At 68.8% G+C, this 55,260-nt stretch carries 50 protein-coding genes, 1 tRNA gene and 1 pseudogene (1 of these 52 cut by a window edge); 30 read left to right on the plus strand and 22 right to left on the minus strand.

What is annotated here, in order from left to right; translation table 11 throughout:
* Window positions 1-38, plus strand: partial view of an SUKH-3 domain-containing protein gene (locus ACWV17_RS07700; RefSeq protein ID WP_455359028.1) — the final stretch only. It extends 469 nt beyond the left edge of the window; the window shows 38 of its 507 coding nt (coding positions 470-507); its start codon lies off the left edge, out of view; its stop codon occupies window positions 36-38.
* 125 nt (window positions 39-163) lie between these two features.
* Here the strand turns inward: ACWV17_RS07700 and ACWV17_RS07705 are convergent, their stop codons facing one another.
* Complete coding sequence (locus ACWV17_RS07705; RefSeq protein ID WP_455359029.1) at window positions 164-1,465, minus strand: histidine kinase; 1,302 nt, start codon at window positions 1,463-1,465, stop codon at window positions 164-166.
* A 187-nt stretch (window positions 1,466-1,652) separates the two neighbouring features.
* Between ACWV17_RS07705 and ACWV17_RS07710 the strand changes: the two genes are divergently transcribed.
* The 6 genes from ACWV17_RS07710 to ACWV17_RS07735 all read left to right on the plus strand — a co-directional run bounded on the left by ACWV17_RS07710 (window position 1,653) and on the right by ACWV17_RS07735 (window position 6,418).
* Window positions 1,653-1,723: transfer RNA gene (locus ACWV17_RS07710), tRNA-Gln, on the plus strand.
* Between the two features lie 109 nt (window positions 1,724-1,832).
* On the plus strand, window positions 1,833-3,281 hold the full coding sequence (gene glmU, locus ACWV17_RS07715; RefSeq protein ID WP_455359030.1) for a bifunctional UDP-N-acetylglucosamine diphosphorylase/glucosamine-1-phosphate N-acetyltransferase GlmU: 1,449 nt from the start codon (window positions 1,833-1,835) through the stop codon (window positions 3,279-3,281).
* A gap of 135 nt (window positions 3,282-3,416) precedes the next feature.
* Window positions 3,417-4,394: a ribose-phosphate diphosphokinase gene (locus ACWV17_RS07720; protein ID WP_455351300.1), complete on the plus strand. Its 978-nt coding sequence runs from the start codon at window positions 3,417-3,419 to the stop codon at window positions 4,392-4,394.
* A 195-nt stretch (window positions 4,395-4,589) separates the two neighbouring features.
* Window positions 4,590-5,186 (plus strand): 50S ribosomal protein L25/general stress protein Ctc, encoded by a 597-nt coding sequence (locus tag ACWV17_RS07725; protein ID WP_455351299.1) that lies wholly within the window; start codon window positions 4,590-4,592, stop codon window positions 5,184-5,186.
* A 93-nt stretch (window positions 5,187-5,279) separates the two neighbouring features.
* Window positions 5,280-5,870 (plus strand): aminoacyl-tRNA hydrolase, encoded by a 591-nt coding sequence (pth, locus tag ACWV17_RS07730; RefSeq protein ID WP_455351298.1) that lies wholly within the window; start codon window positions 5,280-5,282, stop codon window positions 5,868-5,870.
* 83 nt (window positions 5,871-5,953) lie between these two features.
* Window positions 5,954-6,418 carry a hypothetical protein gene (locus ACWV17_RS07735; RefSeq protein WP_455359031.1) on the plus strand — a complete coding sequence of 155 codons (465 nt, stop codon included), beginning with the start codon at window positions 5,954-5,956 and terminating at the stop codon, window positions 6,416-6,418.
* A 270-nt stretch (window positions 6,419-6,688) separates the two neighbouring features.
* On the opposite strand, the gene ppc is transcribed toward ACWV17_RS07735, so the two are convergent.
* Window positions 6,689-9,418 carry a phosphoenolpyruvate carboxylase gene (gene ppc, locus ACWV17_RS07740; RefSeq protein ID WP_455359032.1) on the minus strand — a complete coding sequence of 910 codons (2,730 nt, stop codon included), beginning with the start codon at window positions 9,416-9,418 and terminating at the stop codon, window positions 6,689-6,691.
* A gap of 249 nt (window positions 9,419-9,667) precedes the next feature.
* On the opposite strand from ppc, the gene ACWV17_RS07745 reads away from it, so the two are divergent.
* Window positions 9,668-10,651: an acyl-CoA desaturase gene (locus ACWV17_RS07745; RefSeq protein WP_455359033.1), complete on the plus strand. Its 984-nt coding sequence runs from the start codon at window positions 9,668-9,670 to the stop codon at window positions 10,649-10,651.
* Entirely contained in the window at window positions 10,648-11,340 is a 693-nt protein-coding gene (locus ACWV17_RS07750) for a TetR family transcriptional regulator (RefSeq protein ID WP_455359034.1), read from the plus strand. The genes ACWV17_RS07745 and ACWV17_RS07750 overlap by 4 nt, the downstream gene beginning before the upstream one ends.
* A gap of 3 nt (window positions 11,341-11,343) precedes the next feature.
* Here ACWV17_RS07750 and ACWV17_RS07755 read toward each other — a convergent pair whose 3' ends face one another.
* Together ACWV17_RS07755 and ACWV17_RS07760 are read right to left on the minus strand one after the other, a co-directional pair.
* On the minus strand, window positions 11,344-12,672 hold the full coding sequence (locus ACWV17_RS07755) for a glycosyltransferase family 39 protein (RefSeq protein WP_455359035.1): 1,329 nt from the start codon (window positions 12,670-12,672) through the stop codon (window positions 11,344-11,346).
* A 219-nt stretch (window positions 12,673-12,891) separates the two neighbouring features.
* Window positions 12,892-13,713 carry a trans-aconitate 2-methyltransferase gene (locus ACWV17_RS07760; protein ID WP_455359036.1) on the minus strand — a complete coding sequence of 274 codons (822 nt, stop codon included), beginning with the start codon at window positions 13,711-13,713 and terminating at the stop codon, window positions 12,892-12,894.
* Window positions 13,714-13,886: 173 nt separating this feature from the next.
* Here ACWV17_RS07760 and tamR point away from each other — a divergent pair, with 173 nt between their 5' ends.
* Window positions 13,887-14,384 carry a MarR family transcriptional regulator TamR gene (gene tamR, locus ACWV17_RS07765; protein ID WP_455351286.1) on the plus strand — a complete coding sequence of 166 codons (498 nt, stop codon included), beginning with the start codon at window positions 13,887-13,889 and terminating at the stop codon, window positions 14,382-14,384.
* On the opposite strand, the gene ACWV17_RS07770 is transcribed toward tamR, so the two are convergent.
* From ACWV17_RS07770 to rsmI, 14 genes are all read right to left on the minus strand, one after another.
* Complete coding sequence (locus tag ACWV17_RS07770; protein WP_455359078.1) at window positions 14,343-15,113, minus strand: LuxR C-terminal-related transcriptional regulator; 771 nt, start codon at window positions 15,111-15,113, stop codon at window positions 14,343-14,345. The genes tamR and ACWV17_RS07770 overlap by 42 nt on opposite strands.
* 280 nt (window positions 15,114-15,393) lie before the next feature.
* Entirely contained in the window at window positions 15,394-16,536 is a 1,143-nt protein-coding gene (gene galK / locus ACWV17_RS07775) for a galactokinase (RefSeq protein ID WP_455359037.1), read from the minus strand.
* Window positions 16,533-17,501, minus strand: coding sequence for a UDP-glucose 4-epimerase GalE (gene galE / locus ACWV17_RS07780; protein ID WP_455359038.1), 969 nt, complete (start codon window positions 17,499-17,501; stop codon window positions 16,533-16,535). The genes galK and galE overlap by 4 nt, the downstream gene beginning before the upstream one ends.
* Window positions 17,498-18,559, minus strand: coding sequence for a galactose-1-phosphate uridylyltransferase (gene galT, locus ACWV17_RS07785; RefSeq protein WP_455359039.1), 1,062 nt, complete (start codon window positions 18,557-18,559; stop codon window positions 17,498-17,500). The genes galE and galT overlap by 4 nt, the downstream gene beginning before the upstream one ends.
* A 147-nt stretch (window positions 18,560-18,706) precedes the next feature.
* Window positions 18,707-19,405 carry a response regulator transcription factor gene (locus ACWV17_RS07790; protein WP_455351282.1) on the minus strand — a complete coding sequence of 233 codons (699 nt, stop codon included), beginning with the start codon at window positions 19,403-19,405 and terminating at the stop codon, window positions 18,707-18,709.
* 171 nt (window positions 19,406-19,576) lie between these two features.
* The gene (locus tag ACWV17_RS07795) at window positions 19,577-21,328 is read right to left on the minus strand and encodes an outer membrane protein assembly factor BamB family protein (RefSeq protein ID WP_455359040.1); all 1,752 of its coding nucleotides are present in this window, start codon (window positions 21,326-21,328) and stop codon (window positions 19,577-19,579) included.
* Window positions 21,329-21,389: 61 nt separating this feature from the next.
* Window positions 21,390-23,138 (minus strand): outer membrane protein assembly factor BamB family protein, encoded by a 1,749-nt coding sequence (locus ACWV17_RS07800; protein ID WP_455359041.1) that lies wholly within the window; start codon window positions 23,136-23,138, stop codon window positions 21,390-21,392.
* Window positions 23,139-23,379: 241 nt separating this feature from the next.
* Complete coding sequence (locus ACWV17_RS07805) at window positions 23,380-25,188, minus strand: ABC-F family ATP-binding cassette domain-containing protein (RefSeq protein ID WP_455359042.1); 1,809 nt, start codon at window positions 25,186-25,188, stop codon at window positions 23,380-23,382.
* A 36-nt stretch (window positions 25,189-25,224) separates the two neighbouring features.
* Entirely contained in the window at window positions 25,225-26,133 is a 909-nt protein-coding gene (locus ACWV17_RS07810) for a 4-(cytidine 5'-diphospho)-2-C-methyl-D-erythritol kinase (RefSeq protein WP_455359043.1), read from the minus strand.
* Window positions 26,130-27,038 carry a 16S rRNA (adenine(1518)-N(6)/adenine(1519)-N(6))-dimethyltransferase RsmA gene (rsmA, locus tag ACWV17_RS07815; protein ID WP_455359044.1) on the minus strand — a complete coding sequence of 303 codons (909 nt, stop codon included), beginning with the start codon at window positions 27,036-27,038 and terminating at the stop codon, window positions 26,130-26,132. The genes ACWV17_RS07810 and rsmA overlap by 4 nt, the downstream gene beginning before the upstream one ends.
* Window positions 27,039-27,054: 16 nt before the next feature.
* A complete protein-coding gene (locus tag ACWV17_RS07820; protein WP_455359045.1) occupies window positions 27,055-28,359 on the minus strand; it encodes a ubiquitin-like domain-containing protein in 1,305 nt (434 codons plus the stop codon).
* Window positions 28,360-28,460: 101 nt separating this feature from the next.
* Complete coding sequence (locus tag ACWV17_RS07825; protein ID WP_455359046.1) at window positions 28,461-29,342, minus strand: TatD family hydrolase; 882 nt, start codon at window positions 29,340-29,342, stop codon at window positions 28,461-28,463.
* A gap of 32 nt (window positions 29,343-29,374) precedes the next feature.
* Entirely contained in the window at window positions 29,375-29,866 is a 492-nt protein-coding gene (locus ACWV17_RS07830; RefSeq protein ID WP_455359047.1) for a hypothetical protein, read from the minus strand.
* A 196-nt stretch (window positions 29,867-30,062) separates the two neighbouring features.
* Complete coding sequence (rsmI, locus tag ACWV17_RS07835) at window positions 30,063-30,920, minus strand: 16S rRNA (cytidine(1402)-2'-O)-methyltransferase (protein ID WP_455359048.1); 858 nt, start codon at window positions 30,918-30,920, stop codon at window positions 30,063-30,065.
* Between the two features lie 62 nt (window positions 30,921-30,982).
* Here rsmI and ACWV17_RS07840 point away from each other — a divergent pair, with 62 nt between their 5' ends.
* Window positions 30,983-32,710 (plus strand): dolichyl-phosphate-mannose--protein mannosyltransferase, encoded by a 1,728-nt coding sequence (locus ACWV17_RS07840; protein ID WP_455359049.1) that lies wholly within the window; start codon window positions 30,983-30,985, stop codon window positions 32,708-32,710.
* 683 nt (window positions 32,711-33,393) lie between these two features.
* Here the strand turns inward: ACWV17_RS07840 and ACWV17_RS07845 are convergent.
* Window positions 33,394-34,632, minus strand: a complete 1,239-nt coding sequence (locus ACWV17_RS07845) for an IS256 family transposase (RefSeq protein WP_455359050.1) — start codon at window positions 34,630-34,632, stop codon at window positions 33,394-33,396.
* A gap of 416 nt (window positions 34,633-35,048) precedes the next feature.
* The gene (locus ACWV17_RS07850; RefSeq protein WP_455359051.1) at window positions 35,049-36,647 is read right to left on the minus strand and encodes a restriction endonuclease; all 1,599 of its coding nucleotides are present in this window, start codon (window positions 36,645-36,647) and stop codon (window positions 35,049-35,051) included.
* Window positions 36,648-37,194: 547 nt separating this feature from the next.
* On the opposite strand from ACWV17_RS07850, the gene ACWV17_RS07855 reads away from it, so the two are divergent.
* The 3 genes from ACWV17_RS07855 to ACWV17_RS07865 all read left to right on the plus strand — a co-directional run bounded on the left by ACWV17_RS07855 (window position 37,195) and on the right by ACWV17_RS07865 (window position 38,548).
* Window positions 37,195-37,614 carry a type II toxin-antitoxin system RelE/ParE family toxin gene (locus ACWV17_RS07855; RefSeq protein WP_455359052.1) on the plus strand — a complete coding sequence of 140 codons (420 nt, stop codon included), beginning with the start codon at window positions 37,195-37,197 and terminating at the stop codon, window positions 37,612-37,614.
* 65 nt (window positions 37,615-37,679) lie between these two features.
* Complete coding sequence (locus ACWV17_RS07860) at window positions 37,680-38,090, plus strand: helix-turn-helix domain-containing protein (protein WP_455359079.1); 411 nt, start codon at window positions 37,680-37,682, stop codon at window positions 38,088-38,090.
* Window positions 38,087-38,548: a hypothetical protein gene (locus tag ACWV17_RS07865; RefSeq protein ID WP_455359053.1), complete on the plus strand. Its 462-nt coding sequence runs from the start codon at window positions 38,087-38,089 to the stop codon at window positions 38,546-38,548. Before ACWV17_RS07860 ends, ACWV17_RS07865 begins: the two co-directional genes overlap by 4 nt.
* A gap of 705 nt (window positions 38,549-39,253) precedes the next feature.
* Here ACWV17_RS07865 and ACWV17_RS07870 read toward each other — a convergent pair.
* Window positions 39,254-39,706: a creatininase family protein gene (locus tag ACWV17_RS07870; RefSeq protein ID WP_455359054.1), complete on the minus strand. Its 453-nt coding sequence runs from the start codon at window positions 39,704-39,706 to the stop codon at window positions 39,254-39,256.
* On the opposite strand from ACWV17_RS07870, the gene ACWV17_RS07875 reads away from it, so the two are divergent.
* A complete protein-coding gene (locus ACWV17_RS07875) occupies window positions 39,671-39,805 on the plus strand; it encodes a hypothetical protein (protein WP_455359055.1) in 135 nt (44 codons plus the stop codon). The genes ACWV17_RS07870 and ACWV17_RS07875 overlap by 36 nt on opposite strands.
* A 305-nt stretch (window positions 39,806-40,110) precedes the next feature.
* Window positions 40,111-40,482, plus strand: coding sequence for a hypothetical protein (locus ACWV17_RS07880; RefSeq protein ID WP_455359056.1), 372 nt, complete (start codon window positions 40,111-40,113; stop codon window positions 40,480-40,482).
* Window positions 40,483-40,600: 118 nt separating this feature from the next.
* Here ACWV17_RS07880 and ACWV17_RS07885 read toward each other — a convergent pair whose 3' ends face one another.
* A complete protein-coding gene (locus tag ACWV17_RS07885) occupies window positions 40,601-41,734 on the minus strand; it encodes a glutathione-independent formaldehyde dehydrogenase (protein ID WP_455359057.1) in 1,134 nt (377 codons plus the stop codon).
* 170 nt (window positions 41,735-41,904) lie between these two features.
* Here ACWV17_RS07885 and ACWV17_RS07890 point away from each other — a divergent pair, with 170 nt between their 5' ends.
* The 14 genes and pseudogenes from ACWV17_RS07890 to ACWV17_RS07955 all read left to right on the plus strand — a co-directional run bounded on the left by ACWV17_RS07890 (window position 41,905) and on the right by ACWV17_RS07955 (window position 55,128).
* Window positions 41,905-42,096 carry a hypothetical protein gene (locus ACWV17_RS07890; RefSeq protein ID WP_088795864.1) on the plus strand — a complete coding sequence of 64 codons (192 nt, stop codon included), beginning with the start codon at window positions 41,905-41,907 and terminating at the stop codon, window positions 42,094-42,096.
* Window positions 42,097-42,245: 149 nt separating this feature from the next.
* Window positions 42,246-43,853, plus strand: coding sequence for a penicillin-binding transpeptidase domain-containing protein (locus ACWV17_RS07895; protein ID WP_455359058.1), 1,608 nt, complete (start codon window positions 42,246-42,248; stop codon window positions 43,851-43,853).
* 72 nt (window positions 43,854-43,925) lie between these two features.
* Complete coding sequence (locus ACWV17_RS07900) at window positions 43,926-44,444, plus strand: YbaK/EbsC family protein (RefSeq protein WP_455359059.1); 519 nt, start codon at window positions 43,926-43,928, stop codon at window positions 44,442-44,444.
* Window positions 44,441-44,512 (plus strand): annotated as a pseudogene (locus ACWV17_RS07905) (SipW-dependent-type signal peptide-containing protein); the annotation flags it as partial. The gene ACWV17_RS07900 and the pseudogene ACWV17_RS07905, both read left to right, overlap by 4 nt.
* A gap of 34 nt (window positions 44,513-44,546) precedes the next feature.
* Complete coding sequence (locus ACWV17_RS07910; RefSeq protein WP_455359060.1) at window positions 44,547-46,193, plus strand: recombinase family protein; 1,647 nt, start codon at window positions 44,547-44,549, stop codon at window positions 46,191-46,193.
* Between the two features lie 796 nt (window positions 46,194-46,989).
* Window positions 46,990-47,424: a hypothetical protein gene (locus tag ACWV17_RS07915; protein ID WP_455359061.1), complete on the plus strand. Its 435-nt coding sequence runs from the start codon at window positions 46,990-46,992 to the stop codon at window positions 47,422-47,424.
* Window positions 47,424-48,854: a DNA primase family protein gene (locus ACWV17_RS07920; protein ID WP_455359062.1), complete on the plus strand. Its 1,431-nt coding sequence runs from the start codon at window positions 47,424-47,426 to the stop codon at window positions 48,852-48,854. Before ACWV17_RS07915 ends, ACWV17_RS07920 begins: the two co-directional genes overlap by 1 nt.
* A gap of 372 nt (window positions 48,855-49,226) precedes the next feature.
* A complete protein-coding gene (locus ACWV17_RS07925) occupies window positions 49,227-49,439 on the plus strand; it encodes a hypothetical protein (protein WP_455359063.1) in 213 nt (70 codons plus the stop codon).
* Window positions 49,439-49,918 (plus strand): hypothetical protein, encoded by a 480-nt coding sequence (locus tag ACWV17_RS07930; protein ID WP_455359064.1) that lies wholly within the window; start codon window positions 49,439-49,441, stop codon window positions 49,916-49,918. Before ACWV17_RS07925 ends, ACWV17_RS07930 begins: the two co-directional genes overlap by 1 nt.
* A 476-nt stretch (window positions 49,919-50,394) precedes the next feature.
* On the plus strand, window positions 50,395-50,700 hold the full coding sequence (locus ACWV17_RS07935) for a hypothetical protein (protein ID WP_455359065.1): 306 nt from the start codon (window positions 50,395-50,397) through the stop codon (window positions 50,698-50,700).
* A 586-nt stretch (window positions 50,701-51,286) separates the two neighbouring features.
* Complete coding sequence (locus ACWV17_RS07940; RefSeq protein WP_455359066.1) at window positions 51,287-51,766, plus strand: phage terminase small subunit P27 family; 480 nt, start codon at window positions 51,287-51,289, stop codon at window positions 51,764-51,766.
* Window positions 51,767-52,117: 351 nt separating this feature from the next.
* The gene (locus ACWV17_RS07945) at window positions 52,118-52,357 is read left to right on the plus strand and encodes a hypothetical protein (protein ID WP_455359067.1); all 240 of its coding nucleotides are present in this window, start codon (window positions 52,118-52,120) and stop codon (window positions 52,355-52,357) included.
* 140 nt (window positions 52,358-52,497) lie between these two features.
* Window positions 52,498-53,709, plus strand: a complete 1,212-nt coding sequence (locus tag ACWV17_RS07950) for a helix-turn-helix domain-containing protein (RefSeq protein ID WP_455359068.1) — start codon at window positions 52,498-52,500, stop codon at window positions 53,707-53,709.
* Between the two features lie 627 nt (window positions 53,710-54,336).
* A complete protein-coding gene (locus ACWV17_RS07955; protein ID WP_455359069.1) occupies window positions 54,337-55,128 on the plus strand; it encodes an EamA family transporter in 792 nt (263 codons plus the stop codon).
* The last annotated feature ends 132 nt before the right edge of the window (window positions 55,129-55,260 follow it).

Below are 55,260 nucleotides of genomic sequence, written 5' to 3' on the forward strand. Positions count from 1 at the left end.
TCACGGGCACCCAACCCCCCCGCCTCACCACGGCCTGACCCACGTCCCGGCAGGCCGCGCGGCGACCGGGACCCGCGCGGCCTACCACGAGCCGTGCGCCGGCCTGCCGGGACCCGCGCGGCCCACCGGGAGCCGTGCGGCCCCACCGGGACCCTTGTACGACCTACCGGGAGCCGTGCGGCAACACCGCCGAGACGCGGAAGCCGCCCGCTTCCGTCGGCCCCGCCACGAACACCCCGCCCAGGCCCAGCACCCGCTCCCGCATCCCCACCAGCCCGTTGCCACCACTCGGCAACCCCGCGTCCGCAACCCCCGCATCCGACGGCCCGTTCTCCACCTGCATCGCGACCTCGTCACCCCGGTGCGCCAGCCGCACCCACGCCTTCGCACCCGGCGCGTGCTTGTGGACGTTCGTCAGCCCCTCCTGTACCACCCGGTAGGCGGTCTGCTCCACCTCCGGCGCATACCCGCGCGTCTCACCGTCCACCAGCAGCTCCACCACCATCCCGGCCGCCCGCGACTGCCCCACCAGCGCCTCCAGGTCGTCCAGCTGCGGCCCGTCCTCGCTCGCCGCGGCGGCCGCGGCCGCAGCCGCCCCGATCGCCGCCAGCGGCACCGCCGCCGAAGCCGGCCTCGGCGAGTCCCCCGTACGCAGCACCCCGAGCATCTCGCGCAGCTCCGTCAGCGCCTGCCGGCCCATGTCCCCCACCAGCGCCGCGTTCTTCACGGCCTTCGCCGGATCCTTCGCCGCCACCGCCTGCAACGCCGCCGCGTGCACCACCATCAGACTCACCCGGTGCGCCACCACGTCGTGCATCTCGCGCGCGATCCGCGTCCGCTCCTCCGTACGCGCCCACTCGGCCCGCTCCTCGGCCCGGTCCGCCAGCAGCGACAGCTCCCGCTCCAGACTGTCCGCCCGCTCCTGAAGGCTCTCCATCAACCGCCGCCGCGCACCGATATAGAGCCCCAGCAGCACCGGCGGGGCGGTCAGCCCCAGCGACATGAACAGCGACACGACCGGCACGAACCACGGCCCCGGCTCGAAGTCCCCCCGGGACAGGTCCTGCTCGGTCCGCACGGCCGTGACGATCAGCGTCCCCACCAGCGCCATGCCGGCCAGCACCCCGGTGATCCGGCGCGGCACCTCGGAGGCGGCGAGCGTGTAGAGGCCGACGACGCCCATCAGGTAGCCCATCTCGGCGGGCGTGATCGCGACCGCGACGAGCACCACGGCGATCGGCCACCGCCGCCGCAGCACCAGGGTGGCCCCCGCCACCAGCCCGAACAGCACCCCGAGCGGCACCGGCAGCCCGGTGCGACCGGAGAACTGCACCCCCTCCAACGCGCACTCGACGGCGGAGACAACCCCAAGCCCCACATCGAGCACGGCACTACGCCGCCGCCCCCACCACCAGGGCCCCGCCCTGCCCGTCGCGTCGTCCTGATGTACCCCCGTAACGGTCATGTCTTCCAGCCTACGGTCGGGCGCGACCGATTTTCCGGAGACCGGCGACAGCACGAAAGCCGGGGCCGCGTTGGCATCTCCGTGACATAAAGCGCCGATCTGTACCGTCGCATCGAGGGGGCCTGGTGCGGCATAGTAGGGGCTGCGCTCGCGCCGATCTAGAAAATCGGACACAGACGGCGAACCATCCCGGGTCGTCTAAAGGCAGGACAAATGGTTTTGGTCCATTGAATGAGGGTTCGATTCCTTCCCCGGGAGCTGCACAGTTCGGGTCCTGACCTCACCGGTCAGGACCCGCGCTCGTTTCGGCCCTGAAACGCCCCGGTATCCTGCGGGTGTCCACCACTCGAAGCCGAAGGGCATTCCCGTGAGCGCCAATCGCCCGGCAGCCGTCGTCGTCCTCGCAGCGGGTGAGGGCACCCGCATGAAGTCGGCCACTCCCAAGGTTCTGCACGAGATCTGCGGGCGCTCGCTCGTCGGACATGTCGTCGCCGCCTCCCGTGAGCTGAACCCCGAACACCTGGTCGTCGTCGTCGGCCATGCCCGTGAGCAGGTCACCGCCCACCTGGGCGAGGTCGACGCCGGGGTGCGTACCGCGGTGCAGTACGAGCAGAACGGCACCGGGCACGCCGTCCGGATGGCGCTCGAGGAGCTGGGCGGCAGCGTCGACGGCACGGTGGTCGTCGTCTGCGGCGACACCCCGCTGCTGACCGGCGCCACCCTCGCGCAGCTCGCGGACACCCACGCCGCCGACGGCAACGCGGTGACCGTGCTGACCGCCGAGGTGCCGGACTCCACCGGGTACGGCCGGATCGTGCGGGACGCCTCGACCGGCGCGGTGACCGCGATCGTCGAGCACAAGGACGCCAGCGAGTCGCAGCGCGCGATCCGGGAGATCAACTCGGGTGTGTTCGCGTTCGACGGGCGGCTGCTGGCGGACGCGCTGGGCAAGGTCCGTACGGACAACAGCCAGGGCGAGGAGTACCTGACGGACGTGCTGTCGATCCTGCGCGAGGCCGGCCACCGGGTCGGCGCCGCGGTGGGCGGCGACCACCGGGAGATCCTGGGCATCAACAACCGCGTGCAGCTGGCGGAGGCCCGCGGGCTGCTGAACGCGCGGCTGCTGGAGCGCGCGATGCTGGCCGGTGTGACGGTGGTCGACCCGGCGTCGACGCTGGTGGACGTGACCGTGACGTTCGAGCAGGACGCGGTGGTGCACCCGGGCACGCAGCTGCTGGGTGCCACGCACCTGGCGTCGGGCTCGGAGGTCGGTCCGAACACGCGGCTGACGGACACGACGGTCGGTGCGGGCGCGCGGGTGGACAACACCGTGGCGGACCGTGCGGAGGTCGGGGCGTCGGCGAGCGTGGGCCCGTTCGCGTATCTGCGTCCGGGCACGAAGCTGGGCGTGAAGTCCAAGGCGGGCACGTACGTGGAGATGAAGAACGCCGTGATCGGCGAGGGCACGAAGGTGCCGCATCTGTCCTACGTGGGGGACGCGACGATCGGCGACTACTCGAACATCGGCGCCGCGAGCGTGTTCGTGAACTACGACGGCGAGCACAAGCACCACACCACGGTGGGCTCGCACTGCAAGACGGGGTCGGACAACATGTTTGTGGCTCCCGTCACGATCGGGGACGGCGCGTACACGGCGGCCGGCTCGGTCATCACCAAGGACGTGCCGGCGGGCGCACTGGCCGTGGCCCGTGGCCAGCAGCGGAATATCGAGGGCTGGGTGGCCCGGAAGCGTCCGGGGAGCGCGGCCGCGCAGGCGGCTCAGGTGGCGGGCGAGGTGTCCGACGCTGAAAGCTGACCGGAAACGGGTGCGTCTTTCTCGGCGTACCGTGATACGTGCACGCAATTCGGCTGGCTCGCAGCACATATGTACGAGAGGTACGCATGTGCAGGCGGGCGCAGCAGCAATCAACACGTCTGAGGAGACAGTGCTGTGACCGGGATCAAGACGACCGGCGAGAAGAAGCTGATGCTCTTCTCCGGCCGCGCCCACCCCGAGCTGGCCGAGGAGGTCGCGCACCAGCTGGGTGTCGGCCTCGTGCCGACCAAGGCTTTCGACTTCGCCAACGGTGAGATCTATGTCCGCTTCCAGGAGTCGGCCCGTGGTGCGGACTGCTTCCTGATGCAGAGCCACACGGCTCCCATCAATAAGTGGATCATGGAACAGCTGATCATGATCGATGCGCTGAAGCGGGCCTCCGCCCGGAGCATCACCGTGATCATCCCGTCGTACGGGTACGCCCGTCAGGACAAGAAGCACCGCGGCCGTGAGCCGATCTCGGCCCGCCTGGTCGCCGACATGCTGAAGTGCGCGGGCGCCGACCGCATCCTCACGGTCGATCTGCACACCGACCAGATCCAGGGCTTCTTCGACGGCCCGGTGGACCACCTCTCCGCGCTGCCGGTGCTGGCGGACTACGTGGGTGCGAAGGTCGACCGCGACAAGCTGACGATCGTGTCCCCGGACGCGGGCCGGGTCCGGGTCGCGGACCGCTGGTGCGACCGGCTGGACGCGCCGCTGGCGATCGTGCACAAGCGCCGTGACAAGGACGTCGCGAATCAGGTGACGGTCCACGAGGTCGTCGGTGAGGTCAAGGGCCGGGTCTGCGTCCTGGTCGACGACATGATCGACACGGGTGGCACGATCTGCGCCGCGGCGGAGGCGCTGTTCGCCAACGGTGCGGAGGACGTCATCGTGACGGCGACGCACGGCATCCTGTCCGGTCCGGCGGCGGACCGGCTGAAGAACTCGAAGGTGAGCGAGTTCGTGTTCACGAACACGCTGCCCGACCCGGGTGACCTGGAGCTCGACAAGATCACGGTGCTTTCGATGGCGCCGACGATCGCGCGCGCGGTGCGTGAGGTCTTCGAGGACGGTTCGGTGACGAGCCTCTTCGAGGAGCAGGCGTAAGCGGCTGCCGCGAGCGGCTTCTTAAGATCCATTTGGGGCGGCCTCCCGTTGCCGGGTAGACTCAGCGAGTTGCTCGGCGAGGGAGGCCGCACTCATGTGCGGGTATCCGTTATCGACGCGCTCTTCGTAGCAGGTCCGTTGTGGGCCGGGTGACAGCCGATTCGATTCGTTTCTGTCTTCTACGAGGAGAGCAGCATGTCCGAGGTCAAGCTCAGCGCCCAGGTCCGTACCGAGTTCGGTAAGGGCGCCGCCCGCCGGACCCGTCGCGCCAACCTGGTTCCCGCAGTCATCTACGGCCACGGTGCCGAGCCGGTTCACGTCACCCTTCCGGGTCACGACCTGATGATGGCGCTCAAGACCGCCAACGTCCTTCTGAGCCTGGACATCGAGGGCCGCAACGAGCTCGTCATCCCCAAGGCCGTCCAGCGTGACGCCATCAAGCGCACCCTGACCCACGTCGACCTGCTCGCGGTCAAGCGTGGCGAGAAGGTCACCGTCGAGATCCCGGTCAACACCGAGGGCGAGCTGGCTCCGGGCAGCTTCCTGGTCGAGAACGTGCTGAACACCATCACGGTCGAGGCCGAGGCCACGCACATCCCCGAGTCGGTCACCGTCTCCATCGAGGGCCTGGAGGCCGGTGCCTCGATCCACGCCAAGGACATCGCCCTGCCGAAGGGCACCACCCTGGCGATCGACGAGGACGCCGTCGTCATCCAGATCCTCACCGCGCAGGCCGAGGAGCCGGCCGCCGAGGGTGAGGGCGAGGCCCAGGCCGAGGGCGCGGAGGCCTGAGCCTCACCCCCCTTTCTGTGCGTTTGTGCAAGGCGACCGCCGCCCCGCTCCACCGGAGCGGGGCGGCGGTTGGTCTATGAAGGAGACATGCAGATGACGGACGACGCGAGCCCGTGGCTGGTGGTGGGTCTCGGCAATCCCGGGCCGGAGTACGCCGCGAACCGCCACAATGTGGGCTTCATGGTGGCCGATCTCCTGGCGGAGCGGATCGGCGGGAAGTTCAAGGCGCACAAGGCGCGGGCGCAGGTCGTCGAGGGCCGTACGGGTCCGCCGGGGCCGGCGAACCGCCGGGTGGTGCTGGCCAAGCCGATGTCGTACATGAACCTGTCCGGCGGCCCGGTCACGGCGCTGCGGGACTTCTACAAGGTGCCGGTGGAGCGCATCATCGCGATCCATGACGAGCTGGACATCGACTACGGCACGTTGCGGCTGAAGCTGGGCGGCGGCGACAACGGTCACAACGGTCTGAAGTCGATGACGAAGTCGATGGGCTCCGACTACCACCGGGTGCGTTTCGGGATCGGGCGCCCGCCGGGCCGGATGCCGGTGGCGGACTTCGTACTGAAGGATTTCTCCTCGGCGGAGCGCAAGGAGCTCGACTATTTCGTGGACCGGGCGGCGGATGCGGTGGAGTGTCTGATCCTTGACGGCCTGGAGCGGGCCCAGGGGACGTACAACTCCTAAGCGCTGCAATTCGGCCATGCGCCGCCCCTGAGTCATGGCCAGAGGTTGACCGAGCGCGGTCGGATGGCGAAGGATCGCGGCTCATGACCAACCGGAGCCGCTTCGTCCAGCTCGCCACTCGAACGGCGATGGGCGCTGTCACCCTGGTGATCCTCATCGCGGGCGTGTGGGCGTCGTGGGGCGACGCCCAGCACATCCTGCTCGCCAAGGGCCGCGAACACGGCACGATCGCGGTGACCGCGTGCGGCAAGCAGACGTGCACGGGCCCGTACACCCCGGCCGACGAGTCCTCGCCGCGGCCGCGCGTGACCATCGAGAAGTCGGTGAGCGCGACGAAGGGACAGACGCTCCAGGTCGTGGTGAAGCCCGGCACGGACGAGGTCGTACGCACCGGCCCGGCCGGCACGCTGCACGCCTGGGTGCCGTTCGGCGGCGCCCTCCTGCTGGCGTCCCTGGTGATAGCCGGGGGCCTTCGCCTCCCCCGCACGGCCTGGACCACCGCCCTGACGGGCACGGCCCTCCTGACAGCGACTTTCCTGGCCCTCTGACCACCGCCCCGCGACGCAGCTCGGCCAATCAGCAGCGGCGGCGCAGCTCCCGCCGTTCGGGGCCGGGGGGGCAACCCCGCCGGGGGACGTGGGGGTGTGCCCCCAAGGAAACCCCCCGACCCCGGGGTCGCAAGAACGGGGAGGGGAAACAGGGAGTCCCCCCCCTCCTTCTTGTCTTTTCCCCCCCCCCCCCCGCCCCCCCCCCCCCCCCCCCCCCCCCCCCCCCCCCCCCTCCCCCGCGGTCATGGACCCGGCGAACCGGACCGGAGGTCAGCCCGTGTTGCGCAGGCCCGCCGCCACGCCGTTCACCGTCAGCAGCAGCGCCCGCGCCAGCAGCGGGTCCGCGGGCTCGCCGCGCTCCGCCGCCGCCCGCTGGCGGGCCAGCAGCGAGACCTGGAGGTAGGAGATCGGGTCCAGGTACGCGTCGCGGATCGCGAAGGTCTGCTGGAGCACCGGGTTGGAGTCGAGCAGCCGCTCACCCCCGGTGATCCGCAGCACCTCCTGCACGGTGAGCGCGTGCTCCGCCTCGATCGTCGCGAAGACGTGCTTCAGCTCGTCCGGCACCAGCGTGTCCACGTAGTGGCGGGCGATGCGCAGGTCCGTCTTGGCGAGCGTCATCTCCACGTTGGAGAGGAAGTTCCGGAAGAAGTGCCACTTCGCGTGCATCTCGTCCAGGACCGTGTCCAGGCCCGCCTCGCGCAGCGCCCGCAGCCCCGATCCGACCCCGTACCAGCCGGGCACGATCTGCCGCGACTGCGTCCAGCCGAAGACCCACGGGATGGCCCGCAGGCCGTCCAGCCCGGCGCCCGAGTCGGGGCGGCGGGAGGGCCGCGAGCCCAGGTGCAGGTCGGCGAGCTGGTCGACGGGGGTGGAAGCGAAGAAGTACGCCGGCAGGTCCGGGTCCTCGACCAGACGCCGGTACGCGGAGTGCGCGGCCTCGGACACGGTGTCCATCGCCGCGTCCCAGCGGGCCAGCGCCTCGTCGGACTGGCGCGGCGAGGTGTGCAGCGCGGAGGCCTGGAGGGTGGCTGCGACGGTCAGTTCCAGGTTCTCCCTGGCGAGGGAGGGGACCAGGTACTTGTCGGAGATGACCTCGCCCTGCTCGGTCACCTTGATCTCGCCCTCCAGCGTGCCCCACGGCTGCGCGAGGATCGCGTCGTGCGAGGGGCCGCCGCCGCGGCCGACCGTACCGCCGCGGCCGTGGAAGAGCCGCAGCCGTACGCCGTACCGGTGGGCAACGTCGCGCAGCCGGCGCTGCGCCCGGTGGATCTCCCACTGGCTCGTGGTGATACCGCCGAACTTCGAGGAGTCGGAGTAGCCGAGCATGACCTCCTGCACGTCGCCGCGCAGCGAGACGAGCCGGCGGTAGGAGGGGTCGGCGAGCATCTCGTCGAGGATGACGTCGGCGGCGCGCAGCTCGTCGGTGGTCTCCAGCAGCGGCACGATGCCGATCTTCGCCCAGCCGCCGTGCAGGTCGAGCAGCCCCGCCTCGCGGGCCAGGACGGCGGCCGCGAAGACGTCGTCCGCGCCCTGGCACATGGAGATGATGTACGACTCGATGACCTCGGGGCCGAACCGCTCGAAGGCCTCCTTGACGGTGTGGAAGACGCCGAGGGTCTTCTCACCGGCCGCGTCCAGCGGGGCGGGCGTCGGGGCGAGCGGGCGGCGGGACCTGAGTTCCTTGGCGAGCAGCTTGCGCCGGTAGTCGCGGGGCATGTCCGCGTAGCGCCAGGACTCCTCGCCGAGCCGGTCGAAGAGCTGGCCGAGGGCGTGGTGGTGCGCGTCGGCGTGCTCGCGTACGTCCATCGTCGCGAGCTGCAGCCCGAAGGCGGCGAGCGTGCGGATCGTACGGTCCATGTGGCCGGCGGCGAAGAGGCCGCCGCGGTGCTCGCGCAGCGAGGTCTGGAGCAGGGTGAGGTCGGTGAGCAGCTCAGCGGTGCCGAGGTAGTCGCGGCCGTCCTCGTGCGGGGTGCCCTTGGCGAGCCGCTGGCGGGTGTTGACGAGCTTCTGCCGGATGCAGGTGGCCTTGAGGCGGTAGGGCTCTTCGGCGTTGAGGCGCTTGTAGCGGGGGCTGATCTCGGGCAGCCGCTCCAGGTCGCTCTGGAGGGAGGTGAGGAGCTCCTCGGTGGCGCCGGTGTAGCGGATGGAGTTCGACATCAGGCCGCGGAGGTAGTCGACGAGCTCCAGCGCGTCGGTGATGCCGTGCTCGTGCTGGAGGATCAGCACCTCGCGGGTGACGGCGGGGGTGACGTTGGGGTTGCCGTCGCGGTCGCCGCCGATCCAGGTGCCGAAGGTCAGCGGGCGGGTGCCGGCGGGGAGCTCCACGCCGACGCGGTCGAGCTCGGCGGCGAGGTCTTCGAGTACGTCGCCGACGGCGCCGGCGTGCAGCTCGTCCAGGTAGTAGATCGCGTTGCGGGCCTCGTCGGCGGGCTCGGGCCGGACGACGCGCAGCTCGTCGGTCTGCCAGACGAGGTCGATGTTCTCGGCGAGCCGCAGGTCGTGGCGGCGCCGGTCGGCCTCCAGGACCGGCTCTTCCAGCAGTGCGGCGATGCGGCGCAACTTGTTCAGGACGCTGCGGCGGGCGGCCTCCGTGGGGTGCGCGGTGAAGACGGGCCGTACGTTGAGGTTCCTGACCGTCTGGCGCAGGTGCTCGGGGTCGGCGTCCTTGAGCCGGTCGGCCGTACGGGCGAGGAGCCCGCCCTCGGCGGCGCGGTGGGCGCGCAGTTCGCGGCCGCGGTGCACCTGTTCGGTGACGTTCGCCAGGTGGAAGTACGTGGAGAAGGCGCGCACCAGCTTAGCGGCGGTCTCCAGGTCGGTGGCGCCGAGCAGCTCGGCCGCGGCCGTGCCGTCCGTACGGGTGAGGGCGCGGACGCGCTCGACGAGCTCGAGGAGGTCCTCGCCCTCCTGCCGGACGAGGGTCTCGCCCAGCAGGTCACCCAGTCGGCGGATGTCGGCACGCAGTTCCGCGCCGGCGGTGTGGGTCTGGTCGGCACTGCTCACAGGTGCGGCTCCTTGCAGTGTTTGAACGCATCTGGATGGGGGACTCAGAAGTTCCCCGTTTGAGAACACGGAGCGGACCGCGCTGTCCGACGCCACCCAGGATAGATGTCCGTTTTCGCGGCGCCGCCCACCGGGCCCTCTTGCCGGAGGCCGGGTCGCTGCCATACTTACGATGGCGTAGGTTACGCATCCGTAGCCGCGCCTGTTTCTCCATATCTGCCCCATTTCCCACCCCACAGGGGACGCCCCATGACCACAAGCCCCGATGTGATCGATGACGCCCCGAAGGGGACCGACGACCCGGCGCTGCCGTCCGCCACGCGCGGCGGCGAGAGCAAGCGCACGATCGAGCAGCTCGCGCTGCTGTTCTTCATCGTCGTGCCGTTCCTGGCCCTGCTGGCGGCCGTGCCGCTGGCGTGGGGCTGGGGGGTCAGCTGGCTGGACCTCGGCCTGATGGTCTTCATGTACTACCTGGCCTGCCACGGCATCACGATCGGCTTCCACCGCTACTTCACGCACGGCTCGTTCAAGGCGAAGCGCCCGCTGCGGATCGCGCTGGCGATCGCCGGCTCGATGGCGGTCGAGGGGCCGCTGGTCCGCTGGGTCGCCGACCACCGCAAGCACCACAAGTTCTCCGACGCGGAGGGGGACCCCCACTCCCCCTGGCGGTTCGGCGAGACGGTCCCCGCGCTGACGAAGGGCCTGTGGTGGGCCCACATCGGCTGGCTGTTCGACGAGGAGCAGACCCCGCAGGACAAGTACGCGCCCGACCTGATCAAGGACCCGGCGATCCGCCGCATCTCGCGCGACTTCGTCTACTGGACGATCCTGTCCCTGGCCATCCCGCCGCTGGTGGGCGGTCTGGTCACGATGTCGTGGTGGGGCGCGTTCACGGCCTTCTTCTGGGGTTCTCTCGTACGCGTCGCCCTGCTGCACCACGTCACGTGGTCGATCAACTCGATCTGTCACGCGGTCGGCAAGCGTCCCTTCAAGTCCCGCGACCGGTCGGGGAACGTGTGGTGGCTGGCCGTCCTGTCCTGCGGCGAGTCCTGGCACAACCTGCATCACGCCGATCCGACCTCGGCGCGGCACGGGGTGATGCGGGGGCAGATCGACTCCAGTGCCCGGCTGATCCGCTGGTTCGAGCTGGCGGGCTGGGCGTACGACGTGCGCTGGCCCTCCGCGGAGCGAATCGACTCCCGGCGCAAGGAGAAGGCCGCGGAAGCGGCATGATTGACAACGTGGCGATCGACGGCAGTACACACAGCAGCGACAAGGGCCGGCCCCCGACCGGGAGCCGGCGGTCCCGCCGGGTCCGGATGACCGGCAAGGAGCGCCGCGAACAACTGCTGGACATCGGCCGCACGCTCTTCGCCGAGAAGGGCTACGAGGGCACGTCGGTGGAGGAGATCGCGGCCAAGGCCGGGGTCTCCAAGCCGGTGGTGTACGAGCACTTCGGCGGCAAGGAGGGGCTGTACGCGGTGGTGGTGGACCGCGAGATGCGCCAGCTCCTCGACATGGTGACGAGCTCCCTGACCGCGGGCCACCCCCGTGAGCTGTGCGAGCAGGCGGCCTTCGCGCTGCTCGACTACATCGAGGAGTACACGGACGGTTTCCGCATCCTGGTCCGCGATTCGCCGGTGGCCCAGTCGACGGGTACGTTCGCGTCTTTGATCAGCGACATCGCGACCCAGGTCGAGGACATTCTGGGCCTGGAGTTCAAGGCCCGCGGCTTCGATCCGAAGCTCGCCCCGCTGTACGCGCAGGCGCTGGTCGGCATGGTGGCGCTGACCGGGCAGTGGTGGGTGGACACCCGCAAGCCGAAGAAGGCGGAGGTGGCGGCCCACCTGGTGAACCTGGCCTGGCACGGCCTGGGCAACCTGGAACCGAAGCCGCGCCTGATAGGCCACCGCAAGTCCTGACGTTCAGGGCTTGCCCGGGCACGCGCCCGGCCGGGCGTAGAGGGTCACCTGCGCCCCCTTGACCCGGCGCCGCTCACACTCCTGGAACTGCTCGCGCAGGATCTCGCGCTTCACCGCCTCCTGGTCGCCGGCGTCCTCCGGCTGCCCCGGTGGGTCGCTGAGCACGACGATCCGTTGCGCGGTCAGCATGCGGGTGCGGATCTGCGCGGCGGACAGTTCTTCGCCCTGGAGGGATCTCGATTCGACGGGGTCCCGCTTCAGCGCCAGGTCGTCGAGGCCGTGGAAGTCTCCGGGGTAGGAGAGTTTCCACTCCCGGCGCCGCGAGGGGGCGAAAAGCACCCCGTCGCCTTTGCCGGAGACTTCCCGGACTGTGCGCGCGATGGCGGTCACGTCATCCTTGCGGCTGTCAGGCGTCCGCATCTGCAGCGTGAGGGGAAGGGTCGCAGCAATGCACCCGAGCGCAGCCGCGGCTACCAGCATCAGGCCGTTCTTCCGCTCGCGCTGGATTCCAAGAATCCAGTCCAACGACTTGCCCACGAGGAGGGCCAGTCCAATGTTGGCGTAGAGGACGTAACGATCCACGTACATGGGTTCGTAGAGAGCCGCGAGCAGGAGTGCGGCAGGCGGAGCGATGACGAGGGGCAGGGCAAGCCGGTTCAGGGCGATCGGACCTGGGTTTCCCGAGGGGTACTTCGCGCAGAGCAGCGCCAGGAGCGCAATGCCCGCTATCTCGAACCATTCCTTCAGGCTCGGGCCGCCGATCCAGGACACCTGGCCCGACTGCCCCATGCTGAAGACGACCAGGGGCAGCAACCCGATGACGACGAACCCGGCCGACCATCCCCAGGAACGCCGGACTTCCGGAGCGGGCCGGGTCAGGGCGACGGTGATTCCGTGAGCCAGGAGGGCGAGGATCGCGAACTCGTGAAGCCAACTGGCCGCCAGAAGGGAAATCGCGTAAGCCAGCCACAAGCGTCGAGAGGGTGCTGTCAGGGCGCGCGCGAAAAGGTAGGTGGAAAGGGCGACCAGCGCACACACCAAGGCATAGGAACGGCCCTCCTGCGCGTACATCTGCACTTCCGGCGTGACGGAGAACGCCAGCCCGCTCAGAAGTCCTGCCCTCGGGCCGACGATGCGGAGGGCCGTTAAGCCGACCAGGCCGGCCGCCGCGGACGTCGCCAGGACGGAGGGAAGCCGAAGCGCGAGCAGGCCGCCGTCCCAGACGGAGAAGAGCGCATGCATGAAGAAGTAGTGGAGCCCATGCACCGCGTCCGCATGGTCCAGCAGCTGCCAGATTTCGGCGAGGCTCCGATGCGAGACCTGGTACGTCACCGACTCATCGCGCCACATGGTCCCCTGCCGGCTGACGCCCCCCATCCCCAGAGCGAACGCGAAAACCGCGGGAACCAGAACCGACGCCAGTCGCCCCCGGTGCCACTCGTGAACTGTGATGGTTCCCCCCGACGCCACGACGGCACAAGCGACACCGGGACGCTACGGATTCGTAGCATCCCGGTGGGCCCGGGCGTCGACTTGATCAGGCGGTCGGCATCAGGCCGGCTTCCGGGCCACGGCGAAGATCCGGCGGAACGGGAAGACCGTGCCCTGCGGGCCCGGCGGGTAGGCCTTGCGGAGCAGGTCGCGGTACTGGGCCAGGAATTCCTCCGTCGCCGCCTCGTCCCCCTCCAGGGCCGTCAGGACCGGCCGCAGAGCGGTGCCCTTGACCCAGTCGAGCACCGGGTCCTGGCCGCGCAGGAGTTGGAGGTACGTCGTCTCCCAGGCGTCCGCCTCGCAGCCGAGGTCCGTCAGCCGCATCAGGTACTCGTCGGGGTCCAGGATGTGCACGAAGCGGCGGCCGTGGCCTTCGAGCCGGTCGCGCCACTGCGGGGCGTCGCACAGCTCGCCGAGGAGCGCGTGGCTCGGCGCGTGGAAGTTGCCCGGGATCTGGAAGGCGAACGTGCCGCCCGGCGCGAGGCCGTCGAGCCAGACCGGGAAGGACTCGGGGTGGTTGGGCACCCACTGGAGCGCGGCGTTGGAGACGATCAGGTCGTACGGCTCGTCCGGCGTCCAGTGCGCCGCGTCCGCCGGGCGGAAGTCGAGCCAGCCGCCCCCGGGTGTGGTGCCCGCGTACTGCTGCTGCGCCTGCGCGAGCATGTCGGGCGAGAGGTCGAAGCCGGTGATGTGCGCGTCGGGCCAGCGGTCCGCGAGGAGCACGGTGACATTGCCGGGTCCGCAGCCGAGGTCGGCGATCCGGGCGGGGCGGTCTCCCGTGGGGAGATCGGGTATCCGGGCCAGGAGATCGAGGAACGGTCGGGTGCGGTGACCCGCGTGGCGCAGGTACTGCACCGGGTCCCAGGTCGGCGCAGACGGCACAGATGACGCAGATGGCGCAGACGACACGGATTCGGAATGCATGTTCGAGCCCCCTTGCTGGCGCTGCTTGCAGAAGCGGAACCAGGTTCCGGCCACTGCCTGCCCAATAGTCCAGCCAAATATATCTTGATGTCAAGAGACTTCACATCGACAGACCCCGTACACTGATCGTCATGGAGGACGAGGTCGACCGACTGGTCGCAGCATGGCGCCGGGAGCGCCCGGACCTCGACGTGGAACCACTCGAGGTGCTCAGCCGCGTCAGCCGGCTTGCCCGCCACCTCGACCGGGCCCGCCGGCTCGCGTTCTCCGAGCACAACCTGGAGCCCTGGGAGTTCGACGTACTGACGTCGCTGCGCCGCGCCGGCGCCCCGTACCAGCTCTCCCCCGGTCAGCTCCTCACCCAGACGCTGGTCACCTCAGGCACCATGACCAACCGCATCGACCGCCTCGCCAAGAAGGGCCTCGTCGAGCGACTGCCCGACCCCAGCGACCGGCGCGGTGTGCTGGTGCGGCTCACCCCCGAGGGCCGGGACCGGGCCGACCAGGCACTGGCCGGACTGCTCGCCCAGGAGCGCGCGATCCTCGTCGAGCTCTCGCGCGCCCAGCGCGGCGAACTGGCCGGACTGCTACGCCAGCTGACTGCTCCGTTCGACAACATCCCCGGCTAGGACAGGCCCTAGGTCCACCGGCCGCACGCCCGCGCGCCGCGCCAGCGCCACCGCGGCCAGGGTCGAGTGGACGCCGAGCTTTCCCAGCACGTTCTGCATGTGCGTACGGACGGTGTGCGGCGAGAGGAACAGCCGCGTGGCGACATCCTTGCGGTTCAGCCCGGCCACCATGCAGCGCAGCACCTCCCGCTCGCGCGGGGTCAGCGACTCGACCAGCCGCTCGCTCTCCGTACGGTGCTTGCGCGCCGCGGTCAGCTCCCGCAGTACGCCGGTGAGCAGGGCCGGCGGCAGATGCGTCTCGTCCCGCAGCACCCCCCGGATCACCGCGAGCAGCCGGGACAGCGAGCAGTCCTTGGCGACCCAGCCGGACGCTCCGGCCTGCAGGGCGAGCGCGGCCCGGCGCGGGTCGTCCCGCTCGGCGAGTACGACCGTACGCACCGCGGGCTGGGCCGAGCGGACGCCGGTCACCAGCGAGATGCCGTCCACCACGCCGTTCTCGCTGCCCGCGTCGGGAACGGCGTAGGTACCCGCCGAGCTGCCGAGGTCGGCGTCGACCAGCAGGACGTCGAACCGGCGGCCCTCGGCGACCGCCCGGTCCAGACAGCGCAGCGCGGCGGGGCCGCTGCCGGCCGCGGACACGTCAACATCGGGCTCGGCGGCCAGGGCGGCCGCGAGCGACTCGGCGAAAATGCGGTGATCGTCCACCACGAGAACCCGGATACGAAGCACAGACACCCCCACGTATCGGGGGACCGGACCGGTACGGGTACGGCGCCCGGGAACGGTGAACCGCCAGCGGCACGGCCGCCGCCGTGCTCCGACTGCCACCCTCACCCGGGCGTCGCACCCGACTGTCGCTACCCCTGAATCAACACCGGCCCCCACCGGTGCTGTGCATCAGCGTACGGGCGGTGGCGGGGAGCGGAAGGTGATTTGCAGAACTGGTTGGCCTGGATGTTTGTGCTGTGCCGGAAGTTTCGCAAAGAGACAGAAGTCGACAAAGAACTTTTCACTTGAGTCGGTGGGCGCCGGCCGACGGCACCGCCGGGAAGATCCGCGGCGCCGCGTACCCCGCCGCCGCGAACGCCTCGGTCACCGACACCGTCACCCGGTCCGCATCGGCGGCCTCGGCCAGGACGATCGCCGACCCCCCGAAGCCGCCGCCCGTCATCCGGGCGCCCAGCGCGCCCGCCGCGTTCGCGGCGGACACCACCAGGTCCAGTTCGGGACAGGAGACCCGCAGGTCGTCGCGGAGCGAGACGTGCCCCTCGGTGAGGACCGGCCCGACGGCACGGACGTCACCCGCGTCGAGGTGGGCGACGACCCGGCCGACCCGGTGGTTGTCGGTGACGACGTGCCGCACGTAGCGGCGCACCGTCTCGTCGCTCAAACGGGCGAGTGCGCCGGGCAGTTGCGCGTACGGCACATCGCGCAGCGCGCGCACGCCGAGCGCCCGCGCACCCGACTCGCACCCGGCGCGCCGCTCCGCGTACGCGCCGTCGCCGAGCGCGTGCTTCACGCGGGTGTCGACGACCAGCAGCGTCAGCCCGTGCCCGGCCAGGTCGAACGGGATCTGGCGCCTGCTGAGGTCGCGGGTGTCGAGATGCAGCAGGTGGCCTTCCCGGCAGCAGGCCGAGGCCGTCTGGTCCATGATCCCGCAGGGGACGCCGACGAAACCGTTCTCGGCGCGCTGTGCGACGACCGCCAGCTCCGGCCCGCCCAGCCCCAGTTCGTACAGGTCGTTCAGGGCGAGGGCGGTCACCACCTCCAGGGCGGCGGACGAGGACAGCCCGGCGCCCGTCGGCACGGTGGACGCGAGGTGGATGTCCGCGCCGGTGACGGCATGGCCCGCCTCCCGCAGCGCCCAGACGACACCCGCCGGGTACGCCGCCCAGCCCCCGTCCGCCAGCGGGGCCAGGTCCTCGACGCGCAGCTGGACCACACCGCCGTCGACGTCCGCCGAGTGCAGGCGCAGGACCCCGTCCCCGCGCCGCGAGACGGCGGCGACCGCGGTGTGCGGGAGGGCCAGCGGCATCACGAAACCGTCGTTGAAGTCGGTGTACTCGCCGATGAGGTTCACCCGGCCGGGAGCCGCCCATACCCCTTCGGGTGCGGTCCCGTACAGCTCCGCGAAGTCGTCGGCGACGCTCACGTCTCGTTGTCCTTCCGTCGGGCGAACGCCCAGGCGTCGGCGACGATGCCGGCCAGGTCGGCGCGCGAGGGCTGCCAGCCCAGCCGCTTCCTGGCCGTCTCCGCGGAGGCGACGAGGACGGCGGGGTCGCCGGGGCGGCGCTCCGCGGTGATCTCCGGGACCTGCTGGCCGGTGACCTTGCGTACGGTCTCGATGACTTCGCGGACCGAGAAGCCGTTGCCGTTGCCGAGGTTGCAGATCAGGTGCTCGCCGGTGACGGCGGCGTCCAGGGCGAGGAGGTGTGCCTCGGCGAGGTCCGCGACATGGATGTAGTCGCGGACGCAGGTGCCGTCCGGGGTGGGGTAGTCGTCGCCGTAGACGGAGATGGCCTCGCGCCGGCCCCGGGCGACCTGGAGGACCAGCGGGATGAGGTGCGACTCGGGGTCGTGCCGCTCCCCGTACGCCCCGTGCGCGCCGGCCACGTTGAAGTACCGCAGCGACGCGGCGGCCAGTCCGTGCGCCGCGCACTCGCCGGTGATCATGTGGTCGACGGCGAGCTTGGAGGCGCCGTACGGGCTGGTCGGCGCGGTGGCGGCGGTCTCGGTGATCGGGGTGGCGACCGGCTCGCCGTAGGTCGCCGCGGTGGAGGAGAAGACCAGCTTGCGCACGCCGGCCCCGCGCATGGCGGCCAGCAGTGCCATGGTCCCGCCGACGTTGTTGGCCCAGTACTTCTCCGGGTGCGCGACGGACTCGCCGACCTGCGAGAAGGCGGCGAAGTGCAGCACGCCGTCGTACGAGGAGTCCAGCCACCGGTCGGCGTCCTGGATGCGGCCCTCGATGAAGGCGGCGCCGGCCGGGACCCCTTCCCGGAATCCGGTGGAGAGGTCGTCGAGCACGGTCACCTGATGGCCGGCCTCCAGCAGATGGGCCGCCACCACACTGCCGACATATCCCGCACCGCCGGTGACCAGGTACTTTGCGTTCACTTGCTCGCTACCTCTCGCAGTCGCTCGGCCGCGGCCTCGGGCGGCACGTCGTTGATGAACACGTTCATGCCGGATTCGGAGCCCGCGAGGAACTTCAGCTTGCCGGAAGTGCGCCTGATGGTGAAAAGCTCAAGGTGAAGAGCGAATTCCTGCCGGTCGACGCCGGTTTCCTCCGGCGGACCGAAGGGAGCCTGGTGCCAGGCGGCGATATACGGCGTCGGGGGCTCGCCGGGCCCGAAGATCCGGTCGAACCGCCTCAGCAGCTCCAGATAGATCCCCGGGAACTCGGCGCGCGCCGCGTCGTCGAGGGCGCGCAGGTCGGGGACCCGCCGCCGGGGGTAGAGGTGCACCTCGTACGGCCAGTGGGCGGCGTACGGGACGAAGGCCACCCAGTGCTCCCCCTCCAGGACCACCCGCTTTCCCTCGGCGCACTCGCGCGCGACGACGTCGTCGAAGAGGTTCCGGCCGCCCGTCGCCTCCGCGTGCGCGGCGAGCGAGCGCAGCATCTGCGCGGTGCGGGGTGTGGTGAAGGGGTACGCGTAGATCTGCCCGTGCGGGTGGCCGAGCGTGACACCGATCTCCGCGCCCCGGTTCTCGAAGCAGAACACCTGCTTGACCTGCGGGAGTTCGGCCAGTTCGGCGGTGCGGTCGGTCCACGCCCGAAGGACCAGCGCCGCCTGCGCGTCGGTGAGATCGGCGAACGAGGCGTCGTGGTCGGAGGTGAAGCAGACGACCTCGCAGCGGCCGGAGTCGCCGGCGAGGGAGGGGAAGCGGTTCTCGAAGACGACGACGTCGTAGTCCGGGGCGGGGATCTCGCTGTGCCGTCCGTCGCGGGACGGGCAGAGCGGGCAGTCGTCCGCGGGCGGGTGGTAGGTGCGGGTCTGGCGGTGCGAGGCGATGGCGACGGAGTCGCCAAGGAGCGCGTCGCGACGGATCTCGGAGGTGGTGGAGACGGCTTCGAGCGGGCGCGGGTCGACGGCGTCGCGGACGGCGTCGTCACGGGCGTCGAAGTAGACCAGCTCACGGCCGTCCGCGAGCCGGACGGAGGTCTTCTTCACGCGCAGCACCTCCCTTGCACCGATCAAACATAACCGAACACAAAGAATCACAAGTCAACAGCACCGTCAAGGGGCGGCTGCGGTGGACATGCCGGTGAGCGGTACGGGTATCCGCTCCCGTACCGCTCAGATCGTGCGTTCCGGGGGTCAGTCGTCCCGGGACGATGCCGTGGGCTGCCCCGGTACGGGCGCGCGGTCCAGCAGCCCGGTGCGCGCCGCGAGCGCCGCCGCCTCCAGGCGGGACCCGACGCCCAGCTTCATCAGCACCCGCTGGACATGTGTCCGGGCCGTACTCGAAGCGATCCCCATCCCCGCGGCGATCAGCCGGGTGTCCTCGCCCTCCGCGACCCGGACCAGCACCTCCACTTCGCGCGGCGTCAGGATCCGCAGCAGCCGGGTGCCCTCGTCGTCCGGCTGGGCGGCCGGGTTGAGCAGCTCGGCGAAGGCCCCCTGAAGCAGCTGCGGCGCGACCGCCGCCTCGCCCGTCCGGGCCTTGACCATCGCGCGCTCGACGCCCTCGATGCGTTCGTCGTGGCGTACGTACCCCGAGGCGCCGGCCGCGAAGGCCGCGGCGATCCCGCGCGGGCTCGGCACCGGGCCCAGCACCACCACGGCCACCTGCGGCCGCTCGCGCTTGATCCGTACGATCGGCTCGAAGGCGTCCGGTTCGGCCGGGTTCGCCGTACCGAACAGGCACACCTCCGGTGCCCTGCTCACGACCAGCTCGGCGGCGCCCGAGGTGGGCGCGGCCGCGGCGAGCACCCGGTGCCCGCGCAGTTTCAGCGCCGAGGCGAGCGCCTCGGCCAGCAGACGGTGGTCGTCGACCACCATGAGCCGCACTCCCATCGAACCCCCCATCCCCCAGGAGCGGGCCCCCCGGCCCTCCTGACCCCGGCAAGCTACACGCTTGTTCGACTTTGCGCGCCCGTTACCGGGCGGAAGCCCCCGGAATGCCGAATTCTTCGCCATTCCGGGGGCTTCCGTACCTGCTGGGTTCCGTATCTGCCGCGCCGACCGTCATCCGGCGGCGAAGGCAACCACCAGGTACTCCTTGTCCGTGGTGCTGTACGGCTTACTGATCGTGACCTCGGAGGTGTACATCCGGCCGCTCGTGTACCGGATCTCCGCGTAGTCCGTCGAGAAGCTGGTCTCCGCCGCGCGCACCGACTTCTCGCCCGGGTTCTCCAGCAGCACCGTCTGCTTGAACGTACGGCCGTCGATGCTGACGATCTGTCCGCCCTTGTCGTACGGGGGCCACTTGTACGCGATGATGTCGCCGCCGTCCATGCGCAGCGGGAACATCGTGTAGCTGCCGCCCGCGTCCGCCCGGTCGGTGGTCGCCTTGCCGGTCATCAGGTCGAAGGAGACGATCTCGTTGGTGTCGCTGTACTCGTCGGTGCCCTCGTGCTCCTCGGTGGGCACGTAGATCCGGCCGTTGCCGACCACGACCTTCTGGCAGGACTCGACCTGGGTGCTGGCGCACAGGGCCGCGTACCGGTCGGCGTCGACCGTGATCTTGCTGCGCAGCTTGCCGGTCTTCTCGTCGATCGAGAAGAAGTCGGAGATACCGCTGCCGTCGCCGGCGCTGTCGCCGACGTCGGCCGCGACCACCAGCGGCTTGCTGGAGACGATGCTGGCCCACTCGATGCCGGCCGTCATCTTGTACGTGGACAGCGGCGCGCCCGTGGCCGGGTTCAGCGCCTGGATGAGCAGGTACCGGTCGTCGTACGAGCCGCACTTGCGGACGGTGGCCAGCGCCTCACCACCGGCGTAGCCCATGTCGTAGCAGCCTTCGGGATCGACCTTGGGCACCCATCGGGGCGCACCGTCCGCGAGGTTCCACGCGGCGCCGCCCCGGATGCCGCCCGCGGCGACGGTGGGGCCGCCGATGGTGACCTCCTTGAAGTCGATCGCGGCGTCGCCGCCGTTGGCGCCCTTGGCGGACTTGGTCCACAGCAGCTTGCCGGCGTCGAGGTCGATGACGCCGACCTCGGTGCACGGCTGGTACTTCTCGGTGGCGGTCCGCTTGGCGGGCTCGAACACGATCGCCGTCTTGTTGTCCTGGGTGACGTGGTGCGTCGCCGCGCAGACCTGGCCCGGCAGCGGGATGGCCCACTTCTGGGTCCCCTTGGCCGGGTCGTAGCCGATGATCTGGCCCAGGCCGCTCTTGGCGTACACCGTGTCGGTGGCCCAGGAGCCTTCCACCGAGGTCACGCTGTCGACCGCGGGCTGCGGCACCTGGAAGGCGACCTGGGACTTCGTGTCGGCCGGGGGCTTCTCCTTGCCCTCGCCCTGGAAGCCGAGGGTGTCGCCGCCCTTGCCTCCCTCGCCGCCCTCTGTCGGGCCCGAGGTGCCCTTGGACTCGTCCGGCTTGCCGCCGTTGTCGTCCTTGCCGGAGGCGTACCAGACGCCTCCGCCGATGATCAGGGCCACTGCGACGACCGCCGCAATGATGATCATCATTTGGGCGTTGAGCTTCTTGCCGCCGCCACCGCCGGCGCCACCGGTGCCCCCGCTGCCGGGGTAGACCGGCTGGGGCATGGGGGGCTGGGCCGGGTAGCCGTAGCCGTGCTGCCCGGGCGGCGGGGTCTGCGGGTAGCCGTAACCGGGGCCACCCGGCGGCTGGGTCTGCGGATAGCCGTACGCCGGGGGCTGCTGCGGTGCGCCGAACCCGCCGGGCGGGGGGTCCTGGGGCGCGCCGAACCCGCCCTGCGGCGGCTGGTTGGGCGGCGGGGGCGGCTGGTTGGGGGGCGGAGGCGGCTGGGTCATCGCGGTCGTACCTCTGAGGAAGGGGAGTGGGGGACGGGGGTCGGGGACGTACGCGGCGGGCTCACTTGCCGAAGGCGATCATGAGCTTCTCCTGGGTGTCGTCCTTGCCCGAGAGCCGGGTGGTCGAGACGAAGAACCGGCCGTCCACGTAGTCGACCTGCTTGGAGAAGAAGGAGTCCTCGACGTCGGAGGCCGCCTCGGGGTGCTGAAGCAGCACCTTCGGCTTGCCGCCGCCCGCGGGGATGCTCACGACCGCGCCGCCCTTGTCGTACGAGGGCTCCAGGTACGCCACGACGGTCCCGCCCTCGGCCCGCAGCGGCAGCATCGTGCGGCCCTCGCCGGCCGCCGAACGCCACTTGGCCTTACCGGTGTCGAGGTCGAAGGCGACGACCTCGTTGGAACGTCCGCCGCCGCTGCCCTGCTTGGGCTCGGTCGGCAGGTAAAGCGTGCCGGCGTCGGCGGCCGCGCCGATACAGGCCTGCAGATCACGGTCGATGATCGAGAATCCGCAGTCGGGCTGGAAGTTGTCCTTGGTGTCGAGCTGCGAGCGGACGCTGTCGGCGTTGAGGGTGGTGACGTTCCACTGGTTCTTGTCCTTGTTGGTCATGTAAAGGACAAGAGGGTTCACGGAGAACACCTTGCGGACCGACCAGCCCTTGGGGACCTTGAACGTCCACTTGGGCTTGCCGGTCACCGGGTCGAACTCCTCGACCTGTTCGGTCTCCGTCTTGTGGCAGGACTCAACGGCGACCAGCTTGGCGCCGCCCGCGAACGAGCTGACACTGCACGGACCGGACGCCTTGACGAACAGCTTCTTGCCGTCGCTGACCTGGAAGGCGCTGGAGGGGCCCATCCGGGTGGCGGTCACGGTGTTCCCGCTGATCGCCAGGTCCAGCTGGGTCATGATGTCGAAGGCGCCCTCCTCGGGGATCTCCTTCGTCCATCCCTCCTTGCCGGACTTGAGGTCGATCATCTTGAGCTGGTTGCAGTCGGCGTCCTTCGAGGTGCCGCCCTTGAAACCGACCACGACCTTGCCGTCCGCGGTGGTCTGCCGGGGCGCCCCGCAGATGTCGCCGGTGAACGGCACGGACCAGCGCTTGCGGCCGTCGGCGACGCCGTACGCGGTGACGGACCGGTACGCGGCCTTGACGACCACATCGCCCGCGAACCACATGCCGAGCGCATCCGCGCCGCTGCCGGGCACGTCGACGTCGTTCGTCTTCAGCCACAGGACCTTGTCCTCGCCCGGCTTGCGCCCGGCGTTGAGGTCCACGTTGCCCTCCCGGCCGTCGCCGTTGCCGTCGCCCTCGTCGACGGTGGGCGAGCCGGTCGGCGCCGCCTCCTGGCTCTTGCCGGCCTTCGGCTTGTTGTCGTCGGTGTCGCCGCTGCCGACCAGCGCGTAGGCACCGCCGCCGATCACGAGCAGGCCGGCCACGGCCGCGGCGATGATGAGCGCGGGCTTGCCCTTGAACGGGTTCCGGCCGCCGCCGGCCGCCGCCGGGGCGCCCGGGAACTGCTGGGGGGGATAGCCGTACGCGCCGCCGGGCTGACCGGGCTGCTGTCCGTACGGGCCGGGCTGGCCGTACGGGCCGGGCTGCTGTCCGTACGGGCCGCCGGGCTGCTGCTGCGCGTACGGGTTGTCCCCCGCGGGCTGCGCGCCCTGCGGGTAGCCGTAACCGGGCTGCGGTGCCTGCGGATAGCCGTAACCGGGCTGGGCCGGCGGGACCGGCGGCATCTGCGGAGCCCCCTGCTGGGGGTCCTGGGGCGCGCCGAAGCCCCCCGGCGGTGGCTGGTTGGGCGGCTGACTCATCAGCACTTACCTCTTCACGCGGGGGTCCACCGCCCGACCGGCCTCCCCCGCAATTCCGACGCGTGAAACACCGCCGGAAAGGAGCGAATCGGGCATGGATCCCGCATATACACGTCAGTCGAGCGGGAGTTCTTTCTATCACTCCGCCCTGGTGCGCGAAGGGCCGGTCCAGCCCCTGTTCCCAAGGGAGGACCGGCCTGTGACGGCCTTGTTATGCGGCGTTATACGGCTGCCGCGGTCTTCACGCGTCCTCCGCAAGCTCCAGCCAGCGCATTTCCAACGTGTCCCGCTCGGCGAGCAGTTCGCGCAGTTCCGTGTCCAGTTTCGCCACCTTCCCGAAGTCGGTGGCGTTGTCGGCGATCTGCGCGTGCAGGCTGGTCTCCCGGTCGGAGAGCTTGTTCAACTGCCGCTCGATCTTCTGCAGTTCCTTCTTCGCCGCGCGTGCGTCACCGGCCGGCTTCTCCTTCGCCGCAGCCGCAGCCGCGGCGACCGCCGGAGCGGGCGTCGCGGACTCGATGATCCGGCGGCGGCGCTCCAGGTACTCGTCGAGCCCGCGCGGCAGCATCCGCAGCGACGCGTCGCCGAGCAGCGCCAGCACCTTGTCGGTGGTCCGCTCGATGAAGAACCGGTCGTGACTGATGACGATCATCGAGCCGGGCCAGCCGTCGAGCAGGTCCTCCAGCTGGGTCAGCGTCTCGATGTCGAGGTCGTTCGTCGGCTCGTCGAGGAAGAGGACGTTCGGCTCGTCCATCAGCAGACGCAGGATCTGCAGCCGGCGCCGCTCCCCGCCCGAGAGGTCGCCGACGGGCGTCCACTGCTTCTCCTTCGAGAAGCCGAACTGCTCGCACAGCTGCCCCGCCGTCATCTCACGGCCCTTGCCCAGGTCCACCCGGTCGCGCACCCGCTGGACCGCCTCCAGCACCCGCAGGGACGGGTCGAGTTCGCCGACCTCCTGCGAGAGGTAGGCGAGCTTCACGGTCCTGCCGACCGCGATCTTCCCGGCCACCGGCTGTACGTCGCCCTGGGTACGGGCCGCCTCGGCCAGCGCCCGTAGCAGCGAGGTCTTGCCCGCGCCGTTCACGCCGACGAGGCCGATCCGGTCGCCCGGGCCGAGCTGCCAGGTGAGGTGCTTGAGCAGCACCTTCGGCCCGGCCTGGACCGTCACGTCCTCCAGGTCGAACACCGTCTTGCCCAGGCGTGAGTTCGCGAACTTCATCAGCTCGGCGGTGTCCCGGGGCGGCGGCACGTCCGCGATCAGCTCGTTGGCCGCCTCCACCCGGAACCGCGGCTTGCTGGTCCGGGCCGGGGCGCCGCGCCGCAGCCAGGCCAGCTCCTTACGGACGAGGTTCTTCCGCTTCACTTCCTCGGTGGCGGCGATGCGCTCGCGCTCGGCCCGCGCGAACACGTAGTCGCTGTAGCCGCCCTCGTACTCGTGCACATCACCCCGCTGGACGTCCCACATCCGGGTGCACACCTGGTCGAGGAACCAGCGGTCGTGGGTGACGCAGACCAGCGCCGAGCGGCGCACCTGGAGGTGCTGGGCCAGCCAGGCGATGCCCTCGACGTCGAGGTGGTTCGTCGGCTCGTCGAGGACGACCAGGTCCTGTTCGGCGATCAGCAGCTTGGCCAGCGCGATCCGGCGGCGCTCACCGCCGGAGAGCGGGCCGATCACGGTGTCCAGCCCGTGCCCGAAGCCGGGCAGGTCCAGCCCGCCGAAGAGCCCGGTCAGTACGTCTCGGATCTTGGCGTTGCCGGCCCACTCGTGGTCGGCGAGGTCGCCGATGATCTCGTGCCGGACGGTCGCGGCGGGGTCGAGCGAATCGTGCTGGGTCAGCACCCCGAGGCGCAGACCGCCGCTGTGGGTGACCCGGCCGCTGTCGGCCTCCTCCAGCTTCGCGAGCATCCGGATGAGGGTCGTCTTGCCGTCACCGTTGCGGCCCACGACACCGATCCGGTCCCCCTCGGACACGCCGAGGGAGATGCCGTCGAGCAGGGTACGGGTGCCGTACACCTTGCTGACTGCCTCGACATTGACCAGATTGACGGCCATCAACGCTCCTGGGACGGGTTGGATCGACTCCCCAGCCTAGTTGGCCGGGATCACGGTCGCGCCCTCGGCCGGCGACGACGCCACCCGGGCCGTGCGGCAGGTTCCCGAGGTCAGCAGGGCCTTCGCGACCGATTCCGCCGAGTCCGCGTCCTTCGTCAGGAACGCCGTCGTCGGGCCGGAGCCCGAGACCAGCGCCGCCAGGGCGCCGGCCGCCGTGCCCGCCGCCAGGGTGTCGGCCAGGGACGGGCGCAGCGACAGCGCCGCGGGCTGCAGGTCGTTGGCCAGGGCGTCCGCCAGCGCGGCGGGGTCGCCGGTGCGCAGGGCGGCCAGCAGGGCCGGGGACGCCTCGGGGAGAGGAACGTCCGTGCCCTCGGTCAGGCGGTCGAACTCCCGGTACACCGCGGGGGTGGACAGCCCGCCGTCGGCCACCGCGAAGACCCAGTGGAAGGTACCGCCGACGTCCAGCGGCGTCAGGTGCTCGCCGCGGCCGGTGCCGAGCGCCGCACCGCCGACCAGGCTGAACGGCACATCGCTGCCCAGTTCGGCGCAGATGTCGAGCAGTTCGGCCCGCGAGGCGCCCGTGCCCCACAGCGCGTCGCACGCGAGCAGCGCGCCCGCGCCGTCCGCGCTGCCGCCGGCCATGCCGCCGGCGACGGGGATGTCCTTGGCGATGTGGAGGTGCACGTCGGGCGCGATGCCGTTGCGCGCGGCCAGCAGTTCTGCCGCCCGCGCCGCCAGGTTCGTACGGTCCAGCGGGACCTGGTGCGCGTCCGGGCCGGAGCAGGTGATCCGCAGCGTGTCGGCGGGCGTGACCGTGACCTCGTCGTACAGGCTCACCGCGAGGAAGACGTTCGCCAGGTCGTGGAAGCCGTCCGGGCGCGGGCCGCCCACCGCGAGCTGCACATTGACCTTCGCGGGCACGCGGACCGTGATGCTCCTGCTCACGCGGACGTCTCCTTCGCATCCCTGTCGGACTCCGCCGCCTTCGCCGCCTCCGCGATACGGGCGAACTCCTCGACCGTCAGCGCCTCGCCCCGCGCCTGCGGCGAGACCCCGGCCGCGACCAGCGCCGCCTCGGCGGCGGGGGCCGATCCGGCCCAGCCGGCGAGCGCGGCCCGCAGCGTCTTGCGGCGCTGCGCGAAGGCCGCGTCGACGACCGCGAAGACCTCCGCCTTGGTGGCGGTGGTCTTCAGCGGTTCGGACCGGCGCACCAGCGCGACGAGCCCCGAGTCGACGTTCGGCGCCGGCCAGAACACGTTGCGGCCGATGGCCCCGGCGCGCTTGACCTCCGCGTACCAGTTGGCCTTCACCGACGGCACTCCGTACACCTTGTTGCCGGGCTTGGCGGCCAGCCGGTCGGCGACCTCCGCCTGGACCATGACCAGCGTCCGCTCGATGGTCGGAAAGCGGTCCAGCATGGTGAGCAGGACCGGCACGGCGACGTTGTACGGGAGATTGGCGACCAGCGCGGTCGGTGGCGGGCCCGGCAGCTCCTCGACCAGCATCGCGTCGGTGTGCACGAGGGAGAAACGGTCCGCGCGGGCCGGCATCCGGGCCGCGATCGTCGCGGGCAGCGCACCGGCCAGTACGTCGTCGATCTCGACCGCGACGACCCGGTCCGCCGCCTCCAGCAGCGCCAGCGTCAGCGAGCCGAGCCCCGGCCCGACCTCCACCACCACGTCGTCCGGCCGCACGCCCGCCGTGCGCACGATCCGCCGGACCGTGTTGGCGTCGATGACGAAGTTCTGGCCGCGCTGCTTGGTGGGACGTACGCCCAGCGCGGCGGCCAGTTCGCGGATGTCGGCGGGCCCCAGCAGGGCGTCGGACGGCTCGGGTTCAGTGGTGCTCACCGGTCAAGCCTAAGGGTCAGCCGCGGAGCAGCCGGCCGCAGTGCGGCCAGGGGCTCGCGCCCCGCTGTACGTACAGCTTCTTCGCCCGGTACGTCTGCTCGCCCGCGCTCGCGTCCTGCGGCCGGCCGCTGCCGCCCAGGGCCTGCCACGTGCGGGTGTCGAACTGGTACAGCCCGCCGTACGTGCCCGAGGGATCGACCGCGCCGGGGCGGCCGCCCGACTCACAGCGGGCGAGCCCGCTCCAGTTGAGCCCGTCGGCGCCCTGGACGGACGCCGGCCGCGTCCTGGTGCCGACCCTGACGAGCTGGGTGACCGGCTTGCGTACCACCTCTTCGGCGATCCTCCGGGGCTTCTGCCGGACGCCGTTGACGCTGCGCAGGGCGTAGGTGACCCGCCGGGAGCCCGGTTCACCGGCGCGTACGACGACCTCCGTACCGGTGAAGAGCGACGGGTCCTCGGTCCGGCGGACGTCGAACCGGATCGGCTCCTCGCGGACCTGCTTCGACCCGGTGATCCGCATGACGGTGACGGTCTGGCCGTCGCGCGGGAAGGAGCCGGGCGGCACGGAGGTGGTGTCCTGGCCGCGCAGGGTGAGGCCGGCCTCCCCGAGGGCCTCCGCCACGGTCGCGGCGTTCGTACGGATGGTGTGCTCGCGGCCGTCGGCCATGAAGGTGACCGTGCGCTCGGTGCGGACGTCCAGCGTGAGGCCGTGGCGGGAGATGGCGGAGGAGCGCGAGGCGGAGAGGTACGCGCCCTCCGCGCGCACCCCGAGCTGGCGCAGTGCGCCGTCGACGGTGCGCGCGGTGGTCCACACCTGGCGGCGCCGGCCGTCGAGCGTGAGCGTGACGGGGCGGCCGTACCGGACGACGACCTCGTCGCCGTTGGCCAGCTCGGCGCCGGGGGCGGGGGCGACGATGTCGTGCCGGCCGACCTCGACCCCCTGGTCCTCCAGCAGTTCCTCCACGTCGTCGGCGAAGGTGTGCATGGTGCGCGGGACGCCGTCGACGGTGAGCCGTACCGCCTTGTCGTGCACGAGGAACGCCGAGGTGCCGCCGGCCAGGAACGCCATGACCAGCGCCTTGGGGAGCATGCGGCGCAGCCCCTCGGGCGCCTGGACGGCCTTGCGCCGGCGGGCGGCCCGGCGGGCCTCGGCCCGGCCGCCGGCCGCCCCGGCCGCCAGCGGTACCGGGAGCGTGGGTGTGCGCGGGGGTGTGGGCGCGGGCTCACGGGCGTACGGGAGGCCGGCCGGGAGGGTCGCCTGCTCGGCGAACGGCACGTCGCCCCCGCGCACCGCCCGGTGACTGCCCTGCGAATTGCTCACGACGCTCGCTCCAGTGTCCGGTCCCGCCTAGGCCCTGTCTGACGCTGCGGGCCGGGACACTAGCGGAGCGGCCGTCACTCTCCAAAGCGGCGCGGCTTCACTCAGTAATCGAACGCACGAGCCGTGTTCACGGAGATCGCTTCCGCCATGGCGTCCTCGTGGATGCCCCGCACCGCGGCCATGGCCCGGACCGTGACCGGAACGAGATACGGCGCGTTGGGCCGTCCGCGGTAGGGCGCGGGCGTCAGGAAGGGCGCGTCCGTCTCGACGAGCACGAGATCGAGCGGCGCGACGGCGAGCGCGTCGCGCAGCGGCTGGGCGTTCTTGAAGGTCATGTTGCCGGCGAAGGACATGAAATAGCCCGCGGCCGCGCAGACCTCGGCCATCTCCGCGTCGCCCGAATAGCAGTGGAAGACGGTCCGCTCGGGCGCCCCCTCCTCCCGCAGCACGCGCAGCACATCGGCGTGCGCGTCGCGGTCGTGGATGACGAGCGCCTTGCCGTGCCGTTTGGCAATCTCGATGTGCGCGCGGAAGGAACGCTCCTGCGCGGCCATCCCGTCGGGTCCGGTGCGGAAGTAGTCCAGCCCGGTCTCGCCCACGCCCCGCACGTGCGGCAGCGCGGCCAGCCGGTCGATCTCGGCGAGCGCGTCGTCGAGGGCCGCGTCCCCGCCCGCCTCGCGCGCTCCCTGGCGCGACCAGCCGTCGGGGTCGCCGTGGACGATGCGCGGGGCCTCGTTGGGGTGGAGGGCGACCGTCGCCCACACGTTCTCCCACGCGGCAGCCGTCTCCGCCGCCCAGCGCGAGCCCTTCACGTCGCAGCCCACCTGGACCACCGTGGTGACGCCGACCGAGGCCGCCTTCTCCAGGGCACCTTCGACGGTGCCCTCCTGCATGTCGAGGTGCGTGTGCGAGTCGGCGACCGGCACCCCGAGCGGTTCGGGCAGCGGCGGCGGAGCGTCCTTGGCCCCGGGAGTGTTCGGCATGGGCCGATCCTACGAGGGGCCGCGGAGCCGTATCACTTGCGGTGGAAGGCGCGGAACAAGTGGGAGAGCTGCCAGTGGTGCCCGACTTCGGCCTCGCCCGTACCCGGCGTCGCGCGCTCCGCGGCGGCCGCCTCACCGGCCGGCCCGGCCGGCTTGGGCGGGTGCTTGACCGGGTGGCCGGCCGGGACCGGCCCGGCGATCCCCGGCGCGACCGGGTAGTGGTACAGCTCCTCCAGCGTGCCCAGTACCGAGGAGACCTGACCGGCCCGCATGATGCGCACGACATGCATGCCGCAGTTCAGGCAGGTGGGCTTCGAGAGCGGCGAGGGGACCCGCTCCCCGTTGGCCTTGTACGTGACGAACTGCCTGCCCTGGCCGTCGACATGGTGCTCGATGTCGTACGACTGCTCCCAGCCGTACCCGCACCTCATGCAGGCGAACGCGTAGGACTCGTGCGCGGTGGCCACGCCGCTGCTCGTGGGGTGAGCGGTGGCAGGGGTCGGGGTGTCTGCGATCTCACTCATGCCAGCTCCTCTGGTCCGCTGGTGGCACTCGGGGCTGTCCGGCGGATCTTGGCCGGACAGCCCCGAGACCAGTGGACGCCTGTTCCGGCGGGAGCGCATCAGGTCTGTCGTCTGTTGGAGCGGTTTTGGGCAGCTCATGGCGAATCGGCCCGGTGCGCGGCCTAAGGTTTGCTTTTCAGGTTAGCCCTTTACCGACTTATGGCACCTTCCGTGCCGCGTTCTTTGCCGCCACCACGGCATCGAACACCTCCCGCTTGGGCAGCCCGGCCTCCGCCGCCACCGCCGCGATGGCCTCCTTGCGCCGCTCCCCCGCCTCTTCACGCACCTGCACGCGGCGGACCAGCTCGGCCGGGTCGAGCTCCTGCGGTCCGGTGTCCGCCGCGCCCTCCACGACGACGGTGATCTCGCCGCGGACGCCCTCGGCCGCCCAGGCGGCGAGCGCCGCGAGCGGGCCGCGCTTGACTTCCTCGTACGTCTTGGTCAGCTCACGGCAGACCGCGGCCCGCCGCTCCTCGCCGAACACCTCGGCCATCGCGGCGAGCGTGTCGTCCAGCCGGTGCGGGGCCTCGAAGTAGACGAGGGTGCGGCGCTCGCCGGCGACCTCGCGCAGCCGGCCGAGGCGCTCGCCCGCCTTGCGGGGCAGGAAGCCCTCGAAGCAGAAGCGGTCCACCGGCAGGCCCGACAGGGCCAGGGCGGTCAGCACGGCGGAGGGCCCGGGGACGGCGGTGACCTTGATGTCCTTCTCGACGGCCGCGGCGACCAGCCGGTAGCCGGGATCGGAGACGGACGGCATCCCGGCGTCGGTGACCAGCAGCACCCGGGCGCCGCCCTCCAGGGCCTCGACCAGTTCGGGCGTACGGGCGGACTCGTTGCCCTCGAAGTACGACACGACACGCCCCGAGGTGTGCACGCCCAGCGCCTGGGTCAGCCGGCGCAGCCGCCGGGTGTCCTCGGCGGCGACGACGTCGGCCGTCTCCAGCTCGGCGGCGAGCCGGGGCGGCGCGTCCGCGACGTCACCGATGGGGGTCCCTGCGAGTACCAGCGTTCCTGTCACCCGACCATCCTCGCAGGGCCCGCGCCCACCCCCGGCACAGATCCGTTCCCTACGATGACCCGGTGACCACCACTGCGACCCACCCCGCCCGGGCCGCCGACGAAGAGCCGCCGTCCTGGCAGCGGCGGCTGCGCCGGTTCGGCTACGCGACCCCGGCGAACGCGGGTGTCCGTGAGCGGCTGGTGCCTCCGTACACAAAGCCGTCCGCACACCTGTGGACGGTGCTCGGGCTGCCACCCGGCGTCGCGCAGCGCCTGGTGCGCTGGTCGGCGTGGGGCGGACCGCTGCTGGTGGCCCTGGTGGCGGGGGTGCTGCGGTTCGTGAACCTGGGCAGCCCCAAGGCGGTGATATTCGACGAGACGTACTACGCCAAGGACGCCTGGGCGCTGATCAACCGCGGGATCGAGTCCAGCTGGCCCAAGGACATCGACAAAGCGATCATCGCCGACCCGTCGAAGGTCGCGATTCCCACGGACCCCGGCTATGTGGTGCACCCGCCGGTCGGCAAGTGGGTCATCGGCGCGGGCGAGTGGATCTTCGGCTTCGATCCGTTCGGCTGGCGGTTCATGACCGCCGTGCTCGGCACGCTCTCGGTGCTGATGCTGTGCCGCATCGGCCGACGGCTCTTCCGCTCCACCTTCCTGGGCTGTCTGGCGGGCGCGCTGCTGGCCGTCGACGGGCTGCACTTCGTGATGAGCCGCACCGCGCTGCTCGACCAGGTGCTGATGTTCTTCGTGCTGGCCGCGTTCGGCTGCCTGCTCATCGACCGCGACCGGGCGCGCGCCCGGCTCGCGGCGGCCCTGCCGGTCGACGCCGACGGGGTGACGCGCCCTAGCGTCGCGATCGCCCAGACGCTGCGGCTGGGCCCGCGGCCCTGGCGGATCGCGGCGGGCGTGTGCCTGGGCCTGGCGTTCGGCACCAAGTGGAACGGCGCCGTGGTCATCGTCTTCTTCGGCATCCTGACGGTCCTGTGGGACGTGGGCGCGCGGCGGGTCGCGGGCGCGGTGAGTCCGTACCGGGCGATGCTGCGGCGGGACGCGCTGCCGGCCTTCGTCTCCACGGTGCCGGTCGCACTGGTCACGTACGTCGCCTCGTGGACCGGCTGGATCCTCAGCCCCGACAACGGCAAGGGCGGCTACTTCCGGGACTGGGCCAAGGGCGACGGCGCGGGCGGGAGCTTCACCTGGCTGCCGGACTGGCTGCGCAGCCTGTGGCACTACGAGACCGAGGTCTACCAGTTCCATGTGGACCTGACCTCGGCCCACACGTACGAGTCGAATCCGTGGAGCTGGCTGGTGCTGGGCCGGCCCGTCTCGTACTTCTACGAGTCGCCGGCCGCCGGTGACGACGGCTGCCCGGCGACGGAGGCGGGCAAGTGCGCCCGCGAGGTCCTGGCCCTGGGCACCCCGCTGCTGTGGTGGGCGGGCTGCCTGGCGCTGCTGTACGTACTGTGGCGCTGGGCGTTCCGCCGCGACTGGCGGGCGGGCGCGATCGCCTGTGCGATCGCGGCGGGCTATCTGCCCTGGTTCAACTACCAGGAGCGCACGATCTTCCTCTTCTACGCGGTCGTGTTCGTGCCCTACCTCTGCCTGGCGGTGGCGATGATGATCGGCGCCCTGCTGGGGCCGGCGGGCGCGAGCGAACGGCGCCGCACGATCGGGGCGGTGGGTTCGGGCCTGCTGGTGCTGCTGATCGTCTGGAACTTCATCTACTTCTACCCGCTGTACACGGGCCAGCCGATCCCGATGGACTCCTGGCGCAACCGCATGTGGTTCGACACCTGGGTCTAGCTGCAACAACGGCGGGCCCGACACCTCTCGGTGCCGGGCCAGCCGTGGTTGTTGATGGTGGTTGCTGGTCGTCCTGGGCCGCCCTTTGACGGCCCACAGACGGCCCAGGGTTCCGGGCCGCCTGCGCACCGCGGAGCGCTGTCGTACTCCGCGCCTACACGCCCGCTCGAGCCCTCTGGGTGGCTCTCTGGCCCACACATGACCCACAACGCGAGTTCAGAGTGGCTGATCACCGCTTTAGGAGTTCGATCGACCTGCCTCGTCGGTCGGATGCCGTGGCGCCTGCGCTGATGCATACGGCCGCCCGGAGTCGCTGCCGTCCGGCCTCGTTGATGTCAGCCGTGGATGTCAGGCGACACCGTCGAATCCTTCCCGGGCGACGATAGGCGGCCCACACCAGTTCCGGGGTTTCGCTGTGGTTGTCACGCGGTTAGACACTCAGGCCGAAGTTCGTCCAGCGCCGTGGGCTTCGTGGAGTCGGCCTACATGTTTGGCCCAGAAGCTGTCCTTCTCCTCCTGCGATGCGCTCATGGGTAGAAGCTGGAGGTCCTTGGCCAACTGGTAGAAGCCGGGGCCGGCGTCGTTGGCTCTCAAGTAGGTCACCAGAGCTGAGAGCATGAGAGGTGGGGGTCACGTCCGCTGGAGTGGTGTATCGACGGCCACTCGGTGATCTCGTTTTGAGGCTATGCGGTGAGTTCGGTGAGCAGAACGGTGTCGTCGGTTTCTGACTCGATCGGGTGGAGGCGGGCCTTGGCGAGGAGTTCGCGGCCCATGTAGCGGCGGGCCTCGGTCCACTCGTCGTTCTGCTCGGCCAGGACCGCGCCGACGAGCCGGACCACGGCGGTGCGGTCGGGGAAGATGCCGACGACGTCGGTGCGGCGGCGGATCTCCTTGTTCAGCCGCTCCTGCGGATTGTTCGACCAGATCTGCCGCCAGATCTCGCGCGGGAAAGCGGTGAAGGCCAGCAGATCGTGCTGGGCATCGTCCAAGTGGGCTGCGGCCTTGGGGAACTTGGCCTCCAGAGCGTCCAGGACGTGCCTCATCTGGGCCTGGACGGCGTCGGTGTCGGGCTGTTCGAAGACCGTCCGCAGCAGTGTGGCCACCCAGGGCTGGGCCGATTTCGGAACCTGGCTCAGCAAGTTCCTCGCGTAGTGGGTGCGACATCGCTGCCACGACGCACCAGGCAGGACCGCGCCGATGGCGTCGACGAGGCCCACATGGGCATCGGAGGTGACGAGCTGGACGCCGGACAGACCGCGGGCGATCAGTGAGCGCAGGAGGGCGAGCCAGCCGGCGCCGTCCTCGGCGGTGGCGACGTCGATGCCGTGGATCTCGCGGTGCCCGTCGGCGTTGACGCCGACCGCGATCAGTGCGTGGACGTTGACGATCCGGCCGCCTTCGCGGACCTTCTGGGTGAGCGCGTCGACCCAGACGAACGCATACGGCCCGGCATCCAGGGGCCGGTTGCGGAAGGCGGCGACCTGTTCGTCCAGGTGCTTGGCCATCGCGCTGACTTGGGACTTCGACAGCTGGGTGACGCCGAGGGACTCGGCGAGTTTCTCGACCCGGCGAGTGGAGACGCCCAGCAGGTAGGCGGTGGCGACCACCGAAATGAGGGCCTGTTCGGCCCGGCGACGGCGTTCGAGGAGCCAGTGCGGGAAGTAACTGCCCTGCCGGAGCTTGGGGACGGCGAGTTCGACAGTCCCGGCGCGGGTGTCCCACTCGCGCGGGCGGTAGCCGTTGCGATGGTTGACGCGTTCCTCGCTGACCTGCCCGTACTCGGCGTTGCAGAGGGCGTCGGCCTCCGCCGACATCAGCGCGTCGGCGAACGTCTTGACCATCGCGCGCAGCGGGTCCGGACTCGCCGAGGCGAGATTGTCTTCCGCGAGAGCGTGCAGGGGCAGACTGTCAGGTGCGGTCATCGTGCTGATCTCCTTCAAAGACTTGGTCGTCTTGAAAGATCAGCCGGTGGCCGTTCGTCTATGCGGGCATCAGCCAGAAGCCGGAGCAAACCCCCGGATCAGGTCGAACCCGTACACCACTTCCCAGGACGCAACCCCATATTTCAGGCATCCCCCCTCCAAGCCATGCCGATCCGTACGCGGAACGTACAGGGGCGGCGAAGGTCACGCAATCACTCGATTGGCTGTACGACTGCCTTGTAAGCCTGGCGATGATCTCTGAAATTTCTGCCCAGGTCATCGGGCCTGGGGAACGACACAGCCACGGTAGGCATATCGGCCCCGTTGCATACCTCCGCGGACTGCTACTAGCCGGTGGTTCTGGCACGGTATTGGCACGACATCTAGTCAGGCGGCGGCAGCCGTACGGGCCAGCGTCATCTCGGCCGGCGCTTCGGGGGAACCGGGCCTGGGATGACATCCTTGCCGAGGTGCTCCTTGATCAAATACTTGAGTTCTGGACCCTCGATGAGCTGCAGACGACCATGCTGTCGCGCGAAGTCGTGACTTGCCCTCCCGAACCAGGAAGTAGTGATCAGAACTCCCTTTGCGGCCCGCTTGTGCTCCACGACGCCTGCGAGGGCTTGCACGGACTCGACACCGACCAGTTTGCTGTATCGCTTGGCCTGGATGATGCATTCCCCGTTGAAGACCGGGTCCTTGCTGACGGCCACAGCGTCTACGCCCTCGTCCTTGGATGCCTGGGTGTTCCATGCCTCCATGCCGATCGCCTCGAAGAGCTGGCGGATCAGGTGCTCGAATTCCGTGGGCGTCAGCTTGACCAGAACTGGCCTGCTGTCGAGGCCGGCCACAACATCCATGCTGTCCATCAGCCTGTACTTCGACAGGTCGAATTCGATGATGGGTCTGATGGGTTCGAGGTCGTAGGGGTTCGGAGAAACGAGCGCATTGAGACCCTTCAGGCACGCTGCAGGATCGACCTGACTAAGCCGGAGCTTCCCAAACTGCTCCCTGCTGGCACTGAGAGTGACCAGGCAGGGAGAGACCTCCTGGCCGGTAGCTCGATCGATCGTCTTCACGTGCCCGTTGAGTATGACGCCGTTGATGATCCGGTCCGGATCACTGGTCAAGACTTCATGGACGGTCCGCAAAGCGACTTGTGCTAGGACGGATGAGTAGAGCTCCTTGCGCTCCTTCTCCGTACGCGGCACCACAGTTGTCTCATCCCGGGCCTTCACGTACCTGTAACTGCGTGCAGCGGGAACTACCGTCTCAGTCGGCAGCTGGACCTCGACCAGTACATCACCGGTAGCGGGGCGAAACGCAATGCGATGCTCGTGAGGGAAGCCCTCGGGATAGGATGAGGCATCCAACACGGCCCCAATGTGGTCCTCGACCGCAGTAGCGTCCCCGCTCCGGTACGACTCGCGCTGCCCGTCCAAACGCTCATTGAAGGCGCGGACCTCCTCAAGCGCTAACTTCTCGGCCGCACGGTGCTCAGTGCGCTTCCGTTCCAGCGTCGCACGTCGCCTCTCCTCAGCTCTCCGGTGCCGCTCCTCAGCCTCACCGAATCGCACACGGGCTTCGGCCACCTCAACTTCATACCGTCTTCTGCCGAACCCCAGAACTGCGGCAAGCCCACCTGGCTCTGCCGGCGCGAACTCCTCCCACCTTGGTGCCGCTTCTGTACGGGACCAAGCCCGCTCATCCAGCGCTTTCGGCACGTACGTACTACGCCGGCCCTCGAAGGAAGTGGGAGGATCACTCACCAGAGCGTCACGCAGCAACTGGCCCAGCTGCTCGACTTCGTGCTCAACCCCAATCGTGCGAGCCTTCGCCAGCTCTGCCTGCTGCTGCTCGTAGGCCGCCCTCCGCTCACGTTCACGCCGCTTAGCGGCCGCCTCCGCCGCCTTGCGCGCTCTCTCCGCCTGCCGAACCTGCTGCTCCTGAGCCCGCCGTAAAGTCTGCTGCTGGCGTTGGTACTCGCTGCCCCGACCGTTGCCACGCTGCGCCACTCGCTGCCCCTCCCCAACTCTCCTGCTGCTACGAGACGTGCATTCCCGTCGATCGTCCCGGAATCACGTACACCGTGAGCATGCCTAGGCCACCACCCCGGCCAACCGGCACCATCGAAGGCGAAACCGACAGGGGCTGGACATTTCCGCAGCTCCGTCTGATGACCTTTTGGTGCGTCAGGTGTGCGGGAAGCCGCGATGCCGCACTGCGATCGCCCTGCCTGCGTCGGCCAGCAGCTGGAGGCCCGCAGCTCGGGGCCCGTCGCACAGCTCCAGCCTGCTTAAGCCGGACCGGCGGCTGACACCCGCTCTATGGACTCCGCTCAGACCGTGGTCCCTCGAGATCAGGACGCTGCGATCACGCCGTTCCATAGGACATCTGTCTGCCGCAGTTGACGTCAGTTGTAGATCTCACACACGATGCGCCGCCACTGCGGCCGCAGTTGCTGGGTAAGTACCCACCATCACGTGGTCTGTCGCACGCGGGCCACCGACCCTCTCGCCCCACCTAGCACAACCAACGCAGCTGTCGTTGAACCATGCAACGGTGGATGCAACACCCGGTAGCCTGGGAAGCAAGTCAGGGGCGCGGGCGGGAGCGGGGTGGGCCTTGGGGCGCGAGTGGGACTTCTATACCACCGAGGGTGGGGCCTGCCCGATCAAGAAAGAACTGGCCAAGTGCAAGCTCACCCGGACCGAGCAAGCCAAGCTGCGGACCCTGATGGAGCGCGTCCGCCTCAACCAGACCCTCCCTGGTGACGTGAAGTCGCTCGGCGGAGATCTTTTGGAGATCCGGCTCGACGGGGACCATCGCATCTTCCGCCTCCTCTACTCAGAGGAGAGCAGTGGACTGCTCCTACTCGGCCTCAGCTTCTTCCAGAAGAAGTCGCAGGCTACGCCCCCTGGGCGCAAGCTCACCGCGAACCACCGCCTCAAAGAGTGGCGCAAGAGGCAATCAAAAGAGTGATACCAGGTTCCCGAGTATCGGGTTTGGGCGATACTGTAGCTACACGACGAGGGGAGATGGATGCGATGGCGCCTGCGCTGGACGAGCTGCTTGGCATCGACCCGGACGACCCCGAAATCATTGCTGCTGCCGAGGACGCCGAGGCGTACGCCAGCCTGGTTGAGTCGTTGGTCGTACTGAGGAAGCGCAGAGGGCTGACTCAGCAGGACGTGGCCGCACGGATGGAAACCACACAGTCCGCCGTCTCTGACTTTGAGAGGGTTGGCGGCGCCGCCCGCTACCCGACACTACAGCGCTACGCCAGAGCTGTCGGGGCCCGACTTTGCTCGATGGTTGATCCTTCAGGGTCTGACCTGGCGCCTACCTGGCGGCAAACGGCAGAGATGCCCGTTCGCTTGGCGGCCAGGCCACCTAGCCATCTACCCTTCCGGGCACCCTGGAGGGAGTCCGCGGAGGGAGCTGTGACGGCTCAGTGACAACGAAGCGAGGGCGCACCCAAGCCTCCCAGGCTGGGCCACAGCTGGCCAAGCTGATCAGTAATGCAGAGCTGCAGGACGTCACCTTCCTGGAGCTGCACGCCACTCACGAGGGTATTGCAGAGACCTCACAAGCGGAGCCGACCGATGGCCCCAACATGAAGGTCTGGTACCGCGCGGAGGGCGGACAGATTCAGGTCCGCTGCCGCCTGCACGTCCACACCGACGACGCTACGTTCGTAGCGGACGCGGTAGCCGACTTTGCAGTTAGTGGCGACCTGCCGGCCGACGAATCGGTTCAGGCAGGGTTTACGCAGCGTATAGGTGTTGCTGTGATCTATCCCTACTTGCGGGAGTCCGTACACGGCTTGGCGCAGAAGCTAGGCGTAGATCCACCAATCCTGTCCCTTATCGCACAAGTGCTCGAAGAACTGCATCCCACGGTCAGCGACTCGTAACCCTGGGCGCCTGCCTCGTACGGGGGTGAGCGTTACGTGTCGCAGTGATTCGAACCAGCCAGAGCGGTCCCCGACTAGCCCTTACGGTCGGGGACCGCCTGCTTTCCGTCCTCGATTCACCGCCTCCTCTGGCTACCGCTAGCTGGGCACGCCAAGGGTCGGCGGAGCGGCGTTGGGCGGGAGCTGCCATGGGGCGACAGATTGGCGCCCGTTAGCTTGCCGCGACTCGGGCAGTCTGTGGACCTGCCCGCTAAAGCCCGATGTGGGCCTCGATCGTCGAGGCTCGCCCCATGGTGGCTGCCTAAAGCCGTGGAGGCGACCCCCCAGCCCCATGTCGGCCTGCTCTGGCATCGTCCAAGATGGCTCGCTCTAGTCGCGCGACCGGCGTAGCCGGGGCCGGAGCGGGGCGGAGACAGGAGCGTCGGGCCACGGCGGTGAGCCGGGAGCGCGCGGCGAGCGGAGCGCGCCGCCTTGATTGAGCAGGGAAAGTCCCATCGATAGCCTGCTTCGCTTGGGCCACTGGCCATAACCGGCCGGGCGCTTCCCCAGTGCGTGCGCTTCGTCCAGATCTCATTGGCAGCAATGGTGCGAGGACCTCAACGTCCCCTCAGACGTCGAGGACCCGCAGATGCTCGGCGAAACCCTCTACGAGCTTGGTCAGGACGGCCTTGCCCTTTTCGGGGGTGGCCTTCGACGGGAAGCCGATCACGCCAGTCTCGGTGTAGCCCTCATGCCGAGCGTCAGGAGGAACGGCCGCTCGCCGCCGTCGTGGTCCGCTGTCTCGTAGCCGGGGCGCACGAGGGAGGGTTCCGCGTGGAGCAGGACCGACGTCTCGATCTCTCCTGCGTGCATGTCGGTGTGCGCGTCTGTCGTCAGCCCCGCGTACTCGCGCGCTCGATTGCACTCGCGGCTCTGTGGGAAGAGGCTCATCCGCGGTTCGGTGGGGTTGGCTTCCTGGACGATGTTGGAGAGCACGTAGTTGCCGCCGTGGGCGTTGACGAGCACGAGCTTCCGCACCCCTGAGGCTTCGAGCGAGTCGGCGATATCCGTGATCACAGCCTGGAGGGTGCGAGCGATGATGCATGCGATCGCCGTGTCGGTGATGAGCGGCAGGTGGGCGCCGTGCTGCTCGTACGAACCGACCGGGAGCACGGCCACACGCGGCGACTGTTCCTGAACTTCTACCCGCTGTACACGGGCCAGCCGATCCCGATGGACTCCTGGCGCAACCGCATGTGGTTCGACACCTGGGTCTAGCTGCAGCGACACGGCTCTCTGCACCCTCGCGCGTAGGTCGACGGTGACCAGTCCCAGTGCCATGACGACCTTCAATGGTGCCCCGGCGGCAGCTCCGCGCGCTTAACCAGCACCCCCGCCTCCGTCAAGTCCCGAATCATCGGAACGTGACCCGCAGTGCCCTCTCACGCCTACTGGACGTCCAGGCCTCACCAGGACAAGGACCCGAGGCCCCGCACGACGAGGCGGAATCCTCAGCGAGGCCCCACCTCACATCCCCGAGGCAGGGCAGGGAAGCCCCTCGGCATCAACACGGAGGAAGACCCATGACTCACAACATTCACACCGACGCCAAGCCCGAGCGGCGGGCCTCCCGCATCGCGACAATCGTCGCCGCGACCGCGGTGATCTCCGGGGGCGTCATCCTTCCGGCATCCGCCGCGACGCCGGCCCTGAGCCACCCCACGGCCGTTACCTCCTTCGTCACCGACGAAGGCGACGACAGCCTCTGCGACTGCGGTGGCCTCACCGGTGAGACCATCACCGACGACGGTTACGGCACCGGCAGCCTCTACGGCCCCGAAGGTGGCCTCATCCACCCCGACCGCGACGTCACCAGTGACGCCATCACCGACGATTACAGCGACGACAGCTTCCTCGACCCCGGCGAGGTCTACGTCAACGAGGAGGAATTCTGACCACTCCACGTCGGCGGCCCGGACAGTCCACGACTCTCCTGGCCGCAACGGCCACACCCCGAGGGGTGGAGGTCTCCACGACCTCCACCCCACGCCCTTCGACCACCTCCAGCGGCGGCTACGGATGCAGGACCACCTTCGTGTAGCCCTCGATGCGCTTGTCGAACTTGTCGTACGCCGACGACGCCTCGTCCAGGGGGAGTTCGTGCGAGACGACGAAGCTCGGCTTCGCCCGGCCCTCGATGATCATGTCGCGCAGGTACCGGTTGTAGCGCTTCACGTTGCACTGACCCGTGCCCATCTTCAGGCCCTTCTCGAAGAGCTTGCCGATCGACACGAGCAGCATGCCCTTCTTGGCCTGCTCGTCGGGGCCTCCCGGGTCGGCCGGGACGTACAGACCGGGTACGCCGAGGGCGCCGGTGGGCCGGACCGTGCCGACGAGCGAGTTCAGGACGGTCGCCGGCTCCTCGCGGTCCGTGCTGTGCGCCATCGCCTGGTAGCCGACGGCGTCCACGCCCTTGTCCGTGCCGACGCCCTCCGTCTGGTCCTTGATCTGCTGCACCGGGTCGCCCTCGGCGAAGTTCACCGGGATCGCGCCGATCTCCCGGGCCTTCTCCAGCCGCTCGGGAACCCGGTCCACGACGAAGACCTTGCTCGCGCCGCGCAGCAGAGCCGAGTAGGCGGCCATGAGCCCGACCGGCCCGCCGCCGTACACCGCGACGCTCTCGCCCGGGCGGACCTGCGCGAGCTCACAACCGTGGTAACCGGTGGGGAAGATGTCCGCGAGCAGCATGAAATCGGTCTCCTGCTCGTTACCCGGCGGCAGCTTCAGGCAGTTGAAGTCGGCGTAGGGAACGCGGATGTACTCCGCCTGACCGCCCATCCAAGGCCCCATGGCGACATAGCCGTAAGCGCCGCCCGAGAATCCCGGATTGACGGTCTGACAGAAACCGGTGAATCCGTCGACGCAATTGGTGCAGAATCCGCAGGCGACATTGAAAGGCATCACCACCCGGTCGCCCTCCTTGAGGGAGGTGACACCCTGTCCGATTTCCTCGATGACTCCCATGTTCTCGTGACCGAAGACGATGCCGGGCTCGGCCGCGGTACGCCCTTCGTACATGTGCAGGTCCGAACCGCAGATCGCGGTGGAGGTGATCCGTACGATCACGTCGTTCGGGTGCTGGATGCCGGGCTTCTCGACATTCTCGACCGCCACGGTGAACGGCCCTTTGTAGACGACGGCTTTCATTTCTCGCCACCTCCTGGCCGGCGATGGGCATGCATGACTCCCCCGCCTTTTCGCGTGACCTATCTCTCATGATTCTCCGGCCTGCCGGAGGGAGCAAGCCGGTAATGTCAGGAGAAATATCCGCACTGGTATCGCTCGACGGCACCGAGACACGAATGGGAGGGCGACACGTGGCAGCACAACGGCTCGGGACCTTGCTCGTCCCCGTGCTCGGCCTGTCCGGCACTTCCTACCCGCCCGGAACGACGGTCACTGTCCGCGGTCGTGGCGCGACTGTCGACGCGTTCGTGAACGGCGACTGGCTCCCCCTGTCGTGGTGGGAGTTCTCCGACGGCCTCCGCGAGGACATCGCCGACCGCTGACGCGTGCGTGGGGGCCACCGGCCTTCTATCGCCCCCGGCCAACCGTTCCGTTCCGATAACAGAAGCCCCCCGACCCGCTCACGCACCGTATGGTGTGGACCTGTCAGGCCGTTTTTGAACGTGTTCAGATGGGCTACTGGGGGCATCGGATGCGAAGCGGGGCAAAGGTCGCCATCGTCGGCGGCGTGTTCCTGGTGGTGGCGGGGGGCGTCGGCTACGGCGCGTACAGCATGCTCGGCGGCACAAGCGCGGGCGCGTCGAAGCGGACCGGCCCGCCCACCGCCGAGGAGATCGACCGGACGGCGAAAGACTTCCTCGCCGCGTGGGCGGAGGGGGACGTGCACACCGCGTCCGGGCTCACGAACAACGCGGCCGAGGCGCAGCCGGCGCTGGCCGCGTACCGCGCCGACGCCCATGTGTCCCACGTGGTCCTGACCCCGGGGACGGCGGTCGGCACGAAAGTCCCGTTCTCGGTCAAGGCCGTGGTGTCGTATGACGGCACGACCAAGCCCTGGGCATACGAGTCGGCGCTGACGGTGGTGCGCGGGGTGAAGACCGGCAAGGCGCTCGTCGACTGGGCGCCGGCCGTCGTGCACCCGAAGCTGACCGCCGGCCTCCAGCTGAGGACCGGTACCGCGTCGACGCCGTCCCTGGAGGCGGTGGACCGCGACGGGAAGCCGCTCACCAGGGAGAAGTACCCCTCGCTGGGGCCGGCGCTGGACCAGCTCAGGGAGCGCTACGGGGACCGCGCCAAGGGCGGCGAACCGGGCGTCGAGCTGTGGGTCGACGGCATGGGCGAGGGCAGCCCCGACCAGACGCTGCTGACACTGTCGAAGGGCAGGCCGGCGAAGCTGGAGACGACCCTGGACGCCGAGGTGCAGCAGGCGGCGGAACGGGCGGTCGCGAAGTACAGCCAGTCGTCGGTGGTGGCGATCGAGCCGAGCACCGGCCATGTCCTGGGGTTCGCCAACCATCGCGCCGACGGGTTCAACGCGGCGTTCCTGGGGCAGTTGGCCCCCGGCTCCACCATGAAGATCGTCACGGCCGCGATGTACCTCGACAAGGGTCTGATGACGTACGGCGGCAGCGCGCCGTGCCCCAAGTCGGCCATCTGGTACGGCCAGACGTTCGGCAATCTGAGGGGCTTCGCGCTCAAGGACGCCACCTTCGAGCAGAGCTTCGCCCGTTCATGCAACACCGCCTTCATCAAGCCGATCGCCAGTGACGCCGTCGACGACGCGTCGCTGACCGACGCCGCCGACCGGTTCTTCGGGATCGGCCGCGAATGGAACGTCGGCGTCCCGTCCTTCGACGGCAGCGTGCCGGTGATTGGTAAGCAGGACAGCGCGGCAGCGATGATCGGCCAGGGCAAGGTGATGATGAGCCCGCTGAACATGGCCTCGGTGACCGCGACCGCGAAGACGGGCCGGTTCCGCCAGCCGGTGATCGTCGCGCAGTCCCTGGACGACCGGCCGCTGGCAACCGCCGACGGGCTGGCGGACTCCGTCGCGGGGGCGCTGCGCCGCGCGATGCGGCTCACCGCGACGTCGGGCTCGGGCGCCGGTGTGATGGCCGGCGTCCCGTCCCCGAAGGGGGCGAAGACCGGTTCGGCCGAGACCGGCGGAAGCGTCCAGCCCAACAGCTGGTTCACCGGCTACTCCGGTGACCTGGCGGCGGCCGCCGTGGTCGAGAAGGGCGGACTCGGCGGGGATGCGGCCGGACCGATCGTGGCAGCGGTACTGCGGGCGGGCAACTGAGGCGCGGCGGTAACCGTGCATGTGCGGGAACCCGTTCGCGTGGCCCGTACACCGAGCGCTAGCGTGCAGGCCATGAGCACTCCCGAAAGCGCTGTGTCCGGAAGCCCGGTGCCCGAAAGCGCTGCGCACCCCCGATTCGCCGAGGCGCTGAGACGACTGGGCCTGGAGGTGGAGGTCCGCCGCTTCCCCGACGCGACCCGTACGGCGGCGGAAGCCGCAGCCGCGATCGGCTGCGAGCTCAGCCAGATCGTGAAGTCGCTGATCTTCGCGGCGGACGGTGTCCCCGTCCTCGTCCTGATGGACGGCTCCTCGCGGGTGGACGTGGAGGCGGTACGACGGGAACTGGGCGCGGGGAAGGTCGGTCGCGCCGATGCGGACCTGGTCCGGGAGACCACCGGTTACGCAATCGGCGGCGTACCGCCCTTCGGCCACCGCACCCGTACGCGGGTCCTCGCCGACCGGGGGCTGCTCGACCACGCGGTGGTGTGGGCGGCGGCCGGCACCCCGCACACGGTCTTCCCGCTGGAGCCCAAGACGCTGATCGCGCACGCGGGCGGGACGCTGGTGGACGTACGAGAGCAGACCGTGTGAGCGTGCTCGTCGCGGTGGCGGTCCTCATCGCCGCGGTCACGCACGCGAGTTGGAACGCCATCGCTCATCCGTACACTGGCAAGTGCCAACAAGGGAGAACCCGTGGACCAGCCACTACGCGGAGTGCGCGTCATTCGATTGTCCGTCCTCACAGACGAAACGACGTCACCCGAGCGTCAGCGCGCAGCGATCGACGGCGCAGCCTCTGCCCTGGGCATCGAGTGCGGCGAGCGGGACGCCGTAGACCTGGGCATCAGCGCCAGCAGGACCACACCGTTTGAGCGTCCCGAACTGGGCGAGTGGCTCAAGCTGCCGTCGGAGTTCGATGCGCTGATCTGCTGGCGCTTTGACCGGCTGGTCCGGTCCATGGACGACATCCACGCCCTGAGCACGTGGGCACGCGATCACCGCAAGATGATCGTTTTCGCTGAAGGCCCCGGCGGTCGTCTCGTGCTCGACTTCCGCAACCCGCTGGATCCCATGAGTCAGCTCATGGTGACCGTCTTTGCCTTTGCGGCACAGATGGAAGTTCAGGCGATCAAGGAACGCATCCAAGGGGCGCAAGCCGCTATGCGCGTCATGCCTATGCGCTGGCGGGGTTCTCGTCCCCCGTTTGGCTATCAGCCAGCACCCCTGGAAACCGGCGGATGGACCCTGGTTCCGGACCCGGACGCCGTGGCCGTCATCACACGCATCATCAAGGATCTAGGTGACGGAAAGACGCTCGCTGCCATCGCTGTGGAGCTGAATCAGGAAGGCATCCCTAGTCCGCGCGACCACTGGGCTATCAAGAACGGCCGAGAGACCGGCGGAAAGACAGGAGGGAAGACGGGAACTACGCGGGAACGGTTCGGCTGGACCTTCGATGTCCTTAAGCGGCTCCTCAAGTCGGAAACCCTCATCGGGTGGAAGGTGTCCAACGGCGTTCCCGTGCGGGACGGTAAGGGCAACCCCGTGATGTGCACAGCGGAACCGATCATGACCCGCGCTGAGTTCGACGCCGTGGCAGCCCTGCTTCCGCAGCAAGGCGCGCGGAGCCCACGCCGGGACACAAGGGCACTGCTCCTGGGAGTCATCCACTGCACATGCGGCGCACGGATGTACCTCAGCGAGCAGACGCGGGGAGTCAATCGCTCCATCATCTACAAGTGCGCCGCACGCGCCCGTGGTCGCCACTGTGAGGCTCCCTCACACGTTCGCGCTGACTGGATCGAGGAACACGTCACCGAGCGATTCCTACGCGCTGTAGGCGGGCTCCGGGTGACGGTCACGCGGGTCATCCCGGGGTACGACCCACAGCCCGAAATCGACGCGACGGCCGCAGAGTTCGCTGCCCACCAGGAGCAAGAGGGAAGGCAACGGAGCATGGCAGCGCGGGAAGCCTGGCAGCGACGGGCGGACGCGCTTGACGCTCGCCTGGCGGAACTCGAATCGCGAGAGCGCGTAGAGGCCCGTACGGAGATCACGCACAGCGGCCGCATGTACCGCGACGAATGGCACGCCACGGAAGACGCAGCGGTAAGGAGGGACATGCTTCTGGAGGCTGGGACGCACGTAGTCGTGGCAAAGGCGACAACGATTCGGGCAAAGGAACTGGACACGTCCCGGGTCACCTTCGAATTGGCAGAGCCGTTCTTCACTGACGCCGCCCAGGAACTCCAGGGGACCATTGACGCGGAGGCGTACGCACGCCCCAGCGACAGCAGTGAGCTGCCACGGCAACGGCAACGGCAGGCAGTAATCCGCTAGCAACCGCATCAACACTAGACAGCCCCGGTTAGGTCATGACCTTGCCGGGGCTGTTTCGTTCGCAGAGAATGCCGCGCTCCGACCCCTGAGCGTGTACACGGAGCCGAGACAGTCACCTGAGTCACTGTCAGCGACGTATGCGCCCGCTTGGACCCCGAACTAGCCCCGCTGAATCCCCGGATCGGTGGGGCGTTCTGCTGCCCGGTACTGGCGCTGTCGCCACAGAGGCACCAATGCGGCCACAGGCGGCCCTCTGACGCGCCGAAACCCTGCCCCTGGGGTTCGCTGCCAGATGATCTGAGAATGCCCCCGCAGACGGGCGTACAGCCATTCCGCTCCAGCCGGCCGGGCCCTTTATAACAGAACGGTAACGGTTGATATGCCTTCTGTCCCATTCGCCCGCGTCTGTGCGTATTGTCTGGAAGCTTTTGCACTCCAGTCTAATTGGAGAAGCAATCGACTCACTGGGTACCTAGTGAGAGGCAAAATCGCTCTCACCACAGCGGACGACATCACTTCAGTCCGCTTCGCAAGCTCCGCCGCCGCGTCGGTTGATAACGCGCGCACAGAGACCGCCCTATCCGGGTGAGTCCTCGCAATGGTCGTGATGTCCCATTGCGTTGATTCCTCGGATAGGGCGGTTTTTTCATTTGAGCTACCCGCGAGAGCGGGGGATATGGGGCGCGGTACCGGCGCAGCGCAATAACCAGCGGCAAGGGTGGTGCCTTGCTGTGCGTTGCGCCGGTATCACGCGGACGCCCTATACCCATTCACCTAACCCATATCGGAGATCATTATGAACCTGGATACTCCCCCACGCGTTGCGGCGCGACTAGAGCAGCTATACCGCAGTAACGGCAAACTCGCTGGTGAGTCGCGGGAAGTTCACTGCCCCTTCTGCGGGCAAGGACACTGGCACGGCAGCGCGCTGGGGCATCGCAATTCGCACTGCGCGGACTACGTGCCGAAGCGTCGTCAGAAAGTAGACCCGCGCGATACGCAGCACACGCCCGGCTATGTGCTCTGCGAACCGGATGATGCCAGCGTGAATTGGGATGCCGAGGCTCTGCGCGCGAAGCTCTTCGTCCTACGCAACCAGCGCCACAGACTGCTCATTGAGTACGCTGCGATGCAGCCGCTCGGGGCACGCGAGAAGCGTGTAAGGGATTTGCTCAAGTCTCAGGCTGACGGAATCGCCGAGATCCTTGCCGCTGCGGGGGTGTCTGGCTGATGACCCTTACCCCCGAGCAGGTAGCGACCTTTCTGGCCGCAATAGAGGCCCAGCAGGGAACGCCGGACGCCGACGACATCGGCACCATGAGCGATGACGACCTAGCGATACACGCGCTGCGGAATCGCTTCAACGACTCGCTTACCCATGACCGTTCGCGCGGCTGGCGCACGTTCCCCGACGGGGCGCATTCCTGGCAGGCCGACCACGAGGGCGACGACGTTACGTCCACGGTCCAAAGCATGTTGCGGGACCTACGGCGCGACGAGAAGGACCAGCGGCGTTCGCAGTACCTAGGCAGCAAGCAGCGGCGGGACAACGTTGTGGACATGCTCAAGGGCTTGCCGGAAGTGCGTTACGGCGGCAAGTGGGACGCACACCCCGATTTGCTCGCTGCCGCCAATGGAGTCATCGATCTCCGGACAGGTGAGATTTCAGCCGGCCAGCCCGAGCAGCGGATATCAAAGGCCGTAATGGCTGAGTACGACCCCGCCGCCGAGTGCCCCAGGTGGGAACGATTTCTAGATGAGATCTTCGCGCATGATCCGGAGTTGCCCGGCTACGTCCAGCGGCTACTAGGTTACGGGCTGACCGGTCATACGAAAGAGCAGTGCTTCGCTGTGTTCTATGGCGAAGGGTCTAACGGGAAGTCAGTCCTGCTAACCGTACTGCGGGAACTACTAGGCGACCACGCGGCAACGGTGCCGTTCGATCTCTTTACCACCAGCGGGAAGGCTCGCGGAGGACCTGACACCGAGCTATTGGTGGGCGCACGCGTTGCGCTTGCCAGCGAGACGAACCGTAGTGCTGTGCTGGATTCAGCCGCTGTGAAGAACGCCACGGGCGGTGAAGAAATTACGGTTAATCCGAAGTACAGGCGCCCCTATTCCTTCAAGCCCCAAGCGCTCATCCTGCTGGCCACGAACTACAAACCCGTAGTGCGGGAGCAGGACAACGGCACGTGGCGTCGAATCAAGCTCATCCCCTTTCAACAGCGCTTCGAGGGTGACCGTAAGGACCTGACGCTAGAGGACACGCTGCGCAGCGAGCGGGCAGGCATTCTGGCATGGCTCGTTCGTGGTGCTGTGGCGTGGCACCGGGAGGGGCTGCAAGACCCTGCCAGCGTTAAGGCTGCCGTAGAGGAATACAAGGATGAGAGCGATCCGCTAGCGGGCTATTTTCCCGGAATCCTGGAGCCTGTCCCCGGCCACCGAATGACCAACGCTGATATCTGGAATGCCTACACGGCATGGGCGGAGAACGAGGGCATGGACGCGTTCAACCGTTCCGCCTCGCTGCTAAAGGCACTGCGGGAGCGCGACCGGACCCTAGAGCCGTTCCGCACTAAGAACGGGCGGGGCCTGGTCGGCATTCGCCTAGCGGGTGACCGGCGGGGTGACGGGCTCGGCATCTTTGCCGCTGAAGGGTGACGCTCCGGCGTCATCGAATCGGGCATAGCAGGCGGGACAGCGGGTGTGGGTGACGCTGGCGACGATTTGGCGTCACCTTCCCCGTTTCTAGTGTCACCCACATTTCTCCTGGTCAGAGAGTTAATGGTGACAGGGTGACAGTGGTGACAGTGTTTTGAGGAAACATAACTAGCCACCTAGAACGTATATGAACGGCTTTTCGCGTAGGGGTGTCACCTTGCGTCACCGCCGCCCCTTCCCGCTGCCCCTCGGCGTAGTCGGGTCCAGCCTACTCATTGAGCAGCCTGCTACCCACTCAACTAAACCAGGTTCCGAATTCAGGGCCTGCAACCCAATCCAATAAGGGAGACCCAAACAATGTACAAAGATGGAATGACCGCCGAATCGCGCGAACAGCTAAAGCGCAGCCAGGCCTCGCTGTTCTCCTACGACGCTGGCATGGAGCGTATTGCACGGCTGCAGTCTGAGCGGCCGGACGCGTACGACACCTTGAGCCCTTCGCTTAAGACCCAGCTGGCGTATTACTGCCTCCAGAAGGACGCTGCGCGCGAGCTGGGCCAGGATGTCTCGGGTGGTGCGAAGTAATGGCTACTCAGAATTCCCTAGACAAGGCTCGCGCTGCCGCTGAGAAGGCTGCGCAGGAGCTGGCCAAGCTAGAGGCCATCGAGGCTGAGAAGCAGGCACAGATAGACGCTGAGCGCGCCGAGCGTGAGGAAGACTACGCCCGACAGACGCTCGCCTCATGGCGGGCAGAGGATGAAGCCAACAACACGGCGGCGAACGTGGCTAAGGCGCGGTTCCTAGAGCTGGTCGCTGAGGAGCCATGGTTTATCGCGTTCGCTGAGTTCCGGGCACACCGCCATAAGCGGGGATACATTCTCAATGCTGCCCAGTGGGCACAGACAAAACTCGGTCACACCGCGACCGTGCCTGAAAACCGGATGTACGACTCCACCATGATGGATGACATCCTTCGCGCCACTGAGTCGGCGGCGGCGGATATTGCGGCGGACTTCGCTGATGAGCTAGAGGCGAAGCGTGAGGCGTTCGTTAATGGCGAGTGACGCGCTGACCCCTGGCCCGAATGGCGACTACCCCAACTTCCCGCGCTTCGCTGATGGTTCGCCAGCGTGGGCTGATCTAGCGCCCGCAGGGTATTCGGGAACGGTCGTTCGCCGGGGGGTGGAGTGGACGATCACACCGGACGGTAGGCGGGTCGGTTTCGACGTCACTCCTCGCGATGCTGGCGGGAATCCGATTGTGATTCCGCTGCGCCATGAGCCGACGTGAGTACCCCTGGTGTCATCGCTGCGGGACTGAGCTAGCGGCAGTTCGAGTTCACTACCCGCACAGCGCCGAGGCACTGCGCTCGCGCGGGGTACCAGAACACCTTCTCGTTTACCACACGTGGCCCGTCTGTCTGCCGTGCCGTAAGTATCTGCTCGCACAGCGCGATAGGCCGAACCACTAAGAGCATGGGCCCCCGGTTGCCGGCCAGCGTCGGGGGCCCCTTTGCTCGCGAATAGAGATGAGAATGCCCATGCTGAATGACGTTGTTTCGATCACCTCGGGCACGCTTTACCGCACTAGCGCTGTGTCTGTCGAGGACCACGACGCGGCCATTGTGCTCGTACAGCCTGTCATGCGCTGTGAGCATGGATATGACGTGACCGTGTGCACCGACGAAGATCTGTTGGCGCGCGTCAGCGTCACCGGTACTCAGGTCATGCTGCACGTCCCCTTTTACGCGGACACCCGTTCTGTGCGCGTGGAATTGGAGAACATCAACGGGTGCACTGACCACCCCCACACATACGAAATACGTATGGAGCCGTACGGTGAATAGCCCCCTTGGAGCCCTGCCCCTATGCCATCGAAGCCAGCTAGACCATGTGCACAAGCGGGATGCCCTGAGCTAGTGCGCGGAAAAGACAGCACGTGCCCGGTGCACGCTAAGCAGCGGGCAAGCCGGCGGGATAACCGTGGTGGCTCTAGCTATGGCTCACGCTGGAATCGGGTGGTGCAGCCTCAGTTCATCTACCGCAATCCGTGGTGTGTTCTCTGTGGGCAACTGGCGAAAGTCGCTGACCATTGGCCGCTGCGTCGTCGTGACCTTGTGGCAAGGGGCGAGCCGAACCCTGATGCCTTCAAGCACCTTCGACCACTGTGCAAGCCGTGTGACGCAAAGGAACGGCCTAAGCGTGAACCAGGCGGATTCCATGCGGAGCAGCGTTCACAGCGAGAGGCACGAGAGCGCGAGGCTCGCCGCTGGGTTACAGACAGCGATGATAAACCGCCATTCTGACTACAGGGGGTGGGCATGGCCCCCGGCTCGCCTCAATCGGGCGCAGGCAGGAGGCAAAAAACCAGCATGTCAATAAACGATCTTTCCTGTGGCGCGACCTGCGCCTTTTACCAAAGGAGCCGTCCACATGGGCGCTGCAATACCAATTCATCAGCACCTCAGAGAGGGCAGCTACCGCGCTGACCGGCATGCCGAACGGCTCACGCTGCCCCCGAGTGACCTAACAGAGCCCGATTGGGACACCGTTCTAGGCGACGGGCCGGGGGCCGAGAGGGTCAAGGCTGATGCCTCGGGTATCTGGCAGCGCGTTGCCCCCGCTCTCTCCGCTGCTACTCGAATCAGCGACGCTCAGCGCGAGGTGGTGATCACCTTTTGTACGGCGCAGGCGCGGGTATGGGAAGCTGAACGGCTCATAAGCCGTGACGGGTTGCTCGTCGTCGGCGCTAACGGCGGACTCGTGAAGAATCCGGCGACAACCGTCGTCAACACCTATTCGTCCATCCTCCGCGCTGCCCGAGTAGAACTAGGACTGTCCCCGTCCGCTGCTGCCCGCATTGCTGCGCCGCAGTCAGACGACGATGACGACCCGGACGGGATTTGGGACTGACGCCGAACTAACCGAGATCTACAGCGAGTTGACCGGCCTTAGGGCTGAGGTCACCACCCTCGCTGACCAAAGTGCCGCCATCAGCCGTGCCCGCGCCGCCCGGCCTGATCGCGTGGCGGTTCCGGCGCTCGCTGCCAATCGTCCGGCCCGCTGATGAGTCCGCCCCTCGGTTCCCCCGGCGGGTGCGTATCGACGGCCACCCGCGAAACTGCGGCACGAGGTAACCACCCCCGATGGCTCCCCGCTGTCGGGGTTTTGCCTTATCTCGCAATCGAACGCATATACGAATTCGGTTTCGCTAGGATTCCCAAGCAATACAGACTTCCGGGGAGGGTAAATATGTCTTACAGCGTGACTTACACCGAGGAGGCCGCGCGGGTGCGTGATGCGCTTGTGGAGGGGGAGCGTGCGCGTTTGCTGGACGGGTTGAGTGTTCTTTCCAGTGCCCCATTCGCGGGCGACTCCTCCGCCGTTAATGGCGATGTGACGGCCCGCCGAGTAAAGCTGGCCGATGGGTCCGACGTCACGTATGCGGTGATCGTGCGGCGCCGCCTGGTGGTCGTGATCGATATCGCGCCGGTGACCGCCTAGCTTCCGCACTCTCTGGCGGTGCTCAAAGCTGCCCCCGATGGCTCCCCGCTGTCGGGGGCGTTCTGTGTCTCTGATGGGCCGTCAGGTCCTGCTGTTGGCTGGCCCCGCTTCCGGAGACCGGCCGGGGGTAGCGTGTCGGTATGGCTGAGCACCTGGGCGACCGGCTAGCGCGTCTGCGCCGCCTCGCAGACCTCACGCAAGAGGGGCTGTCCGAACGGGCCGGAGTGTCCGTTGACGTGGTGCGCAAGTTGGAGCAGCGACGGAAGCACAGTGCGCGTCTGCCGACCCTGCACGCGCTCTCAAAGGGGCTCGGGGTTGAGCTGACCGCACTACTCGGCGACCCGCCCGGCGTGCCGTCCAACGGCGAAGCAGACCCACCTCAGTTGGTCGCTGTACGCCGCGCCATCATGCCCCCGCTGTTCGCCCCGCCCCCGGAGCCGAACGGCGCTGAGCGGCTGTCCCTGCCGCTTCTGCGGCGTGAGATTTCCGATGGCTGGACTCTCTACCACGGCGCCGAATTCGGGCGCCTCATGGAAGTGCTGCCCGGCATCATCGCTGACGCTCGTTTCGCTGCTGCTGTGGGAACTTCTGACGAAAAGGCAGCGGGCCAGGCAGCGTTGGGCAAGGCGCTGCAATTGGGCGGACACCTGGCTATCCGTCTCGGAAAGACAGACCTAGCACTATCCGCTCTTGAGCGCGCCATGAATGCCGCCTCCGACTCATCCGATCCGCTGCTAGCGCCGATGATCAGCAACTCTGTTGCGTGGAACTATCAGCGGCAGAACCGATTGGACGACGCCGAACACCTTGCCGTCTATGCCGCCGACGGGGTCGAGAGAGAGCAGGGAAACACTGCTGAGGGGCTGCGGGTATGGGGTGGACTGGTCATGTCCGCGGCCACCTCTGCCGCCCGTTCCGGCGACTACGACACAGCGAACGACATGATGACCACAGCGGAGAATGCGACCCGCCGTCTGGCCACGCTGCCACCCCCAGCAGACGGCAAGATGGTCTCGGTGTTCAGCCGCTCCTCCGTCCGCATTGAGCGCGTCCGCCTCGCTGTTCAGCACGCACGGCCGGAAGAGGCGCTAGCGCTCGCCCACGGAATGCGCCTCAGTGCCGATACACCGCCTTCCTGGCGTACGTGGCTGCTCCTGGACGTAGCCCGGGCGCATGCCGACCTAGGGAACGCTGAGGGGGCCGTCAAAGCCCTTGAGCGGCTGCGCCAGATCGCCCCGGCATGGATGCGGCATCACACGCTGGCTGTGGCCATTGTCAGCGACCTATGGGCGGGACCGTCTCGGCCCGCTGGTCTGCGTAAGCTCGCTGAGTTCCTGGGGGTTGCCAACTAAGGCCCGAAAACTAGGGCGTTGCGTCCCTGTAGGTGCGCTCTGTGGGTCGCGAGCATCGGGGCATGACGACGCAGACCGGCAGCGAGACGAACGCGAATCAGTTCGAGTACACGACGTACGCGCCGAAAGGCGAGACGTGCCCGGCGTGCATGAAGCCGATTGGGTCTCTTGAGCGCGTGCGTCGGGGGACGCTGGAAAGGCAGTCCGGTCCGCCGGTCGTTGTCTACCGGCACGCCAGGTGTCCCTAGTGGTCACTCAGGCGGACGTTGGCAGACGGGTTGAAGACGGCGCGGGAAGAGTCGGCATCCTGCGCGCTGTGATCGCCGACTACGAAGACCCTGCCGACATGCCAGGGGAGCGCCGTAAGCGACCTACGGCGTTCCTGTGGCCTGAGGGTGGGGGCCGTGAGTGGCTGGTCCCGCCGGACACCCTGAGCCGTGCCTGAGGCTCCGGCCCGCTGAGCGGCGGCGAGCAACACAGTTCAGCGCGTCGGAACGGCCCCCGTCATGTGCGTATGGCGGGGGCTTCTTGCTGCCGTTGTCTCAGAGGCACGCCCCCTGCGTAAGCCGATGTGGAGGGTTTCGCCGTGGCCCACCGCTGCCTCCTGTATCTTGTTGGAAGTCATCAGTGTTCGGACACGGCATCAAGGACCAGTTGATCGCCTTCACGCTGATGGCGGGCGGCGGGGCGGCGATCGGTCTCGTCATGGCCTGCTTCGTACCGCTGCCGGCTGCCGGGGCCTGGCCGTACCTGATCGCCTCGGCGATCCTGCACGTCGGCTACCAGGCGCTGCTGATGCGGTCGTTCACGCTTGGCGACTTCGGCCAGATGTACCCCATCGCGCGCGGCACCGCGCCGCTGGTGGTGACGCTGCTGGCGGCCGTCTTCGTGCACGAGATGCCGGACGCCCGCCAGCTGGCGGGCGTCGCGGTCGCCTCGGCCGGGCTGGTGGGCGTCGCGCTGTGGGGCATCCGCGGCGCGGGCAGCCGGCCCCACTGGCCGGCGCTGGTCGCGGCGCTGGCCACCGGCCTGTCGATCGCCGCCTACACGGTGGTGGACGGCGTGGGCGTACGCGCCTCCGGCACGCCGCTCGGCTACATCGCCTGGCTGATGATCCTGGAGGGCCTCGCGATCCCCGCGTACACGCTGTACGTCCGCCGCGGCCGACTGGCCGCGCAGCTGAAGCCGTTCGTGGGCCGCGGACTGCTGGGCGCGGGCATGTCGGTGGCGGCGTACGGACTGGTGCTGTGGGCGCAGACGAAGGCGCCACTGGCCCTGATCGCGGCGCTGCGGGAGTCGAGCATCATCGTGGGCGCGGCGATCGGGGCGCTCTTCTTCAAGGAACGCTTCGGCGCCCCAAGGATCGCGGCGGCCGGCCTGATGGTGCTGGGCATCGGCCTGATGCTGCGGGTGGCGTGACGGTCGCCGGGGGCGGGGCGGGGGTGACTGCGCCCGGGGGCGAGGAGTGGACGGGAACCCGGGGCCGCCCGGTTTGTGAGTATGGCGGGCCGGACCGGACCGTCAAGGGCGCTCCCTACGGTCGCGTCGCTG

The organism is Streptomyces mabaensis, from assembly GCF_053763515.1.

What these genes read in the sequence shown, in the direction of transcription:
- ACWV17_RS07795 (WP_455359040.1), bottom strand. Translation starts at nt 21,328, where the DNA reads ATGACCCAGCCGCCTCCGCCCCCCAACCAGCCGCCCCCGCCGCCCAAC.
- ACWV17_RS07825 (WP_455359046.1), bottom strand. Translation starts at nt 29,342, where the DNA reads ATGCCGAACACTCCCGGGGCCAAGGACGCTCCGCCGCCGCTGCCCGAA.
- ACWV17_RS07790 (WP_455351282.1), bottom strand. Translation starts at nt 19,405, where the DNA reads ATGGGAGTGCGGCTCATGGTGGTCGACGACCACCGTCTGCTGGCCGAG.
- ACWV17_RS07940 (WP_455359066.1), top strand. Translation starts at nt 51,287, where the DNA reads ATGGGCGCTGCAATACCAATTCATCAGCACCTCAGAGAGGGCAGCTAC.
- ACWV17_RS07845 (WP_455359050.1), bottom strand. Translation starts at nt 34,632, where the DNA reads ATGACCGCACCTGACAGTCTGCCCCTGCACGCTCTCGCGGAAGACAAT.
- ACWV17_RS07885 (WP_455359057.1), bottom strand. Translation starts at nt 41,734, where the DNA reads ATGAAAGCCGTCGTCTACAAAGGGCCGTTCACCGTGGCGGTCGAGAAT.
- ACWV17_RS07925 (WP_455359063.1), top strand. Translation starts at nt 49,227, where the DNA reads ATGACCGCCGAATCGCGCGAACAGCTAAAGCGCAGCCAGGCCTCGCTG.
- ACWV17_RS07745 (WP_455359033.1), top strand. Translation starts at nt 9,668, where the DNA reads ATGACCACAAGCCCCGATGTGATCGATGACGCCCCGAAGGGGACCGAC.
- ACWV17_RS07860 (WP_455359079.1), top strand. Translation starts at nt 37,680, where the DNA reads ATGGCGCCTGCGCTGGACGAGCTGCTTGGCATCGACCCGGACGACCCC.
- ACWV17_RS07950 (WP_455359068.1), top strand. Translation starts at nt 52,498, where the DNA reads ATGGCTGAGCACCTGGGCGACCGGCTAGCGCGTCTGCGCCGCCTCGCA.
- ACWV17_RS07895 (WP_455359058.1), top strand. Translation starts at nt 42,246, where the DNA reads ATGCGAAGCGGGGCAAAGGTCGCCATCGTCGGCGGCGTGTTCCTGGTG.
- ACWV17_RS07930 (WP_455359064.1), top strand. Translation starts at nt 49,439, where the DNA reads ATGGCTACTCAGAATTCCCTAGACAAGGCTCGCGCTGCCGCTGAGAAG.
- ACWV17_RS07725 (WP_455351299.1), top strand. Translation starts at nt 4,590, where the DNA reads ATGTCCGAGGTCAAGCTCAGCGCCCAGGTCCGTACCGAGTTCGGTAAG.
- ACWV17_RS07880 (WP_455359056.1), top strand. Translation starts at nt 40,111, where the DNA reads ATGACTCACAACATTCACACCGACGCCAAGCCCGAGCGGCGGGCCTCC.
- ACWV17_RS07900 (WP_455359059.1), top strand. Translation starts at nt 43,926, where the DNA reads ATGAGCACTCCCGAAAGCGCTGTGTCCGGAAGCCCGGTGCCCGAAAGC.
- ACWV17_RS07920 (WP_455359062.1), top strand. Translation starts at nt 47,424, where the DNA reads ATGACCCTTACCCCCGAGCAGGTAGCGACCTTTCTGGCCGCAATAGAG.
- ACWV17_RS07705 (WP_455359029.1), bottom strand. Translation starts at nt 1,465, where the DNA reads ATGACCGTTACGGGGGTACATCAGGACGACGCGACGGGCAGGGCGGGG.
- tamR (WP_455351286.1), top strand. Translation starts at nt 13,887, where the DNA reads ATGGAGGACGAGGTCGACCGACTGGTCGCAGCATGGCGCCGGGAGCGC.
- ACWV17_RS07915 (WP_455359061.1), top strand. Translation starts at nt 46,990, where the DNA reads ATGAACCTGGATACTCCCCCACGCGTTGCGGCGCGACTAGAGCAGCTA.
- pth (WP_455351298.1), top strand. Translation starts at nt 5,280, where the DNA reads ATGACGGACGACGCGAGCCCGTGGCTGGTGGTGGGTCTCGGCAATCCC.
- ACWV17_RS07750 (WP_455359034.1), top strand. Translation starts at nt 10,648, where the DNA reads ATGATTGACAACGTGGCGATCGACGGCAGTACACACAGCAGCGACAAG.
- ACWV17_RS07805 (WP_455359042.1), bottom strand. Translation starts at nt 25,188, where the DNA reads ATGGCCGTCAATCTGGTCAATGTCGAGGCAGTCAGCAAGGTGTACGGC.
- ACWV17_RS07800 (WP_455359041.1), bottom strand. Translation starts at nt 23,138, where the DNA reads ATGAGTCAGCCGCCCAACCAGCCACCGCCGGGGGGCTTCGGCGCGCCC.
- ACWV17_RS07735 (WP_455359031.1), top strand. Translation starts at nt 5,954, where the DNA reads ATGACCAACCGGAGCCGCTTCGTCCAGCTCGCCACTCGAACGGCGATG.
- ACWV17_RS07935 (WP_455359065.1), top strand. Translation starts at nt 50,395, where the DNA reads ATGCTGAATGACGTTGTTTCGATCACCTCGGGCACGCTTTACCGCACT.
- ACWV17_RS07830 (WP_455359047.1), bottom strand. Translation starts at nt 29,866, where the DNA reads ATGAGTGAGATCGCAGACACCCCGACCCCTGCCACCGCTCACCCCACG.